Annotated in this window: 26 protein-coding genes; 22 read left to right on the top strand and 4 right to left on the bottom strand. The window is 33.6% G+C overall.

Features of this window, described 5'->3' with window-relative positions:
* Positions 1-290: 290 nt before the first annotated feature.
* On the top strand, positions 291-1,205 hold the full coding sequence (locus tag Q0828_RS13795) for an AraC family transcriptional regulator (RefSeq protein ID WP_298421982.1): 915 nt from the start codon (positions 291-293) through the stop codon (positions 1,203-1,205).
* A 63-nt stretch (positions 1,206-1,268) separates the two neighbouring features.
* Here the strand turns inward: Q0828_RS13795 and Q0828_RS13790 are convergent, their stop codons facing one another.
* The 3 genes from Q0828_RS13790 to Q0828_RS13780 form a co-directional block, all read right to left on the bottom strand.
* Positions 1,269-2,507, bottom strand: coding sequence for a mechanosensitive ion channel domain-containing protein (locus Q0828_RS13790; RefSeq protein WP_298421979.1), 1,239 nt, complete (start codon positions 2,505-2,507; stop codon positions 1,269-1,271).
* 169 nt (positions 2,508-2,676) lie between these two features.
* Positions 2,677-3,969, bottom strand: coding sequence for a hypothetical protein (locus Q0828_RS13785; protein ID WP_298421976.1), 1,293 nt, complete (start codon positions 3,967-3,969; stop codon positions 2,677-2,679).
* Between the two features lie 10 nt (positions 3,970-3,979).
* The gene (locus tag Q0828_RS13780) at positions 3,980-5,650 is read right to left on the bottom strand and encodes a hypothetical protein (RefSeq protein WP_298421974.1); all 1,671 of its coding nucleotides are present in this window, start codon (positions 5,648-5,650) and stop codon (positions 3,980-3,982) included.
* A gap of 243 nt (positions 5,651-5,893) precedes the next feature.
* Between Q0828_RS13780 and Q0828_RS13775 the strand changes: the two genes are divergently transcribed.
* Together Q0828_RS13775 and Q0828_RS13770 are read left to right on the top strand one after the other, a co-directional pair.
* Positions 5,894-7,858 (top strand): tetratricopeptide repeat protein, encoded by a 1,965-nt coding sequence (locus Q0828_RS13775; RefSeq protein WP_298421971.1) that lies wholly within the window; start codon positions 5,894-5,896, stop codon positions 7,856-7,858.
* 21 nt (positions 7,859-7,879) lie between these two features.
* Entirely contained in the window at positions 7,880-8,545 is a 666-nt protein-coding gene (locus tag Q0828_RS13770; protein WP_298421968.1) for a response regulator transcription factor, read from the top strand.
* Positions 8,546-8,585: 40 nt separating this feature from the next.
* Here the strand turns inward: Q0828_RS13770 and Q0828_RS13765 are convergent, their stop codons facing one another.
* Complete coding sequence (locus tag Q0828_RS13765; RefSeq protein WP_298421964.1) at positions 8,586-8,771, bottom strand: hypothetical protein; 186 nt, start codon at positions 8,769-8,771, stop codon at positions 8,586-8,588.
* A gap of 214 nt (positions 8,772-8,985) precedes the next feature.
* Here Q0828_RS13765 and Q0828_RS13760 point away from each other — a divergent pair, with 214 nt between their 5' ends.
* The 19 genes from Q0828_RS13760 to Q0828_RS13670 all read left to right on the top strand — a co-directional run bounded on the left by Q0828_RS13760 (position 8,986) and on the right by Q0828_RS13670 (position 42,271).
* On the top strand, positions 8,986-10,266 hold the full coding sequence (locus tag Q0828_RS13760) for a hypothetical protein (RefSeq protein WP_298421962.1): 1,281 nt from the start codon (positions 8,986-8,988) through the stop codon (positions 10,264-10,266).
* Positions 10,263-11,141 (top strand): hypothetical protein, encoded by an 879-nt coding sequence (locus tag Q0828_RS13755; RefSeq protein WP_298421959.1) that lies wholly within the window; start codon positions 10,263-10,265, stop codon positions 11,139-11,141. The genes Q0828_RS13760 and Q0828_RS13755 overlap by 4 nt, the downstream gene beginning before the upstream one ends.
* A 61-nt stretch (positions 11,142-11,202) precedes the next feature.
* Positions 11,203-12,066 (top strand): CsgG/HfaB family protein, encoded by an 864-nt coding sequence (locus Q0828_RS13750; RefSeq protein ID WP_298421956.1) that lies wholly within the window; start codon positions 11,203-11,205, stop codon positions 12,064-12,066.
* A gap of 19 nt (positions 12,067-12,085) precedes the next feature.
* A complete protein-coding gene (locus Q0828_RS13745) occupies positions 12,086-13,105 on the top strand; it encodes a FlgO family outer membrane protein (protein WP_298421952.1) in 1,020 nt (339 codons plus the stop codon).
* Between the two features lie 122 nt (positions 13,106-13,227).
* Positions 13,228-16,023: a triple tyrosine motif-containing protein gene (locus Q0828_RS13740; RefSeq protein WP_298421949.1), complete on the top strand. Its 2,796-nt coding sequence runs from the start codon at positions 13,228-13,230 to the stop codon at positions 16,021-16,023.
* A gap of 251 nt (positions 16,024-16,274) precedes the next feature.
* A complete protein-coding gene (locus Q0828_RS13735; protein ID WP_298421947.1) occupies positions 16,275-19,490 on the top strand; it encodes a TonB-dependent receptor in 3,216 nt (1,071 codons plus the stop codon).
* An 11-nt stretch (positions 19,491-19,501) separates the two neighbouring features.
* The gene (locus tag Q0828_RS13730; RefSeq protein WP_298421944.1) at positions 19,502-20,968 is read left to right on the top strand and encodes a RagB/SusD family nutrient uptake outer membrane protein; all 1,467 of its coding nucleotides are present in this window, start codon (positions 19,502-19,504) and stop codon (positions 20,966-20,968) included.
* A 33-nt stretch (positions 20,969-21,001) separates the two neighbouring features.
* Positions 21,002-23,092, top strand: coding sequence for a PKD domain-containing protein (locus tag Q0828_RS13725; protein WP_298421941.1), 2,091 nt, complete (start codon positions 21,002-21,004; stop codon positions 23,090-23,092).
* A gap of 13 nt (positions 23,093-23,105) precedes the next feature.
* A complete protein-coding gene (locus tag Q0828_RS13720; protein WP_298421938.1) occupies positions 23,106-24,737 on the top strand; it encodes a glycoside hydrolase family 16 protein in 1,632 nt (543 codons plus the stop codon).
* Between the two features lie 591 nt (positions 24,738-25,328).
* Entirely contained in the window at positions 25,329-28,514 is a 3,186-nt protein-coding gene (locus Q0828_RS13715; protein WP_298421935.1) for a glycoside hydrolase family 2 TIM barrel-domain containing protein, read from the top strand.
* 12 nt (positions 28,515-28,526) lie between these two features.
* The gene (locus Q0828_RS13710) at positions 28,527-29,987 is read left to right on the top strand and encodes an Ig-like domain-containing protein (protein WP_298421932.1); all 1,461 of its coding nucleotides are present in this window, start codon (positions 28,527-28,529) and stop codon (positions 29,985-29,987) included.
* Positions 29,988-30,007: 20 nt separating this feature from the next.
* Positions 30,008-30,847: a glycoside hydrolase family 16 protein gene (locus Q0828_RS13705; protein ID WP_298421929.1), complete on the top strand. Its 840-nt coding sequence runs from the start codon at positions 30,008-30,010 to the stop codon at positions 30,845-30,847.
* A gap of 13 nt (positions 30,848-30,860) precedes the next feature.
* On the top strand, positions 30,861-31,691 hold the full coding sequence (locus Q0828_RS13700; protein WP_298421925.1) for a PKD domain-containing protein: 831 nt from the start codon (positions 30,861-30,863) through the stop codon (positions 31,689-31,691).
* A gap of 57 nt (positions 31,692-31,748) precedes the next feature.
* Entirely contained in the window at positions 31,749-35,213 is a 3,465-nt protein-coding gene (locus Q0828_RS13695; RefSeq protein ID WP_298421922.1) for a hypothetical protein, read from the top strand.
* Between the two features lie 13 nt (positions 35,214-35,226).
* On the top strand, positions 35,227-36,519 hold the full coding sequence (locus Q0828_RS13690; protein ID WP_298421919.1) for a glycosyl hydrolase family 17 protein: 1,293 nt from the start codon (positions 35,227-35,229) through the stop codon (positions 36,517-36,519).
* 2 nt (positions 36,520-36,521) lie between these two features.
* Positions 36,522-38,018 carry a glycoside hydrolase family 30 protein gene (locus Q0828_RS13685; protein ID WP_298421916.1) on the top strand — a complete coding sequence of 499 codons (1,497 nt, stop codon included), beginning with the start codon at positions 36,522-36,524 and terminating at the stop codon, positions 38,016-38,018.
* Positions 38,019-38,032: 14 nt separating this feature from the next.
* Complete coding sequence (locus Q0828_RS13680; RefSeq protein WP_298421913.1) at positions 38,033-40,378, top strand: MFS transporter; 2,346 nt, start codon at positions 38,033-38,035, stop codon at positions 40,376-40,378.
* A gap of 87 nt (positions 40,379-40,465) precedes the next feature.
* On the top strand, positions 40,466-41,374 hold the full coding sequence (locus tag Q0828_RS13675; RefSeq protein ID WP_298421911.1) for a glycosyl hydrolase family 17 protein: 909 nt from the start codon (positions 40,466-40,468) through the stop codon (positions 41,372-41,374).
* Positions 41,375-41,386: 12 nt separating this feature from the next.
* Positions 41,387-42,271, top strand: coding sequence for a glycosyl hydrolase family 17 protein (locus Q0828_RS13670; RefSeq protein WP_298421908.1), 885 nt, complete (start codon positions 41,387-41,389; stop codon positions 42,269-42,271).
* Positions 42,272-42,357 lie beyond the last annotated feature (86 nt).

Below are 42,357 nucleotides of genomic sequence, written 5' to 3'. Positions count from 1 at the left end.
TCACGAGCTGTTACATCGAGTGAATTTACGTTACAAATTTGCAACGAGATGTACTTTTAAACGTCATTGCGTGGAAGTAATAAAGCACTTGTATTAAGCACAGTCGAAATGATCAGTTGCTTTAAACAGCAATTGTGTTTTGTGATAGGCAGGCTGCCAAGTCGCAGACTTTTCGCAGTGACGTATTAAAACTCCTAACGTTTTATTTGATAACTAAATAAAGTATCTTTAACAAAGAAGAACCAAAAAACGAAGCGACCGAACACCCAAAAAAAACAAAAAAGGAAGCAATGAAACAACGAATGCATTTCAAAAAAATCAGTGATTACCACAGGTTTGCAAATATCGCTGCACCAAAACACCCGTTAATAAGTTTGATAGATTATAGCGAAGTGAAATATCCTTCAGATGTGGAAAACTTGCAATTGATAAAGGAATATTATACGATTGGACTCAAACGGAATTTAGCTTACAAATATTTTTATGGACAGCAAACTTATGATTTTGATGAAGGTGTGATGACGTTTGTTGCGCCAAAACAAGTTATGAGCTTGTCTAGCAATCCAAATATAAAACACAAACCTTCAGGGTATTTATTATTGATTCATCCTGATTTCTTGTGGAATTCAGGATTGGCGAATCAGTTACAGAATTATCAATTTTTTGGATATACGGTAAACGAAGCTTTATTTCTTTCGGAAAAAGAAGAACAACAAATCATTGAAATTCTAAAAAATATAGAGAAAGAATATCAATCGAATATTGATAAATTCAGTAGAGATATTATTATTACACAATTACAATTATTATTGAATTATGCGGAACGTTTCTATGAACGACAATTCATCACTCGAAAAATAGCTAACCATAAATTGTTAGAACAATTAGAAATTTTACTTCATGATTTTTTTACAGATGAAAAGGCCTTAGAAAAAGGATTGCCAACGGTACAATGGGTTGCGGATAATTTGCATTTATCGCCAAACTATCTCAGTAGTATGCTGAAATCCTTAACAGGGCAGAGCACACAGCAACATATTCATAACAAACTCATAGAAAAGGCAAAAGAACAACTGTCCACAACACAGCAAACGATTAGTGAAATTGCGTATAGTTTAGGTTTTGAACGTCCAGCCTCATTTACAAAACTCTTTAAAACCAAAACAGAAATGTCGCCTATGGAATTTAGAAAGATGTTTAACTAAGTGTTGCGTATTGTTTTGTAAATGTGTTGGTTCGTTGATTTGAGAATAGCGCGAAGTCGAAAACTACTTCGTCATGTTCAACTCATACGTTTCCAAATAAAAATACGGAACAGCCGCTAACAAATGATCAAAAATATCACCCATAATGTATTCGTAGTTTTTCCAAACCTTATCTTTACTAAACGCATAAATTTCTAACGGAACTCCTTGTGGTGTTTGCGGTAACTGACGACTCATAATCATCATATTCTCATTAATAGCAGGGTGTAACTCCAAATACGACTCTATATATTTACGAAATACACCAATATTGGTCAAATTACGTCCGTTAATTAAAATGGATTTATCAGTAGCTTTGGCTGTATTAAACTCTTCAATATCTTTTTGTCTGTGATCTAAATAATCAGCAATTAATTCAATCTTTTTTAATTCTTGTATTTCTTCATTACTGAGATAGTGAATGCTATGTGCTTTTAAAATAATAGCACGTTTGATTCGACGTCCGTCAGATTCATTCATTCCACGCCAGTTTTTAAACGAATCAGAAATCAAAGCATAGGTTGGAATAGTGGTAATGGTTTTGTCAAAATTTTGCACTTTTACCGTCGCTAAATTAATTTCAACAACATCACCATCAGCGCCATACTTTTCCATCGTAATCCAATCGCCAATACGCACCATATCATTCACGGCAACTTGTATGCTTGCTACAAAACCAAGAATGGTGTCTCTAAAAATTAATAAAATAACCGCAGATAAAGCTCCTAACGTAGTAATGAAGGTTACAATAGATTGTCCGGTAATTAATGAAAAAGCCATGACAAGTCCAATCATCCAAACAAAAATCATAAAGACTTGAATGTAACTATCAATAGGTTTATCTTTAAAAGAATTCAACGTTTTTAGGAAATCACGTAATGAGTTTAAAATACTACGGATAACGCGTATGAGTAGAATAACTAATACAATATCAATGAATACTAAAAAGCCACGTTGAAAATCAGGGAAGTCTGCAAATAAATAAGGTGAAGCTTGTTCTATGAGTAAAATAGGTATTACATGTGCAATGTTTTGCGGCAAGTTATTCTTAACTAAAAAATCGTCAAAATCGTTCTTTGTCTTTGGAGCAATTCTATTCGATACAGAAATTAGCATGCGTCGTACAATGAAATCAACAATAAAAGAAATGATCGTAATTGCTACGATACCAATTGTTACATTGATGTAAATAGCTGTTTCCTGACTATATCCTTCAGCTATTAAATAATCATATACAAAACGAAACCAATTTTTTCCTTCCATGGGAATGTATTTTTAGCAAAGATAGTCGCATTAAATGAATTATAATTATTCAGGTATAAAGAATACAAAAAGTCTAGGTATTTCTTAAAAACAAGAAACCTAGACTTTACCGACTAACGAACCATTATAGAATTCAATGTGTAATTGATAGCTATATTAGTTTTAAAGATTAGTTATTTTCTTTTTTTAGGAGGAGTACACTGGCAAGTTTGTTTACATTTCGTATCATAGACAACATCAGAAGGATGAGTGTAACAACTAATACACTGCCGATTGCAGAACAAATAGTCCAAAAACTATACAGGCGCCAGAAAGTTTTCTTTTGAACTTTGGCATTATATTCAAGCTGTGCATTTTTTATATCAGCCTGATATTTATTTTCTATGGAGTTGATGCGTTGCTGATAATTATTGTCAATAGTTCTAATTTGAGCTATTCGTTGTGCATTTTTACTTCTATAAACTTCATAAAAATATTGTAAAGCAACAGCTTCTTGCCCTTTTGAAACTTTTGGAAGCATTGTAATGAAATTTTGCGTAGTTTCTGTAAATGCTGATAAGTTATAATCGTAAAAGTTCAAATATTCACTTTTCAATACTTTAGCAGCTTGCAATCGATCTTCTTTTGTGAAATTTGGTAATATTTTAGTTTCAAAAGCAATCATACCCAAACCATCTTGCGGATTTTTTTTAATGAAATACGATTCATTATCAAATACTTGCGTGATATTTTCATCAAATAACGGAAGTAGTTTGGTTAAGTGTTCTATTGCGTTTATCGTTTCTACTTTATTTTTATTGAAGAAACTCAGTAATTTTTTTAAAATCAATTCACGATCTGTTGTATTAATTTTAGCTAAACATTGGTTATATGTTTTTAAGAGTTGATACTTTTCCTTGTAACTTTTAAAGCCCATGGCGTCAATTTTTGAAATAATTTGATCTTTGAGCCCTTGACTTAACACAACCCACTTGCGATATTTTTCATTTTTAGTTACATCATACTTTCGTTTTCCTTGCGGATATGTATAATAACCTTTTGGATTCCATAGACTACTGTATTTTTTTACAGGAATTAGTAATTTTAAGTTTGCGATTTCATTGTTGAAATTAGTAAGGTTTAAAGTGTCAACAATATCTTCAATAACATATACTTCTTGATTTACAGGAGGAGTATTTGCAATTTTGGTTTGCTCATCGAGTACTTTTTTGATCGCTTCTTTTTCTTTGGGTAATTTTTGTAGAACTTCTTTTGTAGTAACAGCTACTTGTTTTGGGTAACGTTGTTTTACTGGTGGCGCTGTTTTGACTACGTGTCTTTTACTACTAGGAATAAAACTCCATCCAATCATAATAACACCACCAATTAGACTTAAAAATAAAATAGAAATAATAACATGCCAAAACGATCGTGTGAAGCCATAGTAATAGTTGTTTTCTAGGTTTGTCAGTTTGTTTCCCATAGTCCTAAGTTTATTTTTTATTTTCTTTATATGCTTTTTTAAAGTTTTTTCTAAAAAAACGTTTCAATTTAAATGATTTAAAGGCACTTTCTATTGCTGCACTTTCCGATTTTGCATATGTATTTGCAACAGCATTGAATAGAGAGTTTACAATTTTGTCTGATTTATTAATTTTTTCAGTTTTGTTATATAATTCTTCATTTTTACGATTTGTTAAATACAATTGAAAGGCGATGTAAAAATGATATCCTTTTTCTTTGATGATAGGAGAGTTTTTATCAAGACGATTCTTTTTTCGTTCATGAATGGTTTCTTTTTTAGAAAGTTGAAGGTTTTGCACATAAATGAATTTATCAATCAATTGATACGGTGCATTAGATACACTACGAATAGGCTCAAAATAGGTGTCGAAAAGATATTTAAGTGTGTATTTTACTCGTTCGGTATTTGTGTTTAGAGTAAAAGTATCGTCCATGGCAAGAATGATAATTTCATCCGTAAACTTGTTTTTATAAGCAAATGTATTCGCCTGATTGATTCTGTTGGTTAGTAGATGTACTTTTTCAAAAGAGTCGCTCTGTATTTTTTCACCTTGCTTATAGGTATCAAATGTTTGGTTAAGACTTTCATTATTGTAATGAATCCAAACACCATCTTTCTGATCGTTTTTATAATTACCTTCCCATTCTTTTTTACCATTTGTATACGCTGTCTCTGAACTTTTGTATCCATTTGATAAATAAGTTAACCAAATACTATCCTTTATTTTATTGGTTAGAAATGATTCTGAAATTAGTTGTTCATTTTCATTGAATACTTGTATTTTTTCAGTTTTAAAATTATTAATAAACTCAGCATGTCTTGTTAACTTATTATTCTTGTATTTTTTCATGGATCGCAATTTTCCTTCTACATAGTCACGTTCAGAAAGGAATTCTCCAAGTTCATTTTTAGTGATTTGTTTGCCATGATATTGCTCATTTTTATGGCTTCTTTGTTTGAAAATTTCAGGTTCAGTAGTGTCAAAAAATGTTTTACTTACAGTTGTATGCGCATTTATATTGTATACTGTATGATTTTTTAAATTTCCAGATGCATAGTAAGATTTTTTGGTTGTAAGAATACCATCTGTATAACTACTTTCTAATCGTATTATTCCTTCCAAATCGTACTTAATGAAAGTGTTCGTCTGAATACCATTCGTAAAATATTCTTCGGTATTTACTTGATTATTTTCATACCAAGTTGTTGTTTTTCCATGTTTTAATCCTTGAGAATTATAATTTTTGATATGTTTTGGAGTTCCTGAAGCATAGTACAATTCATCTTTAATTACCGTACCATTATCATATATTTTAATTTTATGGATGTTACCAGTTTCAAAATAATATATATGCTTGCCAGTAGCTTTTCCTTTTGCATAATTGGATTCACCTTTAAGCTGACCATTCATAAACCAATAAGTACTGATACCATGGCGAACACCATCAACATATTCACATTTAGAAATACATTTGTTAGGTGTTAATGCTTCTTCTTTATACTCATATAAATTTCCAGAGAATGCTATCCCATTATAAATAACAGTATCATTTTTGAAAATGACTTCATCTAAAAAAGCATCATTTTGTGCCATCATTAGTTGACTGAATAATAATATAAAAAGTATTGCTTGCTTCATGTAATGATTGTTTTACTTGATAATGGAACTTTATAAGATTCCAGACTTACCTCATAGACGAATCTTGAAGTAGTTGATTTGTCAATATTATCAATCATTACTTTATAGTTCAATACGTAAATTCACGTATTTAAAAGTTTAACTTTCCTACTTTGAATATTTTAAATTACATTAGTGTTGTAAAAAAATAGTATGACAAACTGTTACAAGCACATTTTTTTCTTAATTCTCATTAGCTTTCAAATGAATGTTTTATGTGCAAATACAGCTTATAATGATACAGAACTCGATTCATTATTGATTAAAGCAAAAACACTAGAAGTCGCAAAAAAATATGAAGCTGCAATTTCTGCATATGAAGAAGCTTTAGTCATAGCTTCAAATTTAAATTTAGATGAGAATACAAGTTTTATTTATAATAAAATAGGAGTCATTTATTATAAAAAGAAAGAATATACAGTAGCGACAAAATATTTTAAACAGAGTATTCTTAATGATTCTACGTCCGTATATGCAGCTGACGCAAATTTTAACCTTGCATTATTATATCGAAAAAAGAAAGATAATAGCGCTTTGACATATCTAAATCGTTCCGTCTTAATGTATGAAGCTGAAGCAGATTCTTATAAAAAATTCAAAACATTTTCTAAAGCAGGTATTTTGTATAAAAATCATCATGATTATACAAATGCGATGAAGTATTTAATCCAAGCCTATAAAGGGTTTACAATACTAAATAAACCTCAAGATAAGGCAGGTGTTGCTAGAACAATTGCTATTATTCAGCGAACACTTGGCAGATTTGATATAGCGGAAATGTATTATAAAGAAGCTTTACGGTTATGGATAAAAGTTGGGAATCGTAAAAAGGTATCAGACGGACATAATAGTTTAGCAAATATATATAGTGAGCAATTAAAATCAGATTCTGCAATTTTTCACTACAAAAAAGCAATTGCACTGCGTACCGATTTAGGTGTACAAAAACATTTGGGTAGAATAGTACACAATTTGGGAGCCGTATACTATATGGACGACATTCAACGAGCAAAAAAAAGCTATGCGGAAGCATTACGATTAAAAAAAACAACAAAAGATTCAGTTTCACTTCCAGTTACTTATAATGAGTTAGCTATGATAGCTGTAGAAGAAAAACAGTACACGAAAGCAACTGCATATTTAGATAGTGCTTTTGTATATATAAAGGAAAACAAAATAAAAGATAACCTTAGGTTTTATGAAATAAAAAGTAACTATTACGAAGCGATAAACCAGCCTGAGAATGCATTGATATTTCAAAAAAAATATCAAAAATTAGTTAACGATTTGTTTCAAATAGAACGAGACGAGATTATTCAACAATACCAAGAACAACTTCAAGTATACCAGAAAGATCAAAAAATTGATGAGTTAATCATAAATACATCTTCATTAGAAGAAATGATTGAGAATCAGAAAAAATCCATTTTGTATAAAAACATAATGCTATTACTCTTAGGTTTTTTACTAATTATAAGTTTAGGAGTATATTTTTATTACAGACAACAACAAAAAATAAATCTACAACAACAAAAACTTGAAAAACTAGCCGCAACCTATCAAGGACAGGAAAGTATAAAAGAAAGTATTAGCAAGGATTTACACGACATTATTACGACAAGTTATGATGGTATTAGATTAAAAATATTAGCATTGTCAAAAGCCAAGGAGTATGATAAAATTAGTACTTCTATCATAAACGAAATCAAAGATGTAAACCAACAAATACGTTTGATTTCACATCGTTTATCACCTTTGCGAAGTAAAATAAAAGAAGCGACACTTACGGAAATCATAGTGTCGCAACTTTCAGAATTTCAGTATTATAGAAAGATATTTGTGCACTTGCAAATGCCGTTACCAACCATTTTGGATGAAATGAATCTATCTGATCAGACTAACTTTTACGGAATTTTTTTAGAAGCATTGCATAACATAGAAAAACATTCCCAAGCTACCGAAGTAAAGGTTTCACACAGGGTTACCAAAGACAGAATATTAGAATTTGATATTGCAGATAATGGTATAGGATTTAATGAAGAAAAAGCGACGAGTGGTATAGGTATTACAAATATGAAACAACGAATAAGTTTACTAAACGGTGATTTATTTATTATAAATACAAAAAAAGGAACCACAATACGTATTGCATTACAACTTAAAGAGTAGGAGCTAGATAAAAAAAGGCGTATGAAATCAAATTTAAAAATACTTGTAGTAGAAGATTCGCTAATATTTGCGCAAGGTATTCAGCTATTATTAGAACAACATCCATTAGTAGAAAAAACATTGCATAGTATTGATTACAAATCAACACTTGATATTTTGAAACAAGAAATCATAGACATTATAATATTAGATCTCAATTTTGAAACTAAAGAATACGATGGATTTACTATTGCAGACAAAGTAAAACAGTTATACCCTAAGATTAAAATCATGATTTTGACACAAAATACACGAATAGCGCATTATGAGAAACTTTTTAATGAACTTGATGTAGATGCATATTTGGATAAGCAATTAGGCGTAACAGAAACATTTGCGGCTATTGATGAAGTAGTCAATAATAGAAAATATATAGATTATAACATTTCTCAAATGCTAGAAATTGAATCATGGATGCGTGTTTCTAAGCGAGAAAATGACATTTTAGATAAACTTAGTAAAGGGAATATACAAAAAGAAATTGCAGATCAATTGTATATAAGTCCCAGAACGGTAGAAGTACATGTACGTAACCTATTTAAGAAATTTAAGGTTAAAAACGTAGCTGAATTAATGAGCAAATACATAAAATATAAAAATGCAAATAGAGAAAATATAGAAGACAGTACAGCTCCATTTAAAAGTTAAAACAAGCAGTGACATACTAGTAAGTCACTGCTGTTTATTACTAACTATTTGGTTCTAGTTCATCATCTTCTCCAGTTTCTTCAGGTGGCGGCGGAGTTTTCTCCGTTTCATCTTCAGTTGCTGAAAATTCTATTGTATCCTGTTGTTCATCAATTGGATCAGGCGTACAAGAAATCATTCCAGAAAAAATGAATATAGATAAAATACACATAATTAAATATCTCATGACACTAAGTATGATGCTGCTTTGGTAGCTAGAATTCCAGTAAGCAGCTATTACACAATGTGTCCTGCGCAAGACATTAGATTTAAGAGTATATGTTAACTGCTCTTAAACACTGGTGTAAAAGTATTTTAGAAAGCAACTTAAAGTTGATGTTTTCTTTGTTTTCAAGGGTTTTCGAACATTTTCTGGGGTTGTCTAACAAGAAGAATAGTATATGGATGTTAAACAAAAGCCATACTTGGCAAGCATTATAAAAAAGTATAATTGGCTATATGAAAATGATACTGCATTTTACCTGCACGACTTAAATGAAGGTATTGTAAAAGAAGAGTTATTTCAGTTGGTTCAAGTTTATGAAAAGTTGCCTGAAGAAGATCAAGTAATTTTAAAAAACTATATAGAAATTCAAGATAAGACTAAGTTGTTAGTAGAACTTACTAAAAAAGCTGAATCGCTTAGTAAAAATATAAGTCGACTACTATCGGGAAAAACACAAGATCCTCAAAAACGAGGTTTACTAAATATGTGTGCATTATTACTAAACATACAACCGCGTCCATTTGATAGAAATTATGATTATTCAAATATCAAACTAGAAAAAATTAGTAAACCTTCAAAAGCAAAATATAAGCAAAAAGAAACGGGCGAACGGAAAAGTAAATTCCATTTTAGTGTAATTGTCGTATTAGCCATTGTTGCAATCTCTTTCTTTTATACAATATGTATACAGAATACTAATAAATCTAGTAGTCCAATTACAATACATACTAAAAATTTCACAGTAAGTGATATTAATAGAATTTTCCCTGATACTACAACAAAATTCTTTGATACTGATCAGCAACCTATAGTTTGGTACACAACGCATAACAATGAACCAGAATTTTACAATACTGCCGGATTGCATCCAACATCAGGAAAACAACTAAAACCTGTAAATAAAGAAGTCATAAGAGAGTTTATAGTACTGAACAGTGGTGTAATAAATGACGGAAAAGAGAATACGAACGATACAACAACAACTAGACAACGAAACAAAAATACTACTGCTGTTTCTTTAAACACATCAGTTGTAAATACAAAAGAACACAAAGAGTTGAGTGTATTTATATTCGATTCAATTTCAAACTTAGAAACAGATTTCACTACGCATCTTAAGGAACAGTTAGGGAAAGATTATGTTATAACACAACAATTAATTCCAACAAATCAACTGACTAAACAACGCATTGCAACACTATTTCAAGGAGATGTTAAAAAACTAAGTAATGATTTGCACAAGTATACAGATTACCTATGTATTGGAAAAGTGACATATGAATTTAAGCAAAGTGCAGTACTAAAAACGAAACAAATATGTACACTTTCCATACAATATACTATTACAGATGTAAACACAGGAACCATTATAAAATCATATTCAAATTCAATTACAGGAAATGGTTCTACTAAAAGCATTGCAAAACGAAATACCATTAAAAAAATTACATTATGAAAGACATCATTTTATTAATAGGATTTAGTGTAATCATATTTTATACACAATCAGTTACTGGACAGGATAGGGATTACGACATTGATATGATCAATTTGGCTCATAAAACAATCAATAGAGTTAAAAAAGAAAATAAACTAGTAGTAGCCGTCTGGTTTTTTCATAACACTAAAGGTGAAAAAACAGAATTAGGAGATTTTGTTGGGAGAGATTTTTCAATATACTTTACAAACATAGCTCAAAAATTGGAAGTGGTTGATAGGAATCATATCGAACAATTGAGCGCAGAACATCAATGGAATGAAGAAGGTTTTATTGATCCAGCAACAGCAAAAGAAGTAAATAAATTAGTAGCAGCTGATGCCATTATAACAGGAACCGTAGATTATAATCTACATCACCTGCGTGTACGCATAAAAATAATAGATACAGAAACTGGAAAACAAATAGGTGCAGCCATAAAGAATATTCGAATAGATGGAAGCTTACAATTTATACTAAATAAAGAATACAAAAAAGATACATCAAGTGAATTAGCGGCAAAAGGAATCTTGATCCCAGAAAAACAAAATGATCCAAGACTAACCACTGAAGAATGCGAAAAAGCAAAAATTGGCGATTACTGCTTTTTAAATAATACGAGTGATACACTTGTAGTCACAGTAAAAGGTGAAATGAAGAATGGAAGAAATTATAAAACTACAATAAGTAAAACGCTCAAAATAGTTCCTTATCAGAATGCTTGTTTATTTGATATGAAAGCTAGTACATATGACTTTATGATTTATAGAAATAAAATTCAATGGAGAGGGGAACTAGTGCAAGGGACAATAAAAGTGAGAAAATGTAAATCATTTACATACACAATTGAATGATTATAAAATTAAAACAATAACAAATATTCTCTGAATTAAACGAATTAAAAATAGTTACAAGATGAAAAAAATTACACTCCTAATATTTTTACTAGCAATAGGATACACGCCTGTTGTTTTTAGCCAAGATACTGGTTATGATAAAGACATGATAAGTTTAGCTAACCAAGCAGTTACAAAAATTAAAAAAGAGAATACACTTGTAGTTGCAGTATGGTTTTTTCATAATACCAAAGGTAAAAAAACAGACGTTGGAGATTATATAGGGAGAGATTTCTCAGTACACTTTACTAATGTTGAAAAAAGCTTTGAAGTAGTTGATAGAGATCATATAGAACAACTCAGCGCAGAACATCAATGGAATGAAGAAGGTTTTATTGATCCGGCAACAGCAAAAGAAGTAAATAAATTAGTCGCTGCCGATGCCATTGTAACTGGTACAGTTGATTATACATTACATCATTTGCGTATACGTATAAAAATAATAGATACAGAAACAGGAAAACAAATAGGAGCAGCTATAAAAACGATACGATTAGATGAAAGCCTAAAAAATATTTTGAGTGAAGAATACGAAAACAGAAAAGTTAAGACTTCTAAAAGGAGAAGAGTATTAGAAGTAGAAGATGAAAATGATCCACGTACAACCAATGAAGATTGCGAACGACTAAAAACAGGCGATTATTGTTTTAAGAATAATACAAAATATGTATATCAAATACAGGTTTTAAATTTTAATGGAAGAAATACAGCTCCTAGAAATATGACAATTAAACCCGGGCAAAATAGTTGTTTATTCAATATTCCGGAAAAAAATTATTCGTTCAAAGCAAATATACTAGAAGGAATTGTATCGTATTTACAAGATAGTGGAACATTTAGCGTAAAAAAATGCCAATCAATTACATATGTAATTGAGGATTAATAATACTAACACAGACCTTATGAAAACAATTACTCAACTAGTATTACTACTATTTTCTGGATTAATTTTTAGTCAAGATAGTGAGTACAATAAAGATATGATACAACTAGCCAATCAGGCAGTAGCAAAAGTTAATCAAAAACAAAAATTGGTAGTTGCTGTATGGTTTTTTCACAATACCAAAGGAAAAAAAACAGAGCTTGGCGATTATGTAGGAAGAGATTTTTCCGTTCATTTTACCAATGTAGATAAAAATTTCGAAGTAGTCGATAGAGATCATATTGAACAACTCAGCGCAGAACACCAATGGAATGAGGAAGGATATATTGATCCAGCTACAGCAAAGGAAATAAACAAATTAGTAGCAGCAGATGCCATTGTAACAGGAACAGTCGATTATACTTTGCATCATTTGCGCATACGTATAAAAATTATAGATACAGAAACGGGTAAGCAAATTGCAGCAGCTATAAAAACAGTGCGTCCAGATGAAAGCTTAAAAAGTATTTTAAGTGAAGAATATGAAAATAGAGAAGTAAATACGCAAAAGAACAAGCGTGTTATTGTAGTTGAGGATGAAAATGACCCAAGAACAACCAATGAAAACTGTGAACGCTTGAAAACTGGTGATTACTGTTTTCAGAATAATAAAGAACAGCCATATTTTGTGCAAATCATTGATAAAAAATCTAGAATGCCCGTTGAAAATCTTATCATTAATTCAGGGCAAAATGCTTGTGTGTTTAATATACCAGAAAAAATATACTTGTTTACAGCAAAAGTACATAATATGATAACGGTTGATTCTCCAATAAAAGGAATGATAAAAGTTGAAAAATGTAAATCTTTTACGTACGTAATTGGTGATGAAAAAAATGTAAATTCAAAAAACAAAAAAGAAAAGCAACAACCAAAAACAAAACCAAAGCGCAAAAAAACAGAAGAAGTAATTTTAGATGTATTGGATTATATTATTCAGAAACGAAAAAATAAAAGTGAAATAGCACATCCTTTAAAAAAAGAAGAACTAAAACTATAAAGCTTATAAAATCGAAAATTATATAATTTTAGTAGTGATCTAGCCTAAAAAAATAAAGAATTCGCAAAAGTTGTTTAAAAAAATAGCCGTATTTTTACATTAACCACAAACCCGAATAGTCTTTGCGAACCCTTATAAATGTATTTTTTGTACTGCTTTTTAGTTTTTCCTTTGCACAGGAATTACCACCGATACTAAACTACACACCCAAAATATATAACGCCGATAATCAAAACTGGATGCTTTCGCAATCTGATGATTCGTATATGTACATTGCGAATAATAAAGGATTGTTAGAATATAATGGTGCGCAGTGGAAACTCTACAAAACGTCAAATGAAACCATTATGCGTTCGGTAAAAGTAATTGGTGATAAAATCTACACAGGTTGTTATCAAAACTTTGGCTGTTGGATTCGAAATGATAAAGGAATTCTAGAATACACATCTTTAAACGATAAGTTTAAGGTTGAAATGATGGAAGATGAGCAAATCTGGAATATCATTCACTTAGACAAATGGGTACTTTTTCAATCATTAAACAGCATCTACAGTTTTCATACGGAAACAAAAACATTCAAAACCATTAGAGTTGATAATATTCTAACGAAATTATATAAAATTGATGGCGAACTCTTCTTTCAAGTATTAAATGAAGGTTTATACAGTATACAAAATGGTCAGAAGAAATTAGAAAGTGACAATTCAATTCTGAAAAACAATCGTATTGTTGGATTTTTCCCAAATGGAGACAAAAAAATAATCATTACACGTAATAATGGTTGGTTTACTTATGATGAAGGAAAATTAACGCCAATTCAGTTACCATATCAACAACAGTATAACCAAAAAAGTATTTATACCAGTATTCAATTATTGGATGGTGGTTTTATACTTGGAACAATTGCAAAAGGAATTTTGCATGTATCTAAGGAAGGCGAATTGCTGCATCAAATAGATCAGGGAAAAGGATTGGGCGATAATACAGCACTTTCATTATTTGAAGATGTAGATGGTAATGTTTGGGTTGGGTTAGATAATGGAATCGATTGCATCAACAGAAAAGAACCTTTCAAATACTTTGCAGATCAAAAAGGACGCTTAGGAACTATATACACATCCATTATTCATAATGGGTATGTCTATTTAGGAACGAATCAAGGATTATTCTATAGAAAAGAAAATACAAAAACGGAATTCAAATTTATAGAAGGCACTAAAGGACAAACCTGGTGTTTGCGAATCATTAATGATGAATTATTCTGTGGACACGATTCAGGAACTTTTCTTATAAAAGACGGCAAACAACAAAAAATAGGAAATATACTTGGAGCGTGGGACATAAAAACGATTCCCGGGAAAAAAGACGTATTCATTCAAGGAAACTATGACGGATTGTACATATTTAAGAATGAAAATAATACCTGGCAGTTTAGTCACAAAGTAGAAGACTTTAATATATCATCCAAACATTTTGAATGGGTTTCTCCATCTAAAATATTGATGAATCACGAGTACAAAGGTGTATATGAATTGGATATAAGTAGCGATTACGAACGTGTAACAGCTTTTAAAAAAAATGATTCAGTTCAAAAAAGCTCTAATTCAAGCTTAATACAATTCAATAATACGATCTATCAAGCCAATAAGAATGGTATTTTTGGATATGATATTGAAAGTGCTACGTTTCAAAAGGATTCCATCTTAAGTACTATTTTCCAAAACGATGAATACACTTCAGGAAAATTAGTAGTAGATAATTTAGGCTACTTATGGGCTTTTACAAAAAATTATATCAACTATGTAACACGTGAAAAACTCAACGGAAATTTTAAAGTAAATAAAATAGCTATCCCTCAATCGTTGCGAAACGAAATGAAAGGTTATGAAAATATTGCACATCTAACAGGGAAAAATTATCTATTAGGTACATCTGACGGATACATTACCATCGATTTAGATGCCATGCATTTAATAGACTATAAAGTTGCTATCAATACTATAACGAGTAATACACTTGCAGGCGGAAGACATAAAATTCCATTAACAGAAGAAGGCGATTTTAAAGCGAAAGAAAACTTTTTAGCCTTTATGTATAGCATTCCTGCTTACAATAAATATGAAGTGGCAGAATACTCATATCACTTAGATGGTTTATATGAAGGATGGAGTGAATGGAGTACAGGTGCCGAAGTTACTTTTGAAAATTTACCACATGGCAATTATATATTTAAAGTAAAAGCACGAATCAATAATAGAGAAACGGTAAATACGGCAAGCTATACATTTGAAATAAATAGACCTTGGTTTTTATCAAACTTGGCAATAGCTATCTATGTAATACTAACGGTATTACTTTTTACGGGATTAAATAGTTTCTACAAACGCTATTACAGAAAACAACGTGAACGTTTATTAGAAAGAACAACGCGTGATTTAGCATTAAAAGAATTAGAAGCACAAAAAGAAATCATACAATTAAAAAATTCACAATTAAACAGTGATATCGAAGCAAAAAATCGTGAATTGGCAATTGCTACGATGAATATGATTAAAAAGAACGAAACGCTCAATAGTATAAAGCAAGAACTCAATAAGCAAAAAGGAGAACAAAGCGTAACGCCTGTAATTCGTTTGATTGATAAAAATATCAACAATGCAGAAGATTGGAAATTCTTTGAAGAAGCGTTCAATCATGCAGATAAAGATTTCTTCAAGAAAGTAAAAGAACTACATCCGCAACTTACGGCAAATGATCTTCGTTTGTGTGCATACTTACGCTTGAATCTTTCATCAAAAGAAATTGCTCCACTTTTAAATATTTCAGTACGAAGTGTGGAAATAAAAAGATATCGTTTGCGTAAAAAAATTAGTTTAGCTCGCGAAATCAACTTAAATGATTATTTTCTCAACTTATAAACAGTACAACATTTCTAAAATTTACTACAACATTACCACAACAATAACGTTGTAGTTGCCTTTTACATGCTTCAAAAATTACATTTTATCAAAAAGTTTATGTATTGATGATGCTGTAGTATAGTTGGGTTTATATTGTTAATCTGCTAATAAATAAGGTGTTTTTTTGCGATGTATGCTTTTTGTATAGGTGTTTTTTAAGGAATCGTTAACAATTGTAAATAAATTGTTATCACTAAAAAATCAACTATATGAACCGATATTTAATCATGCTTTCGCTGATGCTGTCCTCGATTTGGACGTATGGGCAAAACCTTGAGATAAAAGGAAAAGTGTTGGAAGAAGGAACCAACATGCCGCTTCCGAGCGTAAATGTCTTAATTAAAAACACAAATAAAGGAACTGCCACCGACTTTGATGGACTCTTTACTTTGAAAGATGTGCCTTCAGGAAGTACACTTGTGTTTACTTCTATTGGATTTGCAGCACAAGAAATTGTAGTAACTTCCAATAAAGAATTAACCATTATCATGACAGAAGATGCAGAATCGTTAGAATCTGTTGTTGTCATCGGATATGGTTCACAACGAAAAGAATTAGTTACAGGTGCATATACAAGTATTGCAGCTGAAAAAATTGTAGAGGCAAATCCTGCCCGAATTGAAGAAGCATTGCAAGGAACTGCTGCGGGAGTTCAGGTAAATGCGAATTCTGGTTCACCAGGTTCAGGACTCAACATTCGTATTCGAGGTATTACTACAAACGGAGACAACAGTCCATTGGTAATAGTAGATGGTGTAAATATCGGAACCGACTTAAGTGTAGTTGATCCAAATGATATTGAAACACTAGACATTATAAAAGATGCAAGTTCGGCAATCTATGGAGTGCAAGCAGCAAACGGTGTGATCTTAATTACAACCAAAACAGGAAAGAAAGATACAAATACAAAGTTTTCGTATAACTCATTCTATTCTATTCAAGAAGCTTCCAATACATTAAACCTAATGAATGCTTCAGAATATGCAGTATATGTAAACGAAGCTGAAATTGCAGACGGAAACGCATTGCCATTTCCAAACCTACAAGGATTAGGTACAGGAACCGATTGGCAAGATGAATTATTTGGTTCAGCACCTATATTCAGTCACAGTTTAAGTGCTACAGGAGGTTCTGAAAAAGTAACGTACGGATTCAGTGGAAGTTATTTTGGACAAGAAGGTATCATTGCAAGTGACAAATCAAACTTTAATAGATGGACATTAAAAAACAATTTAAGTGTCGATCTTACAGATAAATTCAAACTGAGTACATTCTTACTCTATACAAATATCAAGCGTAAAGTAATTCCAGAAAGTGGACGTGGCTCTGCATTGTACTATGCAGCAAATGCTTCGCCGTTAACACCAATATTTGACGGAACAGACGGAGGACCTTCAAGAGGTTTTTCATACATTGGACAAGAACAAGGAATTGAAATTATCAACCCTTTTGCATTAATCAACAATACATTTAATGAAACGAAAGTAAATCGTTTTACAGGAAAAATTGAATTGGCGTATGATATCATTGAAGATATGAAAATAACTACCCGATTCAACTTTAACTATGCAGATGTAGTTGGCCGTGCATACTTTCCTTTACAATACTACGGACCTGGAAAAGTAGTGAATAACGTAGCAGTTGAGAACAATCAATTTGTAGTAGATACAAATGATAACGATCAAAGAGATTTATACAGTACAGTAGTTGAAAACACAGAAAACTTCTTCGATTACACTTGGGAAACGTTCTTAGATTACAAAAGATCATTTGGAGACCACAATTTTGCAGGATTATTAGGAGCTTCGATGCGAAGTGAGCAATACGACGGAATATTTGCCTCTGGATTTTTAGTAAATGGACCCGATACTTGGAGTAATGCGTTTTTAAGTAATACACAATCAACGATTTATGATGAAAACATTCAATTTGTACGTGATGAAAACGGAAACCTACAATTTAATGCCAATGGTGATCCGTTAGTAGATAATCAAAGTGTAACTAGAAGTGTAAACAGCAGAACTGGAAATACAGGTAGAAATGAAGACAGATGGTATTCACTATTTGGAAGAATTCAATATGACTATCAAGGCAAATACTTATTATCAGCATTGGTGCGTAGAGATGCTTCTACACGTTTTGGACCGAATGATCGATTTGGATACTTCCCATCAGTTTCAGGAGGTTGGGTTTTATCCAAAGAAGACTTTTTCAAATCAGAAGCAATTACAAGCTTAAAATTAAGAGCAAGTTGGGGAATCACTGGTAATGACAAAATTGGTCGTTACCGATGGTTAGGATTTTTACAAGGTGGAGGCGCAGAAGCGACCTATCCTTTTGATGATAATCTATCTATTGGAAATGCTATTGGCGCACTTGCCAATCCAAACTTAAAGTGGGAAACCAACAGACAAGTAAATATTGGTGTAGATGTAAGTTTATTTGATAGTAAACTAGATGTAACAGTTGATTATTATAATAAACGTACAAAAGACTTACTACTCGTACCTGAAGTATCTGGTATTTTAGGATCTACAGCAGGAGGAAGTTCGCCACCAGTAATTAATGCAGGAACGATTGAAAATAAAGGTATTGACTTAACAATTAATTACAGCTACGATTTTTCAGATGATTTTAATATAAGTGTTGGATACAACTTAACAAGTATCAATAATAAAGCATTACAAGTAAACAATGCGGCAGGTTTTATACCAGGTGGATTATTTGGTTTAAACCAAACAACATCAAGATTCCAAACAGGATTGCCAATTGGAGTATTCTTCGGATTACAAACAGATGGAATCTTCCAGAATCAAGCAGAAATAGACGCACATGCTACACAGCCAGATGCACAACCAGGAGATATTCGTTATGTTGATGTTGATGGTGATGGAGTTGTAGAATTTGGTAGTAGTGATGATCAAGCTGTGATAGGTAACCCAATTCCAGATGTTACCATGGGATTCAATTTAAACATGAATTATAAGCAATTTGATTTTGGAACAACGTTATATGCTTCTATCGGAAACGATATTGCTAGAAGTTATGAGCGTTTTCTAACCTACAGTAACAAGCCCACATTATACTTAGATCGTTGGACAGGACCAGGAACATCAAATTCAGTTCCGAGAGCATCAACAAATGCAGCAAATAACTTCTTATTCTCAGATTTCTTTGTAGAAGACGGATCGTATTTACGAATTCAAAACATTCAAGTAGGATACTCTTTGCCAAAATCAGTACTAGAAAAAATTCACTTGGACAGATTCAGATTATATGTAGCGGTAAACAATGTACACACATTTACAAAATACCAAGGGTTCAACCCAGATGTGTCCAATGCAAGCCCATTAGGTGCAGGAGTTGATTTAGGACAATATCCACTAGCAAGAACATTTACAACAGGAATAAACGTATCATTTTAAAAAGATAGCATATGTATAATAAGATAACAAAAATAGCAATAGCGTTCATCATAATTATGGGTATCCAATCTTGTGATGAATACTTAGAAGTACTGCCAGAAGGTCAGGAAAACTCAGAAAACTTTTTCAATAGTGAACAAGACTATCAAGATGCATTGGTAGGAGTATATGATTTACTATCAACTACATACTTAAACAATATTTTAGGTGAAATTGCCTCTGATAATAGTTTATGTGGAGGAGAAAATCCAACGGATGTATTAGATTGGCAACAAATTGATGACATGACACATACGCCAGATAATGGTGCGTTGCGAAACATATTTCAATGGATGTATGCAGGAATAAGTAGAGCAAATTACATTGTAGAATTTCAAGATAAAATCAATTTTGATGGAAAAGAAGAACTACTTGCAGAAAACCTATTCCTAAGATCATACTATTATTTTGAATTAGTGAAATTTTTTGGAGATGTGCCAATGTATACAGACGGAAGAATCACAATTGAAGAATCACAATCAATTGATAAAACGCCAGCAGCAGCTATATATGCACAAATAGAAATGGACTTGATCAATGCGATTCCATTATTACCTTGGCAACAAGCACAAAGCGGAAGAGCTACCAAAGGCGCAGCGTGGGCATTACTAGGTAAGATATACTTATACCAAGATAAATTTACAGAAGCAGCACAAGCATTTAATGAAGTAATTAATTCAGGACAATATCAATTAGTTCAAAACTTTAGCACAATTTTCTTAAACAGTAATGAAAACAATCAAGAATCAGTATTTGAAATACAATATTCTGGTTCACAGGATGGTGCAAGTTTTGGTTGCTTTCAATGTGTAGAAGGAAATGTAGCTGTCGGATTCATGGGACCACGTTTTCAAGGCGGAAACTTTAGCCCATACGGATCAGGATTTAGTTTTAACATTCCTGTACAAGATGTAGTTGACTTATATCAAGCAGCAGACACACGTTTAGCGGCAACGGTTTTAGACATGAATGCATTTGTAGCAGCACGTCCAGATGTAACCTTTACGGAAGGTTCTGAACACACAGGTTTTTTCAACCTAAAATACATTCCATATGCAGATGACAATGTATTGCCAGATGCAAACATTAATCGTAGTAACAATTACAGAGCAATACGTTATGCAGATGTATTACTAATGGCAGCAGAAGCAAACTTGCGTGCACCAACAGCAATTGCAAATCCGCAAACATTCTTAGATGCCATTCGTGACAGAGCATTTGGAGACACAAACAACAGAATAACTGCAACCTTAGAAAACGTATTAGCAGAAAGAAGACGTGAATTAGCAGGAGAAGGACATCGTTTCTTTGATCAAGTTAGAACAGGGCAAACAAGCTCAATTCCTGGGTTTACAACAGGGAAAAACGAATTATTTCCAATTCCAAGAATCGAAATTGAATTGGCAGGGAATCGTTGGGAACAAAATGCAGGATATTAATTGTTAGAAAAAGAAAATAACACACAATACAAGATGAAAATAATAAAATATGTATTCAGTTTATGTCTCGTTGCACTGTTGATATACAGTTGTGGAGAAGACGACAATACCGATTTTGTAGAAACAGCGAAAGCACCTGCAAATTTATCGGCATTAGTAAATATAACGCAAGACAATACAGGTTTGGTGAAAATAACACCGCTTGGAGAAGGAGTTACAACATTTGATATCGATTATGGAGATGGTTCTGAAGGAGTAGCAGACGTGATGCCAGGAAACTATGTAGAACATACATATCTAGAAGGCACATATCAAGCTGTACTAACAGCAAAAGGATTGAATGGTGCTACAACTTCGCTTACACAAGAAATTGTAGTATCGTTTCAAGCACCACAAAACTTAGTGGTAACTATAGAAAATGATCCAGGAATTTCTAAACAAGTAAATATTACGGCAACAGCAGATTTTGCGATGACAAATGTAATTAACTTTGGAGACGGAAGTGAAACAGTTTCAGGAAACATAGGAGAAACAATCTCTTATATCTATACAAATCCTGGAACCTACACAATTACTGTAGAAGCTATGGGTGGCGCAATTGCCACAACAACATATACGGAAGAATTTGAGGTAACGGCAATTGTACAGCCATTAGCAGCTGCACCAACGCCGCCAGTAAGAAACCCTGCGGATGTAATCTCTATATTCAGTGCAGCCTATGATGATGTAGCTAACACGAATTATTTCCCAGATTGGGGACAAGGAAGTCAAGGAAGTAGCTGGGCAATGTTTGATTTAGGCGGAGACGAAATGTTACAATACGTAAACATAAGCTATCAAGGAATTGCTTTGGCAGATGGAACATCTGTAGATGTTTCAAATATGGAGTTCTTACATGTAGATGTTTGGACAGCTGATGTAGTCACAGATCTTGAAACATCATTAATAAACGGACCAAGTGGAGCAACAGAAGCACCAGTAACACGTCCGTTAACAGCAGATTCATGGACTAGTATTGAAATTCCAATCTCAGAATATACAGATCAAGGATTATCAGTAAATGAAATCTTTCAACTAAAATTTGTGGGAACACCTTGGGCAGCTGGTACTGTATTTATTGATAATATCTATTTCTATAGAGAAGCTACAGGACCAAGTCCATTAGTAGGAACATGGAAAGTAGCACCAGAAGCTGGATCATTAGCAGTAGGACCATCACCGGGTTCAGGACAATGGTTCTCTATCAGTGATGCACAAGTTGCAGAAAGAGCATGTTATTATGACGATACCTATGTATTTGATGCCAATGGTTCGTTTAGCAATATATTAGGAGCAGACACTTGGATTGAAGGGTGGCAAAGTGGAAGCGGAGACGCTTGTGGAGCAGCAATTGCACCACACGACGGATCAGCATCAGCAACATTTATACATGATGAATCTGCAGGAACTGTAACCATAAATGGAGCAGGTGCATATATAGCTTTACCAAAAGCAAACAATGCAGGTGAATTACCAGGAGTACCAGTACCTTCGTCAATTACCTATACCGTTACTTTTATTGATAACGATACAATAACTGTAGGAGTAGAAGCAGGTTCAGGCGTGTTTTGGACATTCAAACTCGTACGAGACAGTGCGCCAGTTTCACCATTGGCAGGTTCATGGAGCATAACTCCAGAAGCTGGATCATTAGCGGTTGGTCCAACAGCAGGATCAGGAGAATGGTTCTCTATAAGTGATGCACAGGTTGCAGAAAGAGGATGTTTTTATGATGATGAATATGTATTCAATAACGACGGATCATTTACAAATGTATTAGGAACTGATACTTGGATTGAGGGTTGGCAAAGTGGTAGTGGAGATGCTTGTGGAGCGCCAATAGCACCACACAACGGAACTCCAGGAACATTTATCTATGACGATACAGCAGGAACCGTAACACTAAATGGAGTAGGGTCGTACTTAGGAATTCCGAAAGCGAACAATGCAGGGGAACTTTCAAATTCAGCAGATGCACCAGGCTCAATAACATACGGAGTAACCTTTATTGATGATAACAATATTACAGTAGAAATAGAAGCAGGTTCAGGCGTATTTTGGACGTTTAAACTAACAAGAAATTAATACATACAAACAGATGAAAAATTTTAAATACATACTCACATCACTTTTGGGGATTCTGTTACTAACAGTTAGTTGTCAGGATGATGAAGCAACTGTGGGCGATTTGCTAACACCAACCAATTTGCAAGTTACAGCAACTATTGTTGGACAAGATGCAAATAATCCTAATGGAGATGGTAGCGGAGTTGTAAGCTTTAACGCTTCCGCAGATGATACAATTTCATATCGATTTGTATATGAAGGAAATGAACAAACAAATTCTGTAGGAGAAGCTTCATTCATATTCTCAAACTTAGGTGTAAACTCATATACAGTTACTGTAATAGCATACGGAACTGGAGGAAATGCTACATCAACTACGATAACAGTTGAAGTATTAGCAACTTATGCACCACCAGCAGAATTAATAGATAAATTAGTAGGAAATGGTTCAAGATCATGGAGAATCAAATCTGAACAACAAGGGCATTTTGGTTTAGGACCAGTAGGCGGAACTGTTCCAACAGAATGGTACGGTGCAGGACCAGATGAAAAAGCAACTGTAGGAATGTATGATGATAGATATGTCTTCAACTCAGATGGTACATTTACGTTTGTAACAGACAATACAAATGATGATCCTACAATGGATACATCAGGAACTGTATTTGGTCGTGACGGATTAATCAATGAATTAGGTGGATCTGGCGGAACTATAAACGGTGCCGATGTTGAAAACTTACCATTCAATGACTTCAGTGAAACATGGGCATTAATTGCGCCAGGCGGTGTAGAAACAATTACCCTTACGGGAGATGGATTCATCGGATATTACACTGGTGGAGCTCATACTTATGAAATATTTGATCGTTCTGTACCAAATGAATTAATACTAAGAACTACGGATGGAAATGGAGAATTTGATTGGTGGTTTATTATTACATCAGCTGAACCATCATCAGGAAGCAATTTTCAAACACAGTATAACAACTTAGTTTGGGAAGACGATTTCAATACAGACGGAGCTCCAGATGCTGCCAACTGGACATACGATCTTGGTGATGGTGGCTGGGGAAATGGTGAATTACAAGAATATACTAATGCGTCTGAAAATGTTACCATTGAAGATGGAATGCTAAAAATTACAGCAATAAAAGATGGGAGTGGTAACTATACTTCTTCAAGATTAAAATCTGAAAACCTTTACGAATTTACCTATGGTAGAGTAGAAGTACGCGCCAAATTACCAGCTTCGCAGGGTACATGGCCAGCTATATGGATGTTAGGAGCAAATTTTGATACAGTCGGATGGCCAGTATGTGGAGAAATTGATATCATGGAACAAAAAGGACAAGATAAAAATACGGTATTAGGAACAGTGCATCATCCAGGTGTTTCACCGGGAGCAGGAGATGGGGCAACAACTTCTTTACCAACATCAACAACAGAATTTCATAATTATACTGTAGAATGGACAGCTACAGAGATCATATTCTTAGTAGATGACTTTGTATTTCATACGGTAACAAATGATGCAACCTTACCTTTCAACAATGATTTCTTTCTTATTCTAAATGTTGCAATGGGAGGAACACTTGGTGGAGACATTGATCCTGCATTTACACAAGACACAATGGAAATTGACTATGTTAGAGTATATCAATAAGTAATTTATTTTGATAAGCTATTAAAACTTGTCAGCAACTTTGTATTTCTTTCATGTCGATGAAATACAAATGATGGCAAGTTTTTTTATTTAAATTGGTATCGGTAATGCATCGTTTTCATTCCAAAAATAGGTTTTTAAACAACGACATCGATTGCGTAAAATATGTGAAAAATATCTCAAATACGCGATAAAGTTCAAATTTAGATCATTAAACACATACAACAGACGATACAATGATTACAACATTACCACAACATCATTCTAAATACTTGAAAAACAGTAGTTGTGTTGAAAAAATATTGAAAAAATAATCTTGTTAAGAATCCTTTAAAATCAGGGGGTTTTAATTGAGTATAATGCAATTATAGATTGTTTTTATTGCGATGTATGTTTTTTGTTGTGGTTGTTTTTAAAGATTTCGTAATAATAATATATAGTTTTAATAAAAAACAAATCACATAGAGTTTACGCTTAAGTGATTTAAAAAAACTAATCAAAATGTAATGAGCTATAATTTTTAGTTGCGTACAACTAAGTTGATTATTTGCGAATTCCATCTGACCTAATTAATAAATTAAAAACAAACAGATGAAAAAAACCTTTCTAACATTAGCACTGATTTTTTTAACAACATCTATGTTTTCTCAAGCAGACAATGTTACTGTTGAGAAAAACAGTCAAGGAATGAAATTGGTAGTTAACGGAAAAGATTTTATGATCAATGGTATGAACTGGGATTATGTACCTATTGGTTCTACAATTACTGATCCTGGAATCTGGAATAGATCTGACGAAGTAATTATGGCAGCATTAGATGCTGAAATGTTGCTACTAAAAAACATGGGCGTAAATGCTATTCGTACATATGGTTTAAAACCTAAATGGGTTAAATACATATATGAAAACTACGGTATTTACACAATGTTAAATATTACCTTTGGAGCTTATGGACTTACCATAAACGGCGCTTGGACTCCACAAACAGACTATGCAGATCCAGCAACAAGAAAAATTTTAATGCAAGAAGCTATTGATATGGCTAATGCATATAAAGATACGCCAGGATTATTATTATACATGATAGGAAATGAAAACAACTATCACCTATCATGGACTGGAGCAGAAACGGAAGCAATTCCAATAGAAGGAGTTGATTCAAACAAAATAAAATCGGCACGCGCACTATACAAAGCTTTCAATGACGCAACCTTAGAAATCAAAAAATTAGATACATCACATCCAGTTGCCATCTGTAATGGAGATTTATTATACATAGATTTAGTAAAGGAAGAATGTAAAGACATTGATATATATGGTACTAACATGTACCGAGGAATTTCATTTGGAGATGCATTTCAGAAAGTAAAAGATGATTTAAACATGCCAATTCTATTTGCAGAATTTGGTGCAGATGCTTTCAATGCAAGAGATAATAAAGAAGATCAATACTCACAAGCATATTACATGACAGGAAACTGGAAAGAAATATATGCAAACGCAGCTGGTTTAGGAAAAACAGGAAATTCATTAGGAGGTTTTACATTCCAATTTTCAGATGGTTGGTGGAAATACAAGCAAACTGAAAATTTAGATATACACGACAATGTTGCTGTTTGGCCAAATGGTGGATATCCTAGAGACCAAGAGAAATCAACAGATAATAATATGAATGAAGAGTGGTTTGGTATCTGTGCCAAAGGACCAACAAACACTAGAGGTTTGTACACATTATATCCTCGTGCAGCATACTACTCTTTAAAAGAAGCACATCAAATAGATCCGTATGCAGAAGGTATGTCACTTGATTTCTTGTCAAATCATTTTGATAATATTCAAATAATGGATGCTGTATTAAGAGCAAGAGGTGACAAAGCTGCTATGGGCGGTGGAAGCAATCAAAAAATACGTATCAGTCAATTAAGAGCTGAATTCACAACATTCAATACTGGTGGAAGTCTATTAACAACTCCTGATACTGAAAACCCTAACGAAAATGCATATCCAAATCAACTTGGGTTTGATCATATGCAATCTTATTATGTCGGAATCGAAGGAAATCCTTCGTCAAACATGAGAGCAAACGTTAACTTCAATATCTTAGGAAATGTCGCAGAAAACCCAATTGATGAAATTTTCTATGAAAATGCAGGAAGACCTGTTACGATTGTAGGAGTTGATGGTGGAAATGATATCGATGTCGAAATTGCAGATTTCAACAGAGTTCGTGTATATAATGCAGAATTTGAGTGGAATGCAAAAGACTTTGACTTAAGAGGTTTTTATCGTACAGGACACTATCACTGGGGATATGAAGGTGATATGTTCGGATTATATCCTGAAGCAAACTACGGACCTAACTTAGACATCTATGGAGGTGAAATTTTAGGGATAGAAGTAGATGGAAAAAGAGCTTTCAAAGGATTAAAAGCTGCATTTGGACCACAACTTTGGTGGGGAGCAAATCCAACAATGTTATTAAAATATTCTAAAAACTTCAAAGGATGGGATATAACAGGTATCTATCATAGAGACCTTAACACAGATCTTACATTTGATGAAACTGGACGCCGAGTATTAGATGCCAATCAAGTACGAAGTGGTGTTATTCCAGCATGGCCAATGGAAAGAGCAACCATAGCTGTTGAACGCGATTTCGGTAAATTTGGATTAGCCGTCGGAGGTATTTGGGGAGGAAACCCATTAAATGGAAGTGTATATCAAGATGTAAGAGGTTCTTCAGGAAACTATACCGTTGTAGAAGATAAAATAAAATCGACTGATAACTGGGGAGCAAAAGCAAAAATTACATACGAAGGTGGACGATTTAACATGTATGCGCAAGGTTCTGTAATGGGATTAGTTGCCAATGGAGGAGCTGATCAAACACAAACTTTCACAGGATGGAGATTAAGAGATTCTGGAAGCGGAAACATGACAAATTTCTTATCAGGTTTCACTTATTCAGTTGGAGATTTCCAAATTGCACCAAACTTCATGTGGCAAAAACCATTAGTAGATGCAATGCCAACAGATGTTCCTGCACCTGGAAGATTACGTAATGTAATTGATGATCCATTTGCTGTACGAGGTGGAAACCGAGAAATGACTGCAGGAGAAATACTTCTTACATATGATCCAACACCAGGAACATGGATGTATGAGTGGAATAACGACAGATCTGAAGATGCAAAATTTGCAGCAAACCTAGGATTTGTATTCCGTCACTTACCAACACAACAAGATGCACACATTGGATTCAATGCCAATCGTACCTTCTTTGCATTTCCGAATACAGTGGCTGCAGAAGACTTATGGGAAATCAACTCACGTATGGTTTCTAAAGTCTCTAATAATTTAGGAATCATTGGTAATTTCTACTATGGAAACGCACAAGCAAATGGTGATGATTCACGATTGATCAAACGATTTGGAGGAGATATCAGAATGATTTACAACAAAATAAAAGTTGTATCACACATAAAAATTAACGATTGGGGACCATTTGATTACCACAGAGATTTCAACTTAACGTACCCAACACAATTAATGTTAGATGTTTCAACATCAATAAGCAGACCCGATTGGTTTGTTTTACCAGACACAAGAATAGGAATTCGTGGAACTTGGCGTGCATTAGATCAGTATTCCCCTAGATACGCTCCAAATGCTACAGCTAATGAATTTTCTATGGAACCAGTAGTAAGTCCAGTAGGATTTGACAATGGTACAGAATGGGAAATAAGAACATACATACATATCAATATCGGAAAATAATAAGCTATAAAGATGAAAGGATTAACATATTTTAAAAATACACTACTTGCAGGTTTGGCTATTGCTATGACCGTAAGTTGTGAAAGAGATATATCGGATGATGCTATAGAAGCAACATTTCCAAATACGCCTGATATATTCACAGATGCACCTGTAGGACTTACAGATCAATTTTTTGAATCATTCGATCCAGCGGTAGGAGCCAATCCAAATGGATTTGGTACTGACGAAGATGAAGCTTATGAAGGGACATCGTCAATACGAGTTGATGTACCTACTCCAAATGATCCAGATGGTACTTTTATTGGAGGGATTTTTAGAGATCGCGGAGCAGGTAGAGACCTTTCTAACTATGATGCCTTAACTTTTTGGGCAAAAGGTTCGCTTACGTCACGTATAGAAGTTGGTTTTGGTACCGATTTCACAACAGATACATACCCAGTATCAACAACAATACAATTATCAAGTGGTTGGAAAAAGTACATTATTCCAATTCCTGATCCTTCTAAATTAGTTCAGGAAAGAGGAATGTTCTTGTTTTCAGCTGGATCTTTCGATGTCTTAGGAAATGATGATTTTGCTGTAGCAAGTTCTTTTGATGACAATCTTGGATATACATTTTGGATAGATGAATTAAGATTTGAAAGGCTAGGGACAATAGACTTGCTATACCCATATATTCTTGAAGGTCAAGATGAAAGTATTGATATTTTTACAGGATATACACAAACAATAGATGGATTAGGTGCTACATTCAACTTAGGAAACGGTCAAAATGTATCGGTTAACGCAGCGAGAGCTTATTTCGAATTTTCTTCATCTGACACTAATGTTGCTACAGTAACTTCTACTGGAGACGTAAGTGTTATCGCAGCTGGAGTAGCTACAATTACAGGAAACATAGGAAGTGAAGAAGCTAACGGGGCTTTAGAGATAACCTCAGCGGGTTCATTTGTTAACGCTACAGATCCAACACTGCCACAAGCCGATGTCATTTCAATTTATAGTGATTTTTATACGGGAGTTAGTGGATTTAACCCAGGAGTTTTTGCTGGTTCAAATACTCAAAATATTTCAATACAAGGTTTTGGTGGTAACGATCACGTTAACTATGAAGGAATAGATTTTATAGGAATTGGATGGGATGGAACCGTAAATGTTACTGGTGAAACTATGGTACATTTAGATGTACAGTTAACAAGTGCAGCAGGTTCGGCGTTAGTTATGGAATTAATAGATTTTGGTCCAGACGATACTGATAATGGTTTCGGAGATGGATCTGCTGGTGGATTTAATATCAGTAGTCAATTAATGCAAGGAGAATGGGTTAGTATCGATGTCCCTTTAAGTTCTTTCACACTACCAACTGGTGGCGGTGGAGCAGGTTCTCCTAATTTAGGTAATATCGGTTACATTGTTTTTGTTTCTTCTAACGGAGCATCATTTTTAGTCGATAACATATATTTCTATTAAGAATTCATAAAATTTTAAATATGAAAAAAATAATTAAAAATAGTATGCTAGCATTAACACTTATATCAAGCGTTGTTTTTGTTAGTTGTGAAGTAGATGAAACCCAAACTGTCGTAACTCTAAATAATTTGATTATGTCGGATGAGTTTGATATTGATGGCGCTCCAGATCCTGCATTATGGACGTATGATTTAGGAGATGGAACACAACAAGGTTTACCAGCAGGTTGGGGAAACAACGAATTGCAAGTATACACAGACAATTCTGAGAATGTAACGGTGGAAAATGGACTTTTAGTTATTACAGCTAGAGAAGGTAACTCTGGAGGATATACTTCTGCTAGGATAAAAACGCAAGGCTTATTTGAGCAACAATATGGTCGTTTTGAAGCACGAATTCGATTGCCTCAAGGAAAAGGCTTGTGGCCAGCATTTTGGCTATTAGGAAATAATTGCGATCAGAATCCTTGGCCAGCATGCGGAGAAATAGATGTGATGGAGTACCTAGGAAACAAACCTACGGTTGTATTTGGTAGTGTACATGGACCTAACTATTCAGGTGCAGAATCCATCTCAAAAGAATATGAACTCACGAACGATAGATTTGACACTGGCTTTCATGTTTTTGGTATTGAATGGAGTCCAAACCAAATTAACTATTACGTAGATGACGTATTATACCAAAGCATTACACCAGAAACCATAGCAGATGAAACTAATGGTAATGGAACATGGGTATTTGATAACTCTTTCTATATCATCATGAATGTAGCTGTTGGAGGGAACTTACCAGGTAGTCCAGATGCAAATACAACTTTCCCACAAAGAATGTTTGTTGACTATGTAAGAGTTTATAACTAAAAAACACAAAGACATGAAATTTTTAAAATATAAAATAACCCTACTTTCACTAGTAATAGTTTCGTTAACAATGTTCACTTCATGTGAAGACAATGAAAGTGGTATAGATATCATAGGCTTAGAAGCCAAATTCGTAAAAGAAATCGAATCTAAAACAATTTCATTTATCAATGTTTCAAACGGAGCCACTTCTTATTTATGGAATCTTGGAGATGGTACAACTTCTACATTATCAAACCCTGTAAAACGTTATGATAATGGAACCTACACAGTTAGTCTAACAGCATATAATGATGATGGTGCGTCTAGCGTATTTGAAGAAACATTCATTATTGATGGATGTGTAGATGAAACTGCTGAAAATATTGACCCGGCAAATGGAGATTTGAATTGGACTTTTTTGAATAGTGATTCAACTTTTGATGCATTCGGAAATATAGGCGGCGCTGTTGTATCAAATCCAGTATTAGACGCTGTAAACAGTAGTTGTTTTGTGCAAATCTATGAAAAGACAAATGGTTGTGAAACTTGGTCTGGAGTAGGTGTTGAACTTGCAACTTCATTAGATTTTTCAACAATTACGAATAAAACTTTTAAAATGAAAGTTTTAGCAGAAAATCAAGTTACTGATGTTACGCTAAGACTGGAATTTATGCCTTTTCCAAATGTAAATCCTTTTCAAGAAAGAATAGCAACTATAACACAAGTAGGGCAGTGGCAAGAACTTAGTTTTGATTTTACAAATGTTACATCAGGAACCTTTAAAAGTATGATTATCTACTTTGAAAGAAACACTGCATGTGACGGTGATATCTATTATTTTGATGATATCACTCAAGAATAAAAATTGAACGAAAAATAATAAAATCCCCTACTTCCTAGAAGTAAAAACTGACCAATAATGATTAAAGAAAAAACAAGCTTAGATCAAGATATTTTATCTCATATGTCTCAAATAGAAACCGTCAAAATAGATAACGAGGCTTTTTACAAAATCTCGAATAGCGATACCATAAGACCATTTTTCATGAGTATCGTGAGTGATTCCAACCATTGGATGTTTATTTCAAGCAATGGAGGATTATCAGCAGGACGTAAAAATGCTGAATTTTCGTTATTTCCATATTATACAGATGACAAAATCACGGAATCTGCAGAAATCACTGGAAGTAAATCTATTTTTCAAGTTACAAAAAACAACAAAGTACAACTCTGGGAACCGTTCTCAGAACGTTACGAAGGTATGTATGAAGTAACTCGAAATCTCTACAAAAACAACTACGGGAACAAAGTAATGTTTGAAGAAATCAATCATGACTTACAACTAACGTTTCGTTACGAATGGAATTCAAGTGATGATTACGGATTTGTAAAAAAATCCAAATTAATGAATAACGCTGATGGAGTAGTGCATGTTTCTATATTAGATGGAATTCAAAACATTTTACCATATGGAGTTGGTGCCGATTTGCAAAACGCAAGTAGCAATTTAGTAGATGCATATAAACGAAATGAATTAGAAGAAAGTACTGGCTTAGGAATCTATGCACTTAGCGCAATTATTGTAGACAAAGCAGAACCGAGTGAAGCCTTAAAAGCCAATGTAGTTTGGTCATTAGGGCTTGAAAATGCTCGTTACTTATTATCTTCTTTACAACTAAGAGATTTTCGTAAACGTCATCCAATTCAGCAAGAAATAGATGTGAAAGCAGAAAAAGGTGCTTACTTTATAAATGCTGATGTTCGTTTAGAAGCTTCTCAAAGCAAAGATTGGATTACAGTAGCGAATGTTAACCAAGATCATGGAGACATTGCAAAATTGTCACATTCCATAAAAAACGAAAAGAACTTAGCAGAAAAAGTTCAAAATAATATCAATACTGGTACAGAAAAACTAATTACACTCAATGCAGCTTCTGATGGTTTACAACTATCAGCAGACAAATTTAGAGATACACGTCACTTCTCAAACACGCTATTCAACATTATGCGTGGTGGAATATTTGATGATAACTATCAAATAGAAAAGTGGGATTTTGTAAACTATCTAGCGAAAGCTAACAAAAAAGTAGCCAGAACCTCAGAAGATGTAATGAAAACATTACCTGAGATATTTACCATTACAACATTAAAAGAATTAGCATACGAAAGTCAAGACAAAAACTTTAGACGTTTATGTTTAGAATACATGCCATTAAAATTCAGTCGTCGTCATGGAGATCCAAGTCGTCCTTGGAACAAGTTCTCTATCAATACGCGTAGTGAAGTAGATGGTTCTAAAATACTTGATTATGAAGGAAACTGGCGTGATATTTTCCAAAACTGGGAAGCATTAGCACATTCATATCCAGAATTTATTGAAAGTATGATTCATAAATTCTTAAACGCGACCACATTTGATGGCTACAATCCATATCGTGTAACCAAAGGAGGTTTCGATTGGGAAACGATTGAACCAGACGATCCTTGGTCATACATTGGATATTGGGGCGATCACCAAATTATTTACTTACAAAAGTTCTTAGAAATCATTGAAAATCACAAGCCAGGAAAACTGGAAAGTTTCTTTGCTAAAGATCTATTTGTATACGCAAACGTACCTTACAAAATAAAAAAATACCAAGATTTACTAAAAAATCCTAAAGATACCATTGAGTTTGATGAAGAATTAGACATAACTATTCGTCAAGAAAGAGGCAAACTAGGAGCTGATGGAGCATTGCTTCGTGATGAAAGCAGATTTATCGTAAAAGTAAATTTTGTAGAAAAAATATTAGCAACTACACTTGCTAAACTATCGAACTTTATCCCTGAAGCTGGTATTTGGATGAATACACAACGTCCGGAATGGAATGATGCTAATAATGCATTGGTAGGAAACGGTGTATCAATGGTAACCCTATACTATTTAAGACGTTTCCTAAAATTCTTCAACGGTGTATTCGCCAATACAACTACAGAAACTGTAGACATATCAAAAGAATTGGCAGAATTCTTCCACAAAGTTGCCAATACCTTCTCAACACACAAAGGTTTATTAGCTGGAAAAATTAACGATACGGCACGTAAACAAGTTTTAGACGGTTTAGGAAATGCTGGAAGTGATTATAGAGAGCAAATCTATACCAATGCATTCTCAGGAAGAAAAACAGCAATTACGATCAAAGAAATCAAAGAATTTGTGGCAACAAGTCTTTTGTATTTAGAGCATTCTATTGAAGCGAATAAACGTAGTGATAACTTATATCATGCGTATAATTTGATGACAGTAGAAGATGACGGTTCAATTTCTGTTTCATATTTAAATGAAATGTTAGAAGGTCAAGTTGCTGTATTAAGTTCAGGATATATTGCTTCAAAAGAAGCATTGGCTGTGCTTGATGGGCTAAAAAACAGTAAACTATTTAGACCTGATCAATACAGTTACTTACTCTATCCAAACAAAGAATTAAAAGGATTTATTCAGCGTAATAAAATTTCAAAAGAAGCTGTTGCAAAATCAAACTTACTGAATGAATTACTAAAAAATAACAACGGAAGTATTGTATCACAAGATATAAATGGAGATTATCATTTTAATGGAAACTTCAAAAATGCAGGTGATTTACAAGAAGTGTTACAAGAATTAAGTAATACATCATACAAAGAGTTAGCGCATAAAGATGCTGACTATATATTAGACATTTTTGAAGAAGTATTCAATCATAAAGAATTTACAGGACGTTCAGGAACGTTCTACGGATACGAAGGTTTAGGTTCTATCTATTGGCATATGGTATCAAAACTGCAATTAGCAGTATTTGAATGCTGTATCAAAGCAATTCGTGATAATGAGAGTGATGAAGTAATTGGTCGATTACTAGAGCATTACTATGAAATCAATGAAGGGATTGGTGTACATAAATCTCCATCATTATATGGTGCTTTTCCAACAGATCCATATTCACATACGCCTGGAGGAAAAGGTGCTCAACAACCCGGAATGACAGGTCAGGTAAAAGAAGATATCTTAAGTCGTTTTGGTGAGTTAGGTGTATTTGTATCAAAAGGTGAACTATTCTTTGATCCATGTATGTTACGTAAAGATGAGTTCTTACAAAAAGATAACACTTTCAATTATGTAAATATCGCTAAAGAACAAAAACAAATTCCTGTACAAAAAGGATCGTTGTGCTTTACATATTGCCAAGTACCAATTGTATATACGATAGCAGATACATACGGATTAACGGTTCATTTCAAAGATGGATCAAGTAGCACAGTTGAAAACTTACGTTTAGATGCGGCTACAAGTCAACACATATTCAATCGTGAAGGTGAAGTAACTCAAATCAATGTGAATATCGAAAAAAGTCATTTAAAGTAAAACTTAAAAAACCATGAGAACATTAAAGCAAATATCGAAAATACTATTGGTAACGCTATTAATGGTGTCTTGTGGAGATTCACGAAAAAAGAAGGCAACATCGCCAGAACAATTAACACAAAAGCAAGTGACAGCGAAAGATATATTAGGAAATAAAGACTATTTAGCAATTTCATACGGAGGTTATAGAGACTCATTACGAGACATTCAACCAACAATTGCAGAGCTAAAAGAAGATATGAAGATTCTCCATGCGATGGATATTCGAATTTTGCGTACATACAATGTACAACTTCCACACGCAACTAACATTTTAAAAGCAATCAGGGAACTGAAAAACGAAGACACAAATTTTGAGATGTATGTCATGTTAGGTGCATGGATTGATTGTAAAAATGCTTGGACAAACCAAGTTCCCGATCACAATCAGGAGAGTGAACAAAATGAAGGCGAAATAGAACGCGCTGTCGCATTGGCGAATCAATATGATGATATTGTAAAAATAATAGCTGTAGGAAACGAAGCTATGGTAAAATGGGCTGCTAGTTACTATGTACAACCAAGCGTAATCTTAAAATGGGTAAACCATTTACAAGAGTTAAAAGCAGCAGGAAAACTTTCTAAAGACATATGGATTACAAGTTCTGACAACTTTGCTTCTTGGGGCGGAGGCGATAAAATTTATCATGTAGAAGACTTAAACAAGTTAATCAAAGCAGTAGATTATATCTCAATGCATACTTATCCTATGCACGATACACACTACCATCCAGTTTTTTGGGGCATAGAAGAAGATTCTAAAAAATCGAGTCTTGAAAAAATTGATGATGCTATGTTAAAGGCAAAAGATTATGCCATTTCGCAATATGATAGTGTGTTCAATTACATGAAGAGTTTAGGAGTAAACAAACCTATACATATTGGAGAAACAGGTTGGGCCTCGTCTTCCAATGGACACTACGGAAATAATGGAAGTAAAGCAACAGATGAATACAAAGAAGCAATCTATTACAAGCACATGCGTGAATGGACAAAAGAAGTAAACATGTCATGTTTCTACTTTGAAGCCTTTGATGAAATCTGGAAAGACGCACGTAATCCTGGTGGTTCTGAAAATCACTTTGGATTATTCACAATAGACGGAAAAGCAAAATATGCACTTTGGAATTTAGTTGACAAAGGCACTTTTAAAGGACTTTCAAGAAACGGAAATCTAATTACCAAAACATACAATGGTAACAAAGATTCGCTGCTTTTAGAAGTTCAGTTGCCACCAATAAAAGCCAAATTAGCTGTAAATCATTAATTATGAAAAACGTAAAAACATATAGTTTGATAATGATTCTCATGATTGTAATCGCATGTAAAGAGGAAGCAAAAACACCTAAATTAGAAGCAGAAATAGTAGAAACATCTGCAAGTGGCAATAAACTCACACCTATAACTGAGTTTACAAAAACTGAAAAACCAGCAGAAATAATATTAACGCCTTCAACACAATATCAGACAATAACTGGTTTTGGAGGTGCTTTTACAGAATCGTCAGCGTATTTATTAAACAAACTAAGTAAAGAAAACAGAGACAAAATTATCAAAGCGTATTTTGATAAAGATGGTGCAAACTATTCGTTGACACGTACACATATGAACTCTTGTGATTTCTCACTTACAAATTATTCTTATACACCAGTTGAAGATGATATAAACCTTGAGCATTTTACGATAGAAGAAGATCGTGACGATCTAATTCCTATGATAAAAGATGCAATGGCAGCTTCACAAGATGGTTTCAAGATATTTGGATCACCATGGACAGCTGCTCCTTGGATGAAAGACAATAACCACTGGGTTGGAGGAAAACTATTGCCTAAATACTATGACACTTGGGCATTATTCTTTTCAAAATATGTAGATGCATACAAAGCAGAAGGAATTGATATTTGGGGATTTACTGTTGAAAATGAACCACATGGAAACGGAAATAACTGGGAAAGTATGCACTTTACACCAGAAGAAATGACAACATTCGTTCAACATCATTTAGGTCCAAAACTGGAAGCAGACGGAAAAGGAGATTTAATTATTCTAGGATATGATCAAAACCGTGAAGGTTTAAAAGAATGGGTTGATGTAATGTACAAAGATGAAGCGTCTTCAAAATACTATGATGGAACAGCAATTCATTGGTATGAAAGTACATATGACTATTTTCCTGAAGCATTACAATACGCACACAACAAAGCACCAGACAAATATCTAATTGAAACAGAAGGTTGTGTAGACTCTGAAGTTCCAAAATGGAAAGATGACAAATGGTATTGGTCTAAAGAAGCAACGGATTGGGGCTGGGATTGGGCTCCAGAACATCAAAAACACTTACACCCAAAATACGCGCCTGTAAATCGTTATGCACGAGATATCATAGGCTGTCTTAACAATTGGGTTGACGGTTGGGTTGATTGGAATATGGTCTTAGATAAACAAGGTGGACCAAACTGGTTTAAAAACTGGTGTGTAGCACCTGTAATTGTCGATCCAGATGCAGATGAAGTATACATGACGCCACTTTACTACACTATGGCGCACTTTAGTAAATACATTCGCCCACAAGCAAAAGTGATTGATGTAAGTAACACAGATAAAGAATTAATGGTAACAGCAGCGCAAAATCCTGATGGATCAATAGCAGTTGTTGTATTTAATGAAGGAGGAAATGAAAAGCACTTCTCTCTAAAATTGGGAGACAAAACCAAAAACATATCGATTAATCCAAAAGCGATTCAAACGATAGTAATCACTAACTAACCAAACTAATATTTATGTCTTCAGCTAAAAACACAGTACCATTTGGGCAAAAAGTTGCATTCGGGCTAGGAATGCTAGCAAATCAAATGTTTCCAGCTGCTCTTGGAATTTTTATGGTAGTACTCGTAAAAGATCTAGGGTTTGAAGGTTGGCAATGGAGTTTAATTTATTTCTTGCCAAGAATCTTTGACTCTTTCACAGATCCAATCATGGGATTCATATCTGATAATACCAAATCTAAATGGGGAAGACGAAGACAATATGTTTTTATTGGAGCCTTAATTATGGGGATTGCATTTGTAATCATGTGGCAACTATATCGAGATGCAGGAATTGATTATAATTTCATGTATTTCATGCTTTGGTCATTTGTCTTTTATTTAGGATTGACCATATTTAGTGTGCCTTATGTAGCCATGGGATATGAAATGAGTGAAGATTTTCATGAACGAACAAACATCATGGCAGTTGCGCAATGGATAGGACAATGGGCTTGGGTAATAGCACCTTGGTTTTGGGTTATTATGTATGATCCTGAATGGTTTCCAAGCGCAGATGTCGCAACTCGATCACTAGCTGTTTGGGTTGGAATTGCCTGTATGATTTTGGCTATGATTCCTGCTTTGTTTATCAAAAGTGAATCAACATTAGATAAAGATTATACACCACTTACCTTAAGTAATATAGGAGGAAGTCTTAAAGAAATTTTTAATGGATTCGTAGAAGCTTTCAAGTCAGCTCCATTTAGAAAACTATGTATCTCAACCTTTTTTATATTCAATGCTTTTAATACAGTAGCAGCCTTTTCGTTTTTTATTGTAGTATACTATCTATTTAATGGAAATGCAGGTAATGCTGGTATTTGGCCAACATTGTTTGGTAGTTTAGGAGCGCTCATAACGACATTTGCGGTTATACCAATCGTTACTTGGATGTCTAAAAGAATGGAAAAGAAAAAAGCCTTTTTAATATCACAAGGTATTTCAATTTTTGGATACATTTTGCTTTGGTTTCTTTTTGTACCAGGTAAACCATATATGTTCATCTACGCATTGCCTTTTTTCTCTTTCGGAATAGGAAGTTTATTTGTATTGATGATGTCAATGACTGCTGATGTAATTGATTTAGATGAGTTGAATACAGGAAAAAGAAGAGAAGGTATTTTTGGTGCAATTTACTGGTGGATGGTAAAATTTGGTTTTGCTATTGCTGGAGGACTTAGCGGTTTAATTCTAACCTATGTAGGTTTTGACTCTACTCCAGATGCTGTTCAAACTGAAGAAGCTATAACTGGGTTAAGGATATTTTTCTCAGCAGTGCCAATTATAGGAACATTAATCGCAATTGCTGTTATGTGGAACTATTCTGTTTCTGAAGAAAGAGCCAATGAAATCAGAGCCGAATTAGACAAAAGAAAAAATAAGCCAAAATCGACAGCAACTTCATACTATCAAGGAGCAAAACTGTCACTACTAGGCGGATTGGATTTTAAAATAGATACATCAAACGATATCGATTTTGATTCAAAAAGTAAAGCGCAAATAACCTCATTATTCAAAGACTCACTCTACAAAGGACTACATGGTTTATGCTTTAGCCCATATAGAGAAGGACAAGATATTGGAGATCAACTATCAGAAACACAAATAGTAGAAAGAATCAACATCATAGCTTCACATACCAAATGGATACGTTCATTTTCATGTACAGATGGAAATGAATTTATACCAAAAGCGGCACGTGCTAGAGGATTAAAAACGATGGTTGGTGCTTGGATAGGACATGATAAAAAACGTAATGAAGAAGAAATTAGTTCATTAATAGAATTAGCTAAAAGCGGCTTAGTAGACATTGCTGTGATAGGAAATGAAGTTCTAATGCGAAATGAATTAAGCGAAAAAGAAATCATTCACTACATACAGCGTGTCAAACTTGAATTGCCAAATATTCCAATAGGATATGTAGATGCATACTATCAATACATAGAACGTCCAAAATTAGTAGATGCCTGCGATTTAATCCTTGTAAATTGTTATCCATTCTGGGAAGGAAGTAGTATAGAAGACTCTTCAATATATTTAAGACGAATGTATGCAGCAACGGAAAAAATTGCAAAAGGTAAAAAAGTAATTATTACCGAAACAGGTTGGCCAGATCAAGGAACACATTCTAGTGGAGCAATTCCTTCACCAGAAAACACAATGAAATACTTCCTAAATACACAGAAATGGTCTAGAGATGAAAACATACCAATCTTCTATTTCTCATCATTTGATGAATCATGGAAAATACGTCATGAAGGAGATTTAGGAGCACGTTGGGGAATTTGGGATAAAGACGAAAAACTAAAATTTATTTAAAGAAATACAATATAAAATCAACAACTAGTATTACAAAGAATAGGGTTTAAAGGAGAAATATAAATTAACATAGAATAGCACTAAAAAATGTCATATAGAGACGAAGAATATCGTTTATACGAAGGTGTAAACTTCACAGAACATTCAGGAATAGATTTCGAAAAATATTCCATTGAAGATTTAAAAAAGCTTTGGAGAGCCACACTCAAAAAAGGTATGCATGGTATCTGTTTTAGTATGTATGAAGACGGACAAGAGCCAGGCGATACTATAAGTGAAGAACAAGTAGAACGTAGAATAAAAATTTTAAAACCTTATTCTAAATGGGTACGTTCTTTCTCTTGTATAGAAGGAAATGAACACATTCCGCGTTTTGCAAAAAAGCATGGAATGAAAACTATGGTAGGTGCTTGGTTAGGAGATGATAAAGACGACAATGAAAAAGAAATTGAAGCACTAATACAACTAGGAAAAGAAGGTGTTATTGATATTGCAGCGGTAGGAAACGAAGTATTGTATAGAAATGATCTAACACTTGAAGAATTACTAGAATATATAAGAAGAGTAAAAGAAGCATTGCCGAATGTGCAGGTAGGGTATGTAGATGCTTATTACGAGTTTTCCGTACATCCAGAGCTTGTAGAAATTAGTGATGTTATTCTGAGTAATTGCTATCCATATTGGGAAGGTTGCCACATTGATGGCTCTTTAGCACACATGCAGCAAATGTTTGGTCAGGCTACGCATGCAGCCCAAGGTAAAAAAGTAATTATTACAGAAACGGGATGGCCAAGTCAAGGCGGAAGCTTACGAGGCGCAGAATCTTCGGAAATCAACGCTATGAAATATTTTATAAATGCAGAAGTTTGGGCTAAAAAAGCCAATATAGAAACATTTTACTTCTCATCATTTGATGAATCTTGGAAAACAGGAGACGAAGGCGATGTAGGTGCATATTGGGGACTTTGGGACAAGCACGAACAACTAAAATTTTAATCAATAAAAATAATGTCTTTACGAAAAGAGAAATTTTTTGCATTAGCTGCTATAGAGTTTGAAGGTCAATCTTTAGATGATCTAAAATTACAATGGCATAATACACTTCATAAAGGAATGCATGGCTTGTGCTTTAGTCCATATCAAGAAGGACAAAAACCAGGTGATACACTATCGGAAGCGCAAATAAGACGTCGTTTAGAAATTATTAGACCGTATACCAATTGGATTCGATCTTTCTCATGTACAGAAGGAAATGAACTTATACCTCAAATCGCCAAAGAATTCGGAATAAAAACCTTAGTAGGCGCGTGGCTAGGAAACAACCCTGAAACCAATGAGGCAGAAATAGAAGGATTAATAGAACTTGCAAAAGATGGATATGTAGATATTGCTGCCGTTGGAAACGAAGTAATGTACAGAGGTGATCTTAGTGAAGACGAATTATTAAAATTCATTTATTACACTAAAGAACAAATAAAAGAAATCCCAGTAGGCTATGTTGATGCTTATTATGAATTCTCGGAACGTCCAGCAATTACCGAAGCATGCGATATCATTTTAGCAAACTGTTATCCTTTCTGGGAAGGCTGTGATCAAGATTACGCATTACTATACATGAAAGATATGTATAACAGAGCTAAAAAAGCTGGAAACGGTAAAAAAGTAATTATTACAGAAACAGGTTGGCCAAACAAAGGAACAAGTCTTGAAGGTGCTTTTCCGTCAGATGTAAACGCAATCAAATACTTTATAAATACGCAAAAATGGTCCAAAGAAGAAGACATTGAAATATTCTATTTTTCATCATTTGATGAATCATGGAAAGTAGGAGATGAAGGAGATGTTGGAGCTTATTGGGGACTTTGGGATAGATATGAAAGATTGAAATTTTAATAGCCTGTTGTATAGATGAATCGAGAAGTTGATATCACCACAACATTACCACAACATCGCTACAATATTTGAAAATAAATTTATTT

Source organism: uncultured Kordia sp., from assembly GCF_947496985.1.
GTDB lineage: Bacteria > Bacteroidota > Bacteroidia > Flavobacteriales > Flavobacteriaceae > Kordia.
The sequence above is the reverse complement of the archived record's forward strand: the minus strand, read 5'-3'. Positions and strand labels throughout refer to the sequence as shown.

Excerpts from the sequence above, each read along its gene's own strand:
- Q0828_RS13770 (WP_298421968.1), top strand. The coding sequence starts at position 7,880 with ATGAAATCAAATTTAAAAATACTTGTAGTAGAAGATTCGCTAATATTT.
- Q0828_RS13795 (WP_298421982.1), top strand. The coding sequence starts at position 291 with ATGAAACAACGAATGCATTTCAAAAAAATCAGTGATTACCACAGGTTT.
- Q0828_RS13675 (WP_298421911.1), top strand. The coding sequence starts at position 40,466 with ATGTCATATAGAGACGAAGAATATCGTTTATACGAAGGTGTAAACTTC.
- Q0828_RS13700 (WP_298421925.1), top strand. The coding sequence starts at position 30,861 with ATGAAATTTTTAAAATATAAAATAACCCTACTTTCACTAGTAATAGTT.
- Q0828_RS13760 (WP_298421962.1), top strand. The coding sequence starts at position 8,986 with ATGGATGTTAAACAAAAGCCATACTTGGCAAGCATTATAAAAAAGTAT.
- Q0828_RS13670 (WP_298421908.1), top strand. The coding sequence starts at position 41,387 with ATGTCTTTACGAAAAGAGAAATTTTTTGCATTAGCTGCTATAGAGTTT.
- Q0828_RS13690 (WP_298421919.1), top strand. The coding sequence starts at position 35,227 with ATGAGAACATTAAAGCAAATATCGAAAATACTATTGGTAACGCTATTA.
- Q0828_RS13730 (WP_298421944.1), top strand. The coding sequence starts at position 19,502 with ATGTATAATAAGATAACAAAAATAGCAATAGCGTTCATCATAATTATG.
- Q0828_RS13695 (WP_298421922.1), top strand. The coding sequence starts at position 31,749 with ATGATTAAAGAAAAAACAAGCTTAGATCAAGATATTTTATCTCATATG.
- Q0828_RS13775 (WP_298421971.1), top strand. The coding sequence starts at position 5,894 with ATGAATGTTTTATGTGCAAATACAGCTTATAATGATACAGAACTCGAT.
- Q0828_RS13715 (WP_298421935.1), top strand. The coding sequence starts at position 25,329 with ATGAAAAAAACCTTTCTAACATTAGCACTGATTTTTTTAACAACATCT.
- Q0828_RS13745 (WP_298421952.1), top strand. The coding sequence starts at position 12,086 with ATGAAAACAATTACTCAACTAGTATTACTACTATTTTCTGGATTAATT.
- Q0828_RS13705 (WP_298421929.1), top strand. The coding sequence starts at position 30,008 with ATGAAAAAAATAATTAAAAATAGTATGCTAGCATTAACACTTATATCA.
- Q0828_RS13790 (WP_298421979.1), bottom strand. The coding sequence starts at position 2,507 with ATGGAAGGAAAAAATTGGTTTCGTTTTGTATATGATTATTTAATAGCT.
- Q0828_RS13765 (WP_298421964.1), bottom strand. The coding sequence starts at position 8,771 with ATGAGATATTTAATTATGTGTATTTTATCTATATTCATTTTTTCTGGA.
- Q0828_RS13735 (WP_298421947.1), top strand. The coding sequence starts at position 16,275 with ATGAACCGATATTTAATCATGCTTTCGCTGATGCTGTCCTCGATTTGG.
- Q0828_RS13725 (WP_298421941.1), top strand. The coding sequence starts at position 21,002 with ATGAAAATAATAAAATATGTATTCAGTTTATGTCTCGTTGCACTGTTG.
- Q0828_RS13750 (WP_298421956.1), top strand. The coding sequence starts at position 11,203 with ATGAAAAAAATTACACTCCTAATATTTTTACTAGCAATAGGATACACG.
- Q0828_RS13680 (WP_298421913.1), top strand. The coding sequence starts at position 38,033 with ATGTCTTCAGCTAAAAACACAGTACCATTTGGGCAAAAAGTTGCATTC.
- Q0828_RS13785 (WP_298421976.1), bottom strand. The coding sequence starts at position 3,969 with ATGGGAAACAAACTGACAAACCTAGAAAACAACTATTACTATGGCTTC.
- Q0828_RS13780 (WP_298421974.1), bottom strand. The coding sequence starts at position 5,650 with ATGAAGCAAGCAATACTTTTTATATTATTATTCAGTCAACTAATGATG.
- Q0828_RS13720 (WP_298421938.1), top strand. The coding sequence starts at position 23,106 with ATGAAAAATTTTAAATACATACTCACATCACTTTTGGGGATTCTGTTA.
- Q0828_RS13685 (WP_298421916.1), top strand. The coding sequence starts at position 36,522 with ATGAAAAACGTAAAAACATATAGTTTGATAATGATTCTCATGATTGTA.
- Q0828_RS13755 (WP_298421959.1), top strand. The coding sequence starts at position 10,263 with ATGAAAGACATCATTTTATTAATAGGATTTAGTGTAATCATATTTTAT.
- Q0828_RS13710 (WP_298421932.1), top strand. The coding sequence starts at position 28,527 with ATGAAAGGATTAACATATTTTAAAAATACACTACTTGCAGGTTTGGCT.